This window comes from Streptomyces sp. 71268, from assembly GCF_029392895.1.
In the GTDB taxonomy this organism is placed as follows: domain Bacteria; phylum Actinomycetota; class Actinomycetes; order Streptomycetales; family Streptomycetaceae; genus Streptomyces.
This window is the reverse complement of the sequence record NZ_CP114200.1, coordinates 816,465-874,135: the sequence shown is the minus strand read 5'-3', so window position 1 is coordinate 874,135 and position 57,671 is coordinate 816,465. Positions and strand designations below refer to the sequence as shown.

The window sequence follows — 57,671 nt, the reverse complement described above, 5'->3', positions numbered from 1 at the left end:
GACCTGCTGGGGGAGCCGGGGGAGGTGGGCGAGGACTGTCTGAGCCTCAACGTGTGGACGCCGTCCCCGGGCCGGGCCGAGGGCGGGCTGCCGGTCATGGTCTGGGTCCACGGCGGCGCGTTCCGCAACGGCGCCGGCTCGCTGCCCAGCTACGACGGGGCGCGGCTCGCCGCGGACGGCGTCGTCTGCGTCACCCTCAACTACCGGCTCGGCGCCGAGGGGTTCCTGCTGCTGCCCGACGGCACGAGCAACCTGGGTCTGCTGGACCAGATCGCCGCGCTGGAATGGGTCCGGGACAACATCGCCGGCTTCGGCGGCGACCCCGACAACGTCACCGTCTTCGGCCAGTCCGCCGGCGCCATCAGCATCACCGCGCTCCTGGCCATGCCCCGGGCCCGCGGGCTGTTCCGCCGCGTGATCACGCAGAGCGGCGCCGGCCACCACAGCCACCCGGAACACATCGCCCGGCGCGTCACCGAGCGGCTCGCCGCCCTGGCCGGCGTGGCGCCGACGCGCGAGGCGCTGGCGGCCGTTCCGCCCGAGCGGCTCGTCGCCGCCGACGCCGCCCTGAGCCGGGAGATCGCGCAGGACACGGACCCGGCGCGGTGGGGCGAGTCGGCGGGCGGCGGCACCACCGTGCTGCCCGTGGTGGACGGGGCGACCCTCCCCGAGCGTGCGATCGACGCCATCGCCGCCGGCGCGGGCCGCGACATCGACGTGCTCACCGGAACGACCTCCGACGAGTTCCGGCTCTTCCTCGTCCCGCTGGGGATCACGCCGCGCATCACGGACGAGGTACTGCACGGCTTCCTCGCCGGTTTCGGCCTCGACCCCGACCACGCCCGCGCTGTCTACGCCGCCGCGCGCCCCGGGGCCTGCCCCGGTGACCTGTTCTCGGCCGTCATGACCGACCACGCCTACCGCGTCCCCGCCGTCCGCGTCGCCGAGGCGCGCGCCGCCTCGGGAGCGGAGACCTTCGTGTACGAGTTCACCCGGCCGTCCCCCGCCATGGACGGCGTCCTGGGGGCGTGCCACATGGCGGAGATCGGCTTCGTCTTCGGCAACCTCGACGACCCGCTCGTCGGGCCCGACGCCCCGCGCGACCTCTCCGACCGGATGCGCGCGGCCTGGACCTCCTTCGCCCGCACCGGCCGCCCCGACGCCGTGACCAGCGAGGAAGCGGCGCCATCCTGGCCCGTGTACGGCGCGCGGCGGTCGGTCATGCTCCTGGGTGGCTCCGCGCCCGCCGTGTGCGAGGACCCCGCCGCGGACGCGCGCGAACTCTGGACGGGCCGGCGCTGAGGCGGGGGAGCCGAGCCGGTGGGCGCCGCCGCGCCCACCGGCTCGGACCCGGCCGGCGCGGTGGCGGGTATCGGAAACACGCTTGTCCACGGGCCGTCCCGCACGGAGGATCGGATCATGGACGAGAGCGCTGAGCAGTGGCGAATACGGTTCGACGCGGAGGTGACCTTCAGTAACGAAGGCGGTCTCCAGACACGGGGCTTCCTGCTGGACGTCCCAGCGCCGGACATCGACGACCGGGAACTGGCTGACCTGTTCGTCCGCGAACTCGGCCTCCTCATGGTGGCCGAGGTGCGGATCAGCGGGCGCGAGGCGGTGCGTCAGGCGCACCGGGGGCTGCGGAGCGCGGCCGACGCGCGCGGGATCACGGGAGGGCGCGGGGCTGCGGACCGCCGGTTCGTGGAACTCAGCCACACCGTGCGGCACGGCATGACCACCTACCCCGGCCTGCCGGGCCCCGAGATCGGCGACCACCTCTCGCGGCGGGCCTCGCGCGACCACTACGCGCCGGGAACCGAGTTCGCCATCGGCCGCATCACGATGGTCTCCAACACCGGCACCTACCTCGACAGCCCGTTCCACCGCTTCCCCGACGGGACCGACCTCGCCGGCCTGCCGCTGGAGAAGCTGGCCGACCTGGACGGGGTGGTCGTGCGGGTGGTGGGCCACGAAGGACGTGCGCTGGACCGCGAGACGCTGCTGCCGTACGACGTCGCCGGCCGGGCCGTGCTGGTCCACACCGGCTGGGCGCGGCACTGGGGCACCGAGGCGTACGGGAGCGGCCACCCGTTCCTGACCGCCGCGGCCGCCGACTGGCTGGTCGAACAGGGGGCCGCCCTCGTCGGCATCGACTCCCTCAACATCGACGACACGGACGACGGCGCCCGCCCCGCGCACACCGCGCTGCTCGCGGCCGGCATCCCCGTCGTGGAGCACCTGCGCGGCCTGGAACACCTGCCCCCGCGCGGCTTCCGCTTCCACGCCGTGCCGCCGCCCGTCGAGGGCATGGGCACCTTCCCGGTACGCGCCTACGCCCTGCTCGACACGGACGGCTGACCTACCCCGAGCCACGGCGGGCCCTCGCACCGGGGCCCGCCCGGCGCCCCCCGAGTGCCCGGCGCCCTCCCGAGGTCCCGGTGGCTGATTACCCCCGGTTCCCCCGATCCTCCCGAATCCACCGAATCCGCACCGGGGCCGCGCGCCGTGCCGTACGGTCGGGAGACGTCGAGGACGGCATCGGCCCGGGGCCCGGAGGCGCGGAACCCCGTACGGTGCCGGAAGGAGGGACGGTCGTGGCGGACCAGGAGGACCCGCACGAGGTGGCGTTGGCGCGCTACCGGCTCTACGTGGACACGCTCCGCGCCCGCATGCCCAAGGAACAGTTCGACCTCCTCATGCAGGTGATCCGGATGTGGGCCGAGCACGGCGGCGGCACCATCCGGCTCAGTCTGGACGGCCCGGAGAAGGAACTGTTCACCCAGGCCATGCAGCAGGAGTTGCTCAACCTCATGGGGTTGATCGGAGCGCTCGAACCAGGCCACGAGGACCGCGCCGACCACGTGGTGGCCCAGCTCGGGGACGGCGAACACGCCAAGGGCGCCATGTCGTTGGTGCCCCCCGACGTCGCCGCGGACCCGGAACGCCTGCGCGCCATGCGCGACCGCCTCGACGCCCAGCAGCGCCAGCGCGTCCTCGACCGGCAGGAAGTGGAGAACATCGCCCGCGCCTCGGGCATGCCGACGACCACCGACGACACCTGACGGCCGGCGTGGGCGCCGGCCGCGTGGGCCGGCGCCGTCGCACCGTGCGACCTGGCCGGGGCGGTGCGCTCAACGGGCCCAGGGGGATCTTCTCGTCGCTGCCCGGCACCACGGCCTGGCCACCGGCCAGATCATCGACGACCTGGAGAGGCGGGGGTACGTCGAGCGCCAGCCGCACCCCGCCGGCGGGCGGCGCAAGCTCGTCGTGCTGACGGCGAAGGCGCGGGAGCACCTGACGGTGGCCGGAAGAATCCTGCACGAGCAGGAAGCGCAACTGGCCGACCGGCTCGACGAGGTGGGCCTGCGGGTACCGCGCGCCGAACTCGCGGCCATCATCCGCATCATGGCCGGCGACTCGATCCCGCCCCTGCGCCCCGTCTGGTGACGGCAGTGCGGCGATCGGCACGCCTGCACGCCAACCGTGCCGCCGCGCCGCTTAGCCCGCGCCGCGGCAGGACCGTACGATGCGGACGACGCACCACCCCGCAGCGGACACGGCCCGAAGGGCGCCCCCACCCGGGCGGTGACGCGGTGTCGGACGCGCTGGACCACATGGTTGAGGAGCTGTCGTGAGACGACCCATCGCCCGCGTGACCGGAAGCGCGCCCTTCCGTTGGCTCTTCGTTCTGATCGCCACCGCGCTGCTCACGGTCTCGGCCAGCGGTTGCGGCGCCCTGGCGGACGAGCCCGCCGCCTTCGGTGGCCTGGTCTCCCTGCACCGGGAGGGCGGTTACGCGGGCCGCTGGGACCAGGTCACCGTGTACGACGACGGCACCCTGCGTACCGAGCACCAGGGCGCCAGCGGCGGCCAGGACCGGCTCACCGGCCAGGAACTGAGCCGACTGCGGGCCCTGCTGCGCGAGGTGGAGTGCGCCGACCTGCCGCGGCGCAGCGTCAGCGACATCGGCGGCGACCGGTACGTGTACCGGCTCACGCATCGCGGACACACCATCACCACCGACCAGTCCCGGAAGCTCGGTGCCGTGGATGAGGTCATCGACCTGCTCGACCCCCGGCTGGCTCCAGGCCGGTGACGGGGCGCCCGGGCTGACCCGCCCTCGTCGAGCGGGCGTGGGGGAGGATGCCGGGATGACTGACGGGATGAGCAACCACCAGAACACTGCGGCGGCCTGGGGCCGTCTGACCGCCTGGCTGAAGGAGCACGCCCCGCTCTCGTACGCGTCGCTGCTCCCGCCCGCCCCGGAGCGGGCCATCGAGGCCGCCGACGCCCGACTGAGGCGGCACGCGAACTTCGGGCTTCCCACGGAGCTGGCCGCGTTGTGGCGGCTGTGTGGTGGTGTGGAGCACCAGTACATCGAGGCCAACGAGGAGGAAGGCGAGGTCGGCTCGGGGGCGTTCCTGCCGGGTGGGGTTCTGCTCGGTCCGGCGGAGGCGCTCGGGCCACGGCTGCCCGAGGTCGGCCGTCGCGACGTGTGGGGCGCCCCGGTGGTGCCGTGGCTGACCCGCGACGAGGCGGGCCCCGAGTCCGGGCACTACGTGGGCGGGGCCGGCGTCGGCTCCTGGTCGCTCCCCGACGACCTGGCCTTCGACCAGCCCGACTACCCGTCGATCGCCGGCTACCTCGACGCCGTGCACCGCACGCTCACCGAGGGGCCGGCCGACGCCATGGGCCCGGACGTGCCCGGCCTAGTGTGGGGATGCCTCGTCTGGGACGACCCGAAGGCGCCGCTGCTGGACGACGCGCTGGAGCACTGGCGGCCCGTCCACTGACGCGGGGGTGGGCCGGGCCCACCCGGCTCACGCGGGCCCGGTCGCGGGCGACCGCCATCGCGGCGTACCAGGTCAGCCCCGTATCGAAAGGTACGATCGCCCGCACCGGGCGGGACGGGGAGGCAACGGAAACGGGCAGGGAGAGGCGGCGCGCGGCGGCATGCGAGTGGGAGTCAGGTGGGGGCCCGACGGGTGTTCCGCCGTGCTGCTGAGCGGCTCCCGGGTGCTCGCCGCCGCGCGGGCTCCCGGGCGCGGGCGGACGGTCCTGACCCGGGTGTTGGCCGAGGTGTGCGGCGCGCACGCCGCGGCCGTACGGCATGTCACCTTCGACGTCGGGCCCGCCCTGCTGGCGGCGGTGCGGGAGCCGGCCGACGGGCCGGAGCAGGGGGCGGGTGAGGGCGCCGCGCGTACCGTTCCGGTGGTCGCGGTGCGGATCGCGCCCCGGCCGGCCCGGCACCCCGCCCTGGCCCGGCACCCGTCTGCGCCGATCGCCGGGCTGGTGGCGCGTTCGGTCACCCTGCCGGGCGGTCACGACCTGCTGGGGCGCGAGCTGGCCGCGCTGGACGACGCGCGGGTCGGGGAGCTCGCGGACGAGCTGGCCGCGAGCGGTGTGCGCGCCGTCGCCGTCGCCGCCTGCGGATCGCTGGCCGCGCCGGCCCACGAACGGGCGGTGGGTGAACGGCTGTTGGCGGCCGCCCCGGGCCTGCGGATCTCGCTCTCCCACGAGTTCGGCGGCCAGGACCTGGCGGGCCGGGAGGCGTCGGCCGTGCTGAACGCGGCGCTCGCCGACGTCGCCGAGGAGGTGCTCGGCGCCTGCGAGGCCGCCGCCGGCCGGGTCGTGCCACGGGCCCAGCACGGCGTCGCGCGCGGGGACGGCGGCCGTACCCCGCTGGCCAGGGCGCGGACGCTGCCGGTCGTGGCCGTGGGCGCGGCCGAGGCCGCGGCGCTGTTGGGCGCGGCGCGCCTGGCGGGGCTTGAGCGGTGCCGGGTGCTGCTGCCGGGGTCGGAGGGCGCGCTGCTCGGCGAGGTCCGCAACGGGGTACCGCTGGTGCGGCCGGGACGGGTTCCGGGCTGGGGCGTGCGCCTCTCGGTGCCGATGGCGATCCTCTCCGCGAAGGGCACGGCCCTGGACGGGATCGGCGGCGGCGCTGCCGACAGCGCGGATGCCGATGCCGGTAACGGTGATGGTGCTGAGGCCGGTGCCGGTGACGGCGGCGAGCCGCCGACGGTGGTGGTCGCCGCCGGGGACGGGCATCCCGCGCACCCCGCCCCGGCCGCCGGCCCCGTCGCCGCGCCCGGGCCGGTCTGCGACGCCGGTGGCGGAACGAGCGGCGGCCACCGGGTGGCGTGCCGCGACGACCGGGTGTCGTTGTCGCCACCGGCCGACCTGGCGCTGATCGGAACCGCGCTGTGTCCACCCATGGCCTGGGTCGACGAGGTCGTACAGGTCAAGGATGCCCGCGAGTTGGCGGCGGTGCGGCGGGACGCGGAGCAGCGCACCATCGCGATGGTCACCGCGCAGGGCGCGGCGCCGGGAAGCGCGCGGCTGGTGGAAACCACCGTGGTCGCGCTGCCGTTCAGCCCGGCCGGCACGATACGGGTCCACCTGCGGGCCGTCGGCGAGGCCGAGCCGTGGACCGCTGGCGAAGCCGCCGCCAGGGACGGTGAACCAGCGGGGGCCGGCGCCGACGGCGAGCGGGTTGCCGGCGGGCCGGCCGGGGGCGAGTCCAGCGACGGTGCCGACGCGGTGGTGGCCTCGCGTCCGGCCGGTGAGGCGCCAGCGGCCCGCGATGTGGGGGAGGGGCGCGAGGCGGGCGAGGGTCGCGGTGCGCGGGCCGCCGGGGGCGCGCCCGCCGGCCGGCGTCCTCGGAGGTCCGAGTGACGGCGCGCGGCGTGGAGCCGGTGCGGGCCATCGGCGCCGAAGACGTGTCCACGCTGTGGGCGGGCGCGCAGTTCTACGCCCCCGCCTTCGGCGACGACGGCGCCGAGGGCCTGCGGGAGTGGGTGACCGCGCTGCTGGCCGAACACGGCCCCGTCCCGCTGGTGCGTGCCGAGGCCCTGCCGCCCGACACCCGGTGCGCCGCGCTCGGCCTGGTCGGTTCGGGCACGGCGCTGGCCGAACTGCCGCCCGTCGGGGACGAGTTCACCACGGCTCTCAGCGGGCTTGAGCGGCGGCTCGGCCAGCGGGTGGAGGCCGTCTTCCCGCTCGCCGCCGCAGCCCTCAACGCCCTGACGCCGCTGGTGGCGGCCTGTCTGCGCGGGCTGCCGCTGATCGACAGCGACGGCATGGGGCGGGTCTTCCCGCTGGTGCAGTACACCTCGCTGCACCTGGCGGGCCTTCCGGTCGGCCCGGTGTGCGCGGCGGGGCCGGCCGGCGAGAGCCTGACCGTGGAGGCCGCGTCCGCCGACCGGGTGGAGACGATGCTGCGGGCCCAGGTCCACCTGATGGGCGGCTGGGCGGCGACCGCCAGCTACCCGTGCGACGCCGCCGAACTGCGCGGCGCCGGCCTGCACGGCACGGTGTCCCGGCTGCTGGCCGCGGGGCGTGTCCTGCGCGCGGGGGGCCCGGTGGACCGGACGGTCAGCCGGTTGTCGGCCGTCACCGGCTGCCGCAGCGTGGGGCGGGGCCGGGTGGTCGAGGTCGAGCAGCTCACCCGGCCGATGGAATGGGCCCAGCCCGCACACGCCTCGACGGTGCTGGTGGCCGAGTCCGGCGGCGCGGGGAGGTTGCTCCAACTGGAGTTGCAGAACGACATCCTGCTGGTCCTCGCCGACGGAGCGCTGACGGCGGCCGTACCGGACGTGATCTGCTTGCTGGATGCCGTACGGGGCGGCGTCGTCGGCCTGGACAGCCTGGGCGGTGGTGAGGTGGTGGAGGTGTTGGTGATGCCGGCCGCGCCGGTCTGGTACTCCCCGGCGGGGCTCGCGCTGGCGGGCCCGCGCGCCTTCGGCCTGCCGGTCGAGCACCCCCGGGTGGCCCGGTGAGGGCGCACCCGACCGGCCCGCCGGCCAGGCTCACGGTGGCCGAGATGCTGACCGTCGGGGCGCTGCGCGACGCCGAGGAGGTGTTCCTGGCCGACGGCGGCGGCCCGGTGGAACACCTGGTGCTGGCCGGGGAGCTGCCGAGGCTGCGCGAGCTGGCGCCGAACACCGTGGTGGTGCTGCACGGCGAGGCGGCGAGCGGCGGCTGGTCGCTGGCCAGCGCCCTGCACATGGCCTGGGAGCGCCACGCCGCGGCGGTGGTCACCCCGCGGGTCGCGCTGAGCCGCTCCGCCGCGCTGTTGGCGCGGCGGCTGGGCATCACCGTGCTCGCCGTCGACCGGGACCCGGTGGAGGTGGCGCTCGCCCTGGCCGCCGAGGTGGCGCGGCCCGAGGCGGAACGCGCCCGCCGGGTGGCCGCCTGCGCCGAACTGCTGGCGCGCGAGTCCACGGTGCGCGGCGTGCTGGGCGTGCTGAACGCGGAGTTGGCGGGCGTTCCGGTGGCCCTGCTCGTGGACGGCGGCCTCGTCGCCGGCCGCGCCGCCGCCCTGCGGCCCGGCCGTGGCCTGACCGACGTACGGGTGGACGTTCCCGGGCCGGCCGGGCGGCGCTGGGCCGAGTTGGTGGCCGCCGTGCCCGAGCCGTCGGACGGCTACGCCGAGTACGTGCCCACGCTGCTGCGGCTGGCACGGGCCCCGCTGCTGGCGGCCTCGGCCCGCCGGCGCATCGAGACGGCCCGGCGCACCGCCCGGGAGCAGGCGGCCTTCGGGCTGCTGCGGGAGAGCGTCGAGCACGGACGGGCGGCGGACGGGGCGCCACCGGCCGCCGGTACGCGGCCTCCGCCCGACCGGGAGCCGCCGGTGTGGACCAGCGAACTGGGGTGGCGCGTCGAAGGGGTCAACACGGCGTTGTGGATCGCCGACCCCTCCGGTGCCCAGGACCCGCCGGCACCGGAGCGGACCACGATGGTGCGGGCGGCGTGGGCCGATCGCCTGCCGGACCTGCCGCTCGTCGCCGACCAGGGCGGCTGGCTGAGCTGGTGGAACCAGCCGCGTGACACGCCGGGCGGCGGCCCGCCCAAGCGGCTGCGCGCCCTCGTCGGCGACGTCGCCCGCGAGCACGGCGCCGTGGTCGGCGTCGGCTCACCGCTGCCGGGGGCCGCCGGGCTGCTGCGCTCGCTGCGCGAGGCCCGGTTGGCCGCGGGCGCCGCGGCGGCCGACGGGCCGGGCGGGGTACGGGAGTTCGGCGCGTCGGGGGTGGCCGCCGCGCTGGCCGCGTTGCCGGTGGACCACCTGGTGTCCGTCGCCGACCTGGTGTTCCCGGCCCTGGCCGACGTCCGCGACCGGGAGCAGATCGTACGGACCGTGCTGGCCGTGCTTGACCACGGCGGCTCGCTCAACCGGGCCGCGACGCGGCTCGGGGTGCACCGCAACACGGTGCTGGCCCGGTTGAAGCGGGCCCAGGAGGTCGGCCTGGCGTACGACGACCCGGCCAGCCGGCTCGCCGTGCACGTGCTGTGCCACGCGCTGGCGGCCGGCAGGCCGGGCGAGGCCCGACAGCCGGACGCGCCACCGCCCGACACCGGGCCGGGCCGGAGCACGTAGCCGGCCGAACGGTTGGCGCGACGCCGAGGCGGGGCAGGGCGACGCGGGGCGGGCGCCCGACGGCGGTCCCGCCGCCCCGGGCGTCCGCCCCGCGCGGGCTCGACGCGGTGTCAGTCGCCGACGCCGTACTGGCGCAGCGCCGCCTCCGGGCTGACGTACCGGTCGGCGACGTCGGCGCGTACCGCCTCCGCGTCCCGCTCGGCCGGGTCGCCGAAGCCGCCTCCGCCGCCGGTGGCGCACCGTACGACGTCGCCCTGGGCCAGCTTCAGGCCGTTGGCCTTGAGCAGCCGGCGCTCGTCGGGGCGGCCCGGGTTGATGACGACGTCGGGGCCGACCGCGTCGGCGCCGCCGAACAGGCCCCAGGCGGGCTGCCGGGAGCGCTCGAACCACAGCGACACGGTGCAGTCGGCCAGCGCCTCGTACTCGCGGACGACGCCGTTGCCGCCGCGCCACCGGCCGGCGCCACCGCTGTCCGGGCGCATGCCGTAGGAGGTGACGCGGAACGGGTAGCGGGTCTCGAAGACCTCGATCGGCACGTCCTTGAGCGAGCCGTTGACGTTGTTGATGAGCGCGCTCTCGCCGTCCGAGCCCCGCCAGGCCCCCCAACCGCCGAGCGTGGCCTCCAGGCTGACGTACTCCCGGGCCACGCGCGGGTCGAAGCCCGCGAGCAGCACGATCATCGAGTCGCCGTGGCTGGCCGCCGCGACGCGCTCGGGCACGGCCGGCGCCAGCGCGCGGCCGACCATGTCGATGAGCAGCCCGAGGTGGGAGAAGTACCACTGGCAGGCGGCGGGGGCCTTGGCGCCGAGTACCGAGCCCTCCCGCACCTGGGTGGTCATGGTGCGGAACGAGCCGCCGTTGCCCGGCACGTCCGGGCTCACCAGCAGCTTGTAGCCGACCCGCAGGGCCGAGACCGCCTGCGAGACGCCGCAGTTGACGGGCCCGGTCGTCTGGTCGGCCGAGTCGGTGACGTCGAAGTCGATGGTGTCGCCGGCGACCGTGATCCGCAGCCTGATCGGCACCGGTGTCGCCAGGTCGACGCCGTCGTTGTCCAGCACGCCGTCGGCCGTGTACACGCCGTCCGGGATGGCGGCGACCACCTCGCGCTCCAGCACCTCGGTCTGCCGGAAGATCTCGGCGCTGGCGCCCTCCAGGGTGTCCAGGCCGAATCGGTCCACGATCTCCGTCAGCCTGGCCGAGCCCATCTGGATGCAGGCGATCATCGCGTGCATGTCGCCCGTGGTGGGGTACGGGAAGCGGACGTTGGTGCTGATCGTGTCGATGATCTCGCGGACGAACTCGCCTCCCGACACCAGCTTCTGCGGGCCCAGCCGCAGCCCCTCCTGGAAGATGTTGACCGAGTCCATCGAGCCGCCGGGGTCCTTGGACCCCACGTCGATCCAGTGCGCCCGGGAGGCCGTGAAGCCGATCAGGCGGTCGTCGTGGAAGACCGGCCCGAAGATGGTGACGTCGTTGAGGTGGGTGCCGCCCAGGTAGCTGTCGTTGAGGATCCACACGTCCCCCGGCTGCCACACCTCCCGCCCGAAGCGCTCCTCGGTGGCCAGCGTGCAGGTCTCCAGGTTGCCGAGGAAGATGGGCAGCCCCGCCGACTGTCCGAGCACCTGGTGCTGGGCGTCGAGGAGCGCGACCACGCAGTCGCCGCACTCGTAGATGATGGGCGTGTACGCGGAGCGGATGAGCGTCGCGTTCATGTCCTCCGCCGCCGAGTTGAGCGCGCTGCGGATGATCTCGACGGTTACCGGGTCGACTGCCGTGGTGGTGGTCATCACTTGCCCTTCACTCGGATGATCAGTGAGCCGATCTCGTCCACGCTCACGTCGTACCCGGGCGGCACGACGCTGGTGGCGGTGGCCTCGACGATGACCGCCGGCCCCTCGAAGCGGTGCCCCGCCCGCAGGTCGTCGCGGTGCACGACGATGGACTCGGTCTCCCGGCCGCCGAAGACGACCGGGCGGGTGCGGTGCGGGAAGTCAGGTCCGTCGGCCTTCTCCAGCGGCTCGGGCTCAGCGCGGCCCAGGTCGCCGAGGGCGGTGCTGCGCAGGGTGACGAACTCGATCGGCGCCCCGGGGTTGGCGTGCCCGTAGCGGCTGTGGTGCATCGCGGCGAAGCGCTCGGCCATCACCGCCCGGAAGTCCTCCCGCCGGGGCTCGGCCGCGTCGGTGAGCGGCACGGTGAGGGTGTACTCCTGGGCCGCGTAGCGGATGTCCACGGCGTGCTGGACGGTGCGCTGGTCCGCGACGACACCCTCACCGGCCAGCGAGGCCAGGCCCTCCTCCTCCATCGCGGCGAGCCTGGCGGCCATGTCGCCGCTGGCCAGGTCCTCGTCGAGGAAGAAGTACGGCTCCGAGAAGTCCTTGCGGATCTGCGTCTGGAGCATGCCCCAGGCCGAGAACGCGCCGGGGAACCGGGGCACGATCGTCTCGGCGATGCCCAGTTCGCGGGCGAGGAAGACCGCGTGCATGGGGCCGGCGCCGCCGAAGGCGACCAGGCTGAAGTCGCGCGGCTCGATGCCACGGGAGACGGTGATGGTGCGGATGGCCTGCGCCATCTTGGAGTTGGCGACGTCGCAGATGCCCTCGGCCATGGCGGTGGTGCCCAGGCCCAGTTCGCCGGCGAGCCGGTCGACGGCGCTGACCGCCGCCTCCTGGTCCAGCGTCATCCGGCCGGCGGCGAAGCCCTCCGGGTCGACCCGGCCGAGCACCAGGTTGGCGTCGGTGACGGTCGGTTCGGTGCCGCCCCGCCCGTAGCAGGCGGGCCCCGGGCTCGCGCCCGCCGAGCGCGGGCCCACCCGCAGCCCGCCCGCCTCGGCGTACGCGACGGACCCGCCGCCCGCCCCGACGGTGTGAATGTTGACCACGCTCATCAGCATCGGCAGGCCCTCGAGCCGGGCCTCGGCGGCGACGTCCGGCTCCCCGTCCACGATGAGCGACACGTCGAAGGAGGTGCCGCCCATGTCGACGCCGATGAGGTTGGGCCGGTCGGTCACCCGGGCCAGTTCGTGGGAGCTCATCGCCCCGCCGACCGGGCCCGACAGCAGCGTCTGGAGCGGGCGCCGCCGCGCGGACTGTGCGGTCAGCACACCGCCGGAGGACTGCATGACGTGCAGCGGGACGGCCAGCCCGCCTTGGCGCAGCTCCTCCTCCAGGCGGCTGAGGTACTGGCGGACCACGGGCCCGGTGTAGCTCTCGATCACGGCGGACGAGGTGCGCTCGTACTCGCGCCACTCCTTGGCCGCCTCGTGCGAGAGCGAGACCGTGAAGTCCTCGCCCAGTTCCTCGGCGACGATCTCCCGGGCCCGCAGCTCGTGCGCCGGGTTCTTGTAGCTGAACAGGAAGGCGACGGCGATCGCGCCGTGTCCCTCGCGCCGCGCCCGACGCGCGGCGTGCCGTACGGCCTCCTCGTCCAGCGGCCGCACCTGCGAGCCGTCCTGCGCGAGGCGCCCACCGATCGCCACCACGTCCCGACGCGGGACCAGCGGCTCCGGCTTGCGGTAGTGCACGTCGTACAACCGCGTCCGCGGGCCGCGGGCGATGTGGTACGTGTCCTCGGCCCCCTCGGTGGCGAGCAGCAGAACGCGCACGCCGCGCCGCTCCAGGAAGGCGTTGAGCCCCTGGGTGGTGCCGTGCACCATGAAGCTGATGTCGCCGGGGGAGTCGACGACCGACGCCAGCCCGGACAGGACGCCACGGCTCAGGTCGTCCGGCGTCGTGGACGCCTTGGTCGCGGCGAACCGGCCGGTCTCCTCGTCGTAGGTGACGACATCGGTGAACGTTCCTCCGATGTCCATGGACACGCGGTAGCGGGTCATGAACCCTCCTTGAGTGCGGAACCTGCTCCGCAAGCTAGAAGGTGCCCCGGGGCGCGACCATGTGCCCGCCGCACAACAGACCGGGCCTCACCCGTGCGCCGCGCACTCCCGCGCCGGACGCTCGTACGGACGTCCGGCGGCGGCCGCGCCGGCACGGGGGCGACCAGCCCGGGGCTTGGCCGCCCCGCGCGACGGGCGCACGGGACATACGGGACGCGCGGGGCCCGTGCCCCGCGCCGGTGGGCGGTGCGGTCAGCCGGCGGCCTGCTGGTCCTCGTGCAGGTGCGTGATGAGCCAGCGCCCGTCGGCGCGCCGCAGCACGGCGGTGTTGCGCAATAGCGCCGACGGCCGGTCGTGGTAGTCGACGCGCACCCAGTGCCGGCACACGGCCAACTCCCCGAAGACGTCAATGACCTGGTCGTACGCGGTCAGCCCGGCCTCGACCGGGCCGCCACCGTCACCCTCGGCGGTGGGCCGCCCCGCGCGTATGCGGTCGAGATCCGGCTTGCCGAGCAGGAGTTGCGGTGTGGCCGAGTCCCAGATGGTGGCCTCGGGGTCGAGATGGATGTCGATCCGGGCCCGGTCGCCCGACAGGTACGCCTCGTACATGTCGGTGAACACCGCCCACACGGCGGCGAGGTCGGCGGCCGCACCGCCAGGGCGCGCGGCGCTGTGGGCTTCCCCGGACGGCGTGGTCGGGGTGGTCGGCGTGGGTGGTACGGGCGGGGTGGTCGGTTCGGGCGGTACGGAGGGCATGGCTGGCACCTGTCGTCGGGGTTTCGGGATTTTCGGGGATTCGGCGGGCCCGTCGCGAAGCGGGGCGGCCGATGGCTGCGGCGCGGCGGCCCGGATGGACGGCCCGCGTCGTCGGCCGCGTCCCCGTTCCGGTCTGTGGGGGGCTGGCCACCGCACGCGCAGGCCGGGCCGGTGACGGGTGCGGTCGGGGGGGGCCGGCGATCTGTGAATCCGTCGGCTTAGCGTACCCAGCTTCGTGTCAGCGGTCCGCTAGTCGACTAGCGGACCCGCAGGGTAGGAGTACTGTCGATCGCCAGCAGGGGCCTGGCGGCCTTCGTTGATCTTCTCTCTGCGCCCGGCGGCCGCGGCGGCCAGTACATCCCGCGCTTCGGCCCGACGGCCCAGGCCAAGTGGCTGCGCGCCAGTGCCGCTCGGATCAGGCCACGTTGACCACCGAGCAACGTCACGGCGCTGACGGGTGCATCCGCTACCTGCGCACCAAGCGCGAGTTCCCGCACTTCGCGAAGGCCCTCGCCAGCGGCCGACCCATTCGAAGTCATGGCATTTCATGGGTCGCGAGCAGTGGTGGTCTAGCGGCTGCCGAGTTCTCCCCTGGTGAACCCGTATTGGTGTGCCGCGAGCACAGTGGCGAGTGCGGGGACGAGCAGTGCGAGCGCGACCCAACTCAGCCAGGACGCGTCCCATCCGCTGAGGACGAGGCCTCCGATGATGCCGCCACCGGCGATTCCGACGTTCCATCCGGTGGTGAGGAGTGCTTGGGCGACATCGCCTGCGTCGCCTGCTGCTTCGGCGACCGCGGTCTGCAACAGGGTGGAGGTGCCGCCGAACGCGAGCCCCCAGAGCTCCGCGCTGGCGTAGACGAGCGCGGGCACGCCGGAGAAGACGCCGAGCAGCAGCGCGCATGTCGCGAACAGCACACACGCGATGATCATGAGGAGGCGCAGGCGCCGGTGGACGAGCGCTCCGGCGATCCAGATGCTTACCAGCGACACCAGGCCGAAGGTGAGCAGCACGGCGTCGACTTGACCTGCCATGTCGAGCGGCTTGAGGAACGAGGCGATGTAGGTGTAGAGGAGGCTGTGGGCGAGCACGAACGTGAGGGTCACGAAGAGCACGGGCGCTACGCCGGGAATGCGAAGGGTACGGGTGAGCGGGAGCCGTGAGCCCTTGGGTTGTCCGGGGAAGTTCGGTACCGCCGCGATGACCCACACGATCAACGCGAGCGTGAGGACGGTCATGATCCCGAACGCGTATCGCCACTCGACGAGCTTGGCCAGAAACGCCGCGGCAGGAACTCCGACGGACAGGGCGACGATTGCGCCCCCCATCGCGATCGCCATTGCCTTGCCGCGCTGATGTGAGGGAACCATCCGTACCGCGTATCCGGCCAACAGCGCCCAGAGCAATCCGCCGACGATGCCGCCGAGGCACCGGGCGACTAGCGTGAATGCGAAGTTATCGGAAAGCGCGGTGACGGTGTTGGCGATCACGAGTCCCGCGATCGCCACCAGCAGCAGGTGTCGGCGCGGCCAGCCGATCGTCGCCTTGGTGAGCGGGATCGCGGCAAGGATCGCCCCGATCGCGAAAACGGTCACGCTCTGCCCGGCGGTGCTCTCGCTGACACCCAGGTCTCGACTCATCTCGGGGAGCACCCCGGCGGGCATCGTCTCGGTCAGGAGCGTGATGAACCCGGTGGTGGCCAAGGCCAGAAGACCCGCCAGCGGGAGCCGGGCGTTCGTTGTCGAGCGAGGTAGCAGAGTGTCTGGTCGTGTCATAACCTCACCATCGATGGGTGACATCAATGTGAAGGTCAACTCGGTGTGCGCCGAGTCACAGAACGTCAGCCACAGAGGGCGAGGAGAGGGATATGCGGATCGGTGAGCTGTCGACGCGCACCCGGACTCCGATGAGGTTGCTGCGCTACTACGAGGAGCAGGAACTGATCGAGGCGAATCGACTGCCCAACGGATACCGGGACTACGAGGAGTACGTCGTCGACCGGGTTCTCCAGGTACGGGGCCTGCTCGATGCCGGGCTACCCACACGGATCATCAAGCAGATCCTGCCCTGCCTGAACACCCCCCGCACGATCCACATGCCCTACGTCACGCCAGACATGGTCGCAACGCTCGAACGTGAACGCGATCGCATGGCCGAGAAAATCGAATGTCTCACCAAGAACCACCAAGCCATCACCGACTACCTCGACGCCGCGCGCCGCAATATCCGAGCTTCCTAACCGGTGCCGGGTCTGCTGAGCTGTTTGCCAGCCACTCGGTCAGCTTCTCCGCATCCGCGACCGGACACTCCCGAAACCCGAAATGCTTCCGGGCCCGTCGTACCCGCCATCACCGTTCCCATGGGACGAGTGGCTGTAGGCGAAGCACAGTCCAGACAGTGGGCTGACGATGAGGGCGACGGGCTTACCAACCCATGCCTCGCCAAGTCCGCAGGTCAAGCCCCACACACGCCACGTACACCAAACGGACGGGAACGGGGCTCCGGGCGGTGCCCGTCGCCCCCCGGTCGCCCCCACGGGCCGGCGGGGCTCGGGAAGCCGGCTGCTGGCGCCGGTCCCGTACCGACTACCGGCTCGCGGAGGCCAGCCGTTCACGTCCTGGCCAGCTTGAACTCCCTTCACCGGACGCGAGGCTTCACGGTGCGACCAGAAGGTGGATTCGTCATGTTCGCGACATGAAAGGACTCCGCTCCATGGCTCAGACCCGCGCAGCCCACTCACGCCTTGGCCGACTCGCCCTCACCGCCGCCCTCGTGGCGCTCGCCGCGACCGTGTCCGCCCCGGGCGCCCACGCTGCCGGGCTCCCCTCGGTCGTCCCGGTCGCGGAGACCCCCGCGCTCCACGACGACGAGGCGGGCGGCAACGCCGACGCCGACGACCCGGCCATCTGGCGCAACGCCGCCGGCCCGGACCGCAGCCTGGTCATCGCCACCGCGAAGGAGGGCGGGCTGCGCGTGTACGACCTGGACGCGCGCGAGGTGCAGTCCGTGCCGGCGCCCACGCCGCCCGGCCCGGACGACGCCCCCGGCCGGTTCAACAACGTCGACCTCGTGCACGGCCTGCGGCTGTCGACCGGCCGCGCGGACCTGGCCGTCACCAGCGACCGGGGCAACGACCGGCTGCGGGTCTACCGCGTCGACCCGCGCCACGCCGGTGGCCCGCTGGTCGACGTGACCGACCCGAAGGCGCCGCCCGTCTTCTCCGCCTCCCAGCAGGAGATCAACGAGCAGCGCACCACCTACGGCCTCGCGACATGTCCCGACCCCGCCACCGGCCGCGGCTACGCACTGGTCAGCCAGCGCGAGCGGACCCGCATCGGACTCCTCGAACTGACCGCTAACCCCGACGGCACGGTCGGCTATCGCCCGGTGCGCACGCTCGACCTGCCGGCCAGCTTCCGGCTGCCGAACGGCACCGACTGGTCCCCGTGCGCCGAGCCGGGCGAACTGCCGCAGGTCGAGGGCATGGTCGTGGACCCGGCCAACGGCACGCTGTATGCCGGGCAGGAGGACGTCGGCATCTGGCGGCTGCGCGCCGACCTGACCGGCACGCCGCACCTGGTGGACAAGGTGCGCGAGTACGGCGTACTCGGCACGTACGACGAGGAGAGCGAGGAGTGCGTGGCGGGCGCCGACCCCGGTTACGGCGGTGAGCGCCTGGCGGCCGACGTCGAGGGCCTGACGTTGCTGCGTGAGGCGGACGGCGACGGCTACCTGCTGGCCTCCAGCCAGGGCGACGACACCTTCGCCGCCTACGACCGCGAACTGTCCGACCGCAACGAGTACGAGGGCGGCTTCCGCGTCGGCGCGGCCTCCGCCACGCTGGACGGTTCGCAGGAGTGCGACGGTGCGGCGGTGCTCAACGAACCGCTGGGCCGCCGGTTCCCGCACGGCCTGCTCGTCGTCCAGGACGGCCACGACACGCCGGGTGCTACTGAACGCCCCTCCACCAACTTCAAGTTCGTGGACCTGGGCCGGGTGCTCGACGCGCTCGACGACTGACCAACGGGTTACGGGCTACGAGCTACGGGCCGGACGTCGCCTCGCCGACCAGCGTGCCGACCAGCACACCGACCCGTGCGCCGGGCCGGTCGGCGGGGCGTACCGGCCGGCCGCCGACAACCGCCGGCCGGCGCCTCGCGAGGTGAACCGGGCCGGCGCCACTGGTGGGCCCGCGCGAGGCCGGCGGCCAACGTCCCGGGTGCCGGCCCGGTCACGGGCGCCGGAAGAACTCCACCTCCGCCAGGGCCAGATGGCGGCCACCGGCCAGTCCGGTCGGGGAGGCGAGCGTGAGGCGGATGCTCGTCGCGTTGCTGACTCCGACGTGGAACGTCTGCGGTCCCGCCTTGTCGGTCAGGTCGAGCTTCCTGCGGGTGGTCTGACCGTCCTTCGCCACCACCTCCATGTCCACGCGCAGGGCCCGCCCCTGACGGGCGTACTCCTTCTGGGCGACCGATGCGCCGTTGGTGACGATCAGTTGCACCAGGCGGAACGGCTTGGCGAAGTCGTACGTCACGGTGGCGCCGGGCGCGGGCGCGCCCCAGTAGCGGTTACGGAACCCGTCCGTCGTGTTGCCCCCTGGGTGGCCCGCCACCTGCGCGGACGCCGACGTGCGCGTCGGCGTCACCGCCTTGGGCTTCTTCAGCTTGTCGCGGGTGTCCTCGAAGAGGTGCCGTGCGGTGGGGAGCAGCAGATAGCCGCCGACGCACAGCGCCGCGACCACGGTGAGGATCACGAACAGCCGCACCAGCCGGCCCGAACTCGCCCTGGTGCGACGGCGCAGCGGCCACAGGGTCCGCCACCACGGCAGCGGGTCCCGCGCGGCGACCGAGGTGAGCGGTGCCGCGCAGCGGCGGCAGAACCGGCGGTGCGGCGGGTTGGCCGCTCGGCAGGTGGGGCAGGGGATGCCGGTCGTGGTGTCGTCCGTCGTGACCGGCCGCACGGTGGGGCGCGGTGCGACCGCCTTCGCGGGCTTGACCGGCCGGGGAGCGTCGTCCTGCGGTGGGGCGCTCGCCGGGCCGGGCCGGGCCGGTTCGGGCGCCGGGGCCGAGCGCGCCGCGGGTGTGGTGGGTGGGGCCTCCGAGCGCGACGGGGCTGGCCACGACGGCGCTGGGCCGCCTGGGGTGTCGCCGTCCGTGGCCGCCGGCGCCCGCGCGGTTCCGGTCTCCGGCGGCCTGGTCTCCGGCGGCCTGGTGGCCCGTGCCTCGGGGACCGCTGCCGAGGCGGCGGGCGCCGCGGGCTCCGGTGTCGCCGCGGGCCGGGCGGCGGCGGTGGGGGCGGCGACGTTCGGGCCCGCGTCCGTGGCCGGGGCACGGTGCTGGGGGCCGGGGGAGGCCGCGCCGCCCGCCTCTCCGGGGGCGTCGGCCGTTTGCCGGGGCGCGTCGTCCGGCGCGCTCCCCGCGCCCGACGAAGCGCCCCGGGGCGTGGACCAGCCCAGGTAGCCGCCGCAGTTCCCGCAGAAGTCGTCGGTCTCCTCGTTGGCGGCCCCGCAGGCCGGACACGCGCGTGTCACGTTGCCCCTCCTTCGTCCGACGGCGGCCCGGCCAGGACCTCCACGCGGTACGCCGTGTGCACGGGGACCAGGGCCCGCACGATCTCGTGGACCTGCTCCGCCTGGACCGCCGCCGCTCCCCGGGGCCAGACCCGGACCACGATCTCGGGGTCCGGCGGCGGAGGCAGCGCGGAGCCCGCCGTGCGCGACCAGACCGCCCCGCCGTCCCCCACGACGTCCGACCCGACCCCGAGCACCAGGCGTAGGGCCTCGGTCAGCCCGCGCCGCGTGCCGCGGCCGCGGTGCAGTTCCACGGCGCGCGTCGCGGCCTCGCGGCGCAACGCGAGCGGCCAGTTCGCGTCGTCGATCCCGCCGACCCAGGACGCGAGCCAGCCCAGGAAGTCGGCCGGGGTCAGCCTCGGGTCGAAGTAGGCGTGCAGGTTGTCGAGGGTGGCGAAGACGGGGGCCAGGACGGTGTCGAGACCGGCGGTGAACCGCTGGGCCAGGTCGTCGTCGGCGTACAGGGCGGGCAGTTGGGCTCCGATGGGGTGCCGGCTGGGCAGGCCGGGCACGGCGGCGCGGGTCATGCCGGGCCCTCCGGCGCGGCGGGACCCACGATCACCTGGTGCCGGTAGGAGAAGACGAGGGCGCCCGGTCCGATGTCGATGCGGTCGACGGGCGCGCCGCGCCGCCCGGTGATCGGGTCCGCGGCGAACATGCGGATCTCCTCTACCAGCGCGTCCCCCACCGCGCCCTGCAGCACGCCGAACACCTCGCCGTACTGCACCGGCCGGCCGAACGGCCAGCCGCCGCCCTCGGGCCCGCCGCGCAGCGGGTTGAGGTAGCGGAACAGCGCGGCGAGCGCGGCGTCGCGCACCTGGTCGGGCTCCTCACCGGCGCGCGCGGACAACCGGGCCACCACGGTGACGCCCTGGTAGACGGGGGGTTCGACGACGAGGCGGGTACCGATCAGGCGCCGCTCGTCCAGTGCCCTGGTGACGGACGCGAGCACCTGGTCGCTCGGGATCAACTGCTCGAACCGGAGCCGGTCCCCCTCGTCGGCGACCGCGTCGGGCACCAACAACACCCGGACCGCCCCCGGCGAGTCCGCCGCCGGCAGGCACCGGACGCGGCGCAGGGAGGGGGCCGCCTGGCGGGCGATGATCTCGTGGTCCTCCGCCGTCACCGCCCGCCCCTGCGTCCGCAGCGCCTGCGGGGCGCGCAGCCGGGCGTTGGCCACGCTCTCCCCGGCGACCCCGCCGCGCGCCGCCTCGCGGTTGTCGACCTGCGTCACGTACGGAACGGAGCTGCGCAGCACGTTGATGGCCCCCCGGGGCGCGTTGCCCTCCGGGCCGCCGCCGGTGCGGTAGCGGGCCACGCGCACGTGCGCTCCCTTGGGCGGCACGGCGCCGTACGCGCGCAGCGTGCCGTCCCGCTCGCGCAGCACCGGGCCGAAGGCGAACTCCCCGCGCGTGGCGTCCACGCGTACGTGTCGGTCCGCGGGCCCCGAGCGGCCGAAGTCGTCGACCACCTCCCAGCGCTGCCAGCCGTCGGCCGTGGAGACCTCCACCACCGGGGGTGGCCCGTCGAGCAGGACGGGCGGGCGGTCGAGGCGGAAGCTCTGTCCCGCGACCCCCTCCGAGATGCCGAGGGCCGCGTCGGTCACCGTCTCGGCGTGCTCGACCGTCATGGTGCCGCCGACGGTGAACACGGCCGCCTCGCGCACGGTGGGCGAGACCGAGTAGAAGGGCTGCCCGGGCTCGGGTTCCACGACCCGGCAGCGCAGCCACCCGCCCCGGGTACCGCCGATCACCGAGGCGGTGTGCGCGGCCGGCACGTACACGATGACCTCGCCCGGCCGGTTCAGGCCACCGGTGGTGTCGGTGCCGGTCTCGCAGCGCTGCCAGCGTCCGCCGTCCCACGCCTCCCACACCAGCGGAGGTTGGCGCGGGTCGACCCCGACGCCCTCGACACGGCTGTCCAGCCGCACGGCCACCACACAGCGCGGAACGGCCGTCGGCAGGCCGAACAACAGGGCGTCACCCGGCTCGGGCGTGGCCTGGAAGCAGGGCACGTCCCGCTCCTCGGCGAGCGCGCCGGTCAGGTCCGCCTGTTCCCCCGTGCGCGGCGCGCCCACCAGGCGCGTCAACTCGCTCGGGACGATGCGCAGTTCCTCCGTGGTGGCGAACACCACGGCCTCCTCCGTCTCGCCGGCCGCGGTCGTCACCTCGGTGCCGGCGGCGAGCACCACCGCCTCGGGCTGCGGCGCCGACAGCCAGAAGTCAACCTCGGCGCTCGCGGCTCCGGGCGGGAACAGTCGGATGTCCAACAGGTCGAGGAAGGCCAGGTAGTTCTTCTCCGGCACCCGGTTCAGCCGGTAGAGCGTCAGGTCCACGAGGTAGGCGAAGGTCTCGATCAACGTGACGCCGGGATCGGAGACGTTGTGGTCGGTCCACTCCGGCGCGCGCTGCTGGACGTACCGCTTGGCCTCGTCGACGAGCTGCTGGAAGCGCCGGTCGTCGAGGTTGGGGGAAGGCAGGGCCATCAGCTCGGGACCGTTTCCTCAGCGCCCTCGTCGGAGGGGATGGTGTAGAAGGGGAAGACCAGGTTGCGCCGGTCGTTGGTGGTGCGCACCGTGTAGCGCACGTCGATGTAGAGGGTGCCCACCCGCACCGAGTCGAAGGCGACGAGCACGTCGGTCACCGTGATCCGTGGCTCCCACCGCTCCAGCGCCTCCCGTACCTGTTGGGCGATCCGTCCGGCGGTGGCGCCGTCGCCGGGCGCGAACACGTAGTCGTGGATGCCGCAGCCGAACTCGGGCCGCATGGGGCGCTCGCCCGGCGCCGTGCCGAGCACGAGCCGGATGGCCTCCTCGATCTCCCGTTCCCGCTCCACCATGGCGATGCCCCCGGCGGGCCCGACTCGCAGCGGGAAGGCCCAGCCACGGCCGATGAACCTCTCGCTCACAGCGCCCCTCCGATCTGCACGTTCAGCGCGCCGGTGATGATCTGCGCGCCGCACGTGGTCCGGTCGCCCACCCGCGCGGCGGGCAGCCCGCCGATGAGCACCAGGCCGCCGGTGACGCTCCCGGGGCTGGGTGTGACCACGTTGCCCGGGCCGAGCACCGCGTGCGGCAGCAGCGGGCAGGAGTGCACGCTGCCCACGACCGCGGCCGGTTGGCCGCCGATCAGGACGCGGGCCACCGTGGCGGCGACCGGGGGCGGCGGGGTGGTGATCCGGCCGCCGTGGACGGTGGCGTCGCCGGTGCGGGCTGCGGCGGGCATGGTGTGCTCCTTGGGTCGAAGAGGCTAAGGGCGAGGGACGGGGCCGAGGCGGGGAGCGAGGTCGGGAAGTGGCAGGGGGCGGGCCGGGGGCCTCAGTTGATGCGGATGAGCTTCGCCTTGAGTACGCCGAGCAGGCCGCCGTCGACCGTGACCTGGGCCCTGCCGGACACGCCGACCCTGGCCCCGTCGATGTTGACGCCCGCGCTGCCGTTGATGTCCACCTGGCGGCCCTTGAGGGTCACGGTTCCCTGCCCGGCGTCCAACGTGATGCTCCGCCGGTCCAGGACGACGGAGGTCGCGGCCCTCCTGGGCCCCGCGTACACGGTCACCTCGATCCGGTCCCGGCGGTCGTCCATGCGCACCTCCAGGCGCTCGTCCCCGGTGACCAGGCGCAGCCCCGAGGGGCCGGGCGCCGAGGCGTCCAGCAACTCCACGCGGTGCCCCGAACGCGAGGCGACGGAGCGGCGGTTGACCTTGCCGCTGACCTTGTCGATGAGGGGCACGTCGTGCGGTGACGGCTTGTCCACGCCGTTGTAGAGGCCGCCAATGACGTACGGGCTGTCCAGCAGCCCCTGCTCGAACCCCACCAGCACCTCGTCGTTGACCTCGGGGCTGACGACACCGCCGCCGCCCTTGCCGCCCCACTGGACGGTGCGTACCCAGTCCGAGACGTACGTGTTGTCCAGCCAGGGGAACTTCAGCCGCACCGCGCCGCGCTCGGACCGGTTCGGCTCGCGGACGTCCGTGACCACGCCGATGGCGAGACCCGGCATGCGCGGCCCGCGATCGGGCGCGTTGGCGCCGGTCACCAGGCCGTTCAGCGAGCGGTCCGGGCTGGCGCTGACCCACAGGGTGGTCCGGTACCCGCCGTGCGGCTCCAGGACGTGCTGCACCGCCGTGGCCGTGTATCGGCCGGTGAACGCCTGCCCCACGTTGCCAAGCGCGATCGGCTTGCCCGCGCGCAGCTCCGGGTTCCCCTCGACCACCGCCTCCAACTCCGCGAACCCCGCCGCGACCTGCTCCGCCGTCACCCGCGCCACCGCCGTCGTCTCCGCCTGGGTGCGGTACGGCGTGTCCGTGACGGCCACCCGGGCGGCCTTGCCGAACTTCGCGGCGACGGTCGCCGGCTTCAGGCCGGGTGCCACCGCCCCGCTGACCACGGACGGCTGCTCGGCGACCAACGGCTTCTTGGTGGTCGTGTTCCAGCCGCGCACCTGCACCCGGGCGGCGGAGTCGGCGGCCGAGAGCCCGGCCCGCAGCGCCAGCAGGTTGCTCCCGAACTGCAACACCAACGGGTTGTGCCCGGACGAGGTCGAGGGGGCGGGCGCGCGGGCGGCCTTCTCGGGCTGGGTGAACTGGAGGAGCCCCTTGTCGTCGACGCGCACGTGGGCGCCGCTCTCGCGCGCCAGGTACTGCAGGAACTCCCAGTCGGAGACGTTGGCCTGGGACAACTGCTGGTGGGTGATGGCCGACGCCTGCACTTTGCCGCAGGCGAGCCCGGCCCCGGCCGCCACCTTGCGGACGATCGCCGCGGTCGTCATGTTCCGGTACGCCACCACCTTGCGGCCCCGCTGGAGGCGGTGGGCCTTGGAGTAGGCGCGCAGGACGGTGAAGGCGCCGGTGCCGTCCTGGTCGAGTTCCAGGGCCGTGACCTCACCGCTGAACAGCAGTTGGCGCGCCTGGTTCTTCGCGGTCATCACCGACACCCGAAGGGGCGTGCCGATGGTGATGCCGTTGGCCGACAGGAACTCGTGCCGGTCGTCGCGGTAGGTGAGGATCGCCGTGTCGGGCAGGCCGACGTTCTCGTCGACGACGCAGCTCACCAACTGCGCGGCCCACGCCTGCGGCAGCTCGGCGGGCGCCTCGATGATGGGGTCGGCGGCGAACGCCCGGCCGCCGCTGGCCTTCGACGGGCTCACGACGCCTCCTCGTCGTCGGCGCCCCGCATGGCCGGCACCACGACCTCGCTGCCGGGGACCAGGGCGATCGGGTCGTCGATGTCGTTGGCCTCGGCGATGACGCGCCAGACGGTCGCGTCGCCGTACTCGCGCCAGGCCAGCATCGCCAGGCTGTCGCCGGCCACCACGGTGTGCGTGCGGCGCGCGGTGCGCGCGCCCGAGGTGGGGTTCTGCCCGGCGGGTCCGACGCTCGCCTCCTCGATGGTGAGCGAACACGTGGCCCGCAGTGGCGTCCCGTCCACGTCGAAGAGCGTGTACGACACCGACAGGTTCGACAGCACCCCGTCGAAGGAGGTGGAGCGCGCGGTACCCCACTCGAACCGCACCCACGGGCTCGCCGGCTTCTTGCGCCCCAGGCTGGTCGGGGTCGGCACGCACGCCTTCATGAGCGTCTCGACGGCCCGTTCCACCGAGTCGTCGTGGCGGGCGGTGGCGTCCAGGAACACGTCGAGGCTCAGCGTGCGCGGCCCGCTGCCGACGAACTCGGGCAGGGCGGACTCGTCCGCCATCCGCGAGGGCGTACGCCGCCACTCGGTGGTCTTGCCCAGTTGCAGCGTGGACGGGTTGAACTGGAGGTTGAGCCGCGCGATCACCCCGCCGGGCTTGGCCCCGACGGCGGTCGGCGGCTCCTTGAGCGTGAGCTGGGCCCTGGCCCGGCTGGCACGGACCGCTGGAGACATGCTGTGCCTTCCTGTTTCGGGCGGTGCGTCGGAGGGATGGGCCGGCTCGCCGACCCGTTGGCGCGGCGCGGTGCCGTCGTCCCGGTGCCGGCGCCGTCAGCTCGGGGACAGGCCCTGGTGGGCGATCTCCAGCGTCTCGACGGCCGGCTGCGAACTGCTCGGGTCGAAGGACGGGCCCTGCCAGCGCACGGGAACGATGCCGAACACCTGCCAACTGATGATCTGGCTCAGGTCCGGCCGCAACGCCACGATCTCGCCGTCCTTGGCCTCGACCCGCCGCAGGGTCTCGTCCAGCCAGCGGCCGATCTTCGCCGTGTCGGCGGTGACGGGCCGGGTGAGGGTGATGTTGGACCAGGACACCCGGCCGGGCAGTTGCCAGGTGAAGCCGTTGTTGCCGCCCTCCGCGTAGCTCTCCATCTCGACCTCGGCGCCCATGCCCGAGCAGGTGTGGAAGGCGCCCAGGTCGCTGCCGCCGATGGCCAGGCGAAAGAACACGCTCGTCGCGAAGATGTTGTCCGTCATGCGTCCACCGGTCCCGTCGTTCGTTCCTCGTCCGTCGCGTGTCCCCCGTGGCCCCGCCCTCGGGGGCGGGGCCGACCGGGCCGTGCCCTCACCGGCGCCCGTCGAAGGGCCTGCCCGTCCGCTCGCGCCCGCGCCGCAGCTCGGTGCGCAGCAGCCGGGCCACCGGGTCGAGCAGGCGCCGGGCCAACTCGTCCATGTCGGGCGGGGCCTGGGCCGTCTGCGGGGGCGCCTGCTGGGGCGCGGCGCCTTCGCCCCGCTCCGTGGGCCGCGCCTGGTGGGGCGCCGCCACCCCGGGCGGGTGGCCGTCGGGCCCGCCGCCCTCGGGCGTGCGGCCCGGGGCCCGCTGGACCACCGGCGCGCCGGGCGGCCTCGCCGTCGCCGCCGAGGGCGGAGCCGGGCGACGGGCCAGCACGGGCGGACCGGCCGCGGCGTGCGGCACGGCACGTACCGGCACGACGGGGGCGCCGCCCACCGGGGGCCGCGCCGCGCCAGGCTCGGCGCGCGGCGCCGTCACGGGCAGCGGCCCGACCGGCGCGAGCCCGCCGCTGGCCGCCGTCGGTCCCGGCCTGACCACGGGCGTGCTTGGTCGTACGAGCGGAGGAGTGCCGGGCGGGGACGGGGCGCCGGGTCCGTCGGCCAACGCGGCCGGGCCGGCGGCGCCCTGCCCCGACCCGGTGGGCCTGGCCGGCGCCCGCTGGACGGGGGCGGTCGCCCCGGTGACCGGCGGGGCGTGCGGTACGGGTCGCGGAGCCGGGCCCGGGGCCTGGGCGGCGGACGGCGCTGTGGCACGCGGCCAACGGGGCGCCACCACGGGGCGGGTGGCGCGCGGGGGAGCCGCCTCGGCGGCGGGGCCGATGCCCGGCACCAGCGGACGCGAGGCGAGCAGACGGGCGGTGGCCACCACCCGGGGCGCGGGCTCGCCCGCGCTGCCGCTCACCCCTCCGGCGCCGCCGCTCGTCCCTCCCGCGCCGCCGCTCAATTCTTCCGCGCGGGGCACGGGTCGGGCCACGACCAACGGGACCTGGCCGCCCGCACGGCGACTGGCGGACGGGGCGGCCCCGGGGGCTGCCGGCCGCGCCGCGTCCCGGCCCGCGCGCTCCGTACCGGCCGCCTTGCCTCGCGGTCCGTGCGGGGCGTCGGGTGCCACGGCCGTGCTGACCGCGGGCCGTGTGAGGTCGCTCGCGGGCGCCGTGGACGCGGGCGCGACGACGCGCTGGACGAGCGTGGGCGACACGGTCACGCCGTAGGTCTTCCGCTCGTCGCGGCGGGTCGCGCCGCCCGGATGCGGGCTCACGTCTCCCAACAACGGCGCGTGGCCCGACGCCGGGGCCTGGGCGCCCGGGCGCGGCGAGCGGGCCGGCGGCGCGGTGGGAGACGGCGCGACGGGTGACTGCGCGGCCGGCGCCGGAGCGCTGGTCGGCGGCGCGGTGCTCGGCGACCGCTCCGGCGCGCGCTGGTGCTCCGTACGGGAACCCAGTGTGGCGGCGCGCTGCACCGGCGCCGACAGGTCGGCGCTGGGCGGTAGCGCGGGCAGCGGGGCGCCGAGCCCCGTGCGGGGGCCGGGGCGCCGTGAAGGGGGAGCCGTGGGGTTGTTGGGTCGAGGGCGCGCCGCCCCGTCCGTGGCGGAAGGGACGCCGGGGGCCCGGCCACGCTCCGGCGGCGCGCTCGGCGCGGACGCGGCGTGCCCCGAAGCCGGCCCGGCGGCGCGGGCGGGAGGACCCGCCGGGCGTTCGACGGGCTCCGCCGCGTGGGGCCGCACTATCGGCAGCGCGCCGGTCACGGGCTCGTGGGCCGTCGGGGCGCTCGGCGTCAACGGCACGGCGGTGGCCGGCAGGCTGGCCATCGGGGCGCCGAGCGGCGGACGGGTGGCCGACGCCCCGGCCTCCCGGCCCGGGCCATCGGCCTTGGGGGCGGACCGCGCGGCGGGAGCGGACTGTTCGGCGGAGGCGGACCGCGCGGCGGTGGCCGGCCGCGCGGTGGCGGGCTCGCCGTGCCGGACGGACGGGGCGCTGGGGCGTACGGGAAGCACGCGCCGTGGCGTACGGACCGGCGCCCGGGCGACGATCAGCGGACGGCCCAGGGGACGGGCGCGAACCGTCGGGCCCGTCGCGCGGCGCGCCCCGTCGGCGCGCGGTGTGCGGCTCGCACCGCCGCGACCAGGGCCCCCGACACCCGCCACCGGGCCGGGGGAGTCGATAACTGGCGGACTGGCAAACGCGGTTCGGGTCTGGCCGGCGCGTCCGCCGCGTTCGGGACGCGCGGTGTCAGCGCGCCCGGTGACCGGTGTCGCCGTCGCCCCGGCCCGGTCGGGCCCGGGGGCGTACCGGGGCGAGGTGTCGGGCACCACCGCGACGCGGCGTACGAGGGGAAAGCGCGGGAGCTCGGGCTGGGGGGCCGGTTCGGTCGACGCGGGCACCGCGCCGCCCCCGCCCGGCGCCACGGCCCGTTGAACGGTGTCCGGCGCGGTGGCGCCGCGCGCCGGTATCGGCCGCTCGGACACGAGGCCGCGCGCCGGAGACGACGGAGACGACGGAGGAGCCGGGGCCGCCCCGCCCCGGGGACTCCCACCACCGACCGGTTCGACTGACGTAGGGGTCGGCAAGGACGCACCAGCGGGGCCCGAGGCCCCGGCACTCCGGGCGGCGCCAGCCTCCGGGACACCCCGTTCCGGGACACCGGCGCCCGCGCCGGAGCGCGCCGAAGTGCCCCCGCCCCCGACGGAGTTGGAGGCCGGACGGGCCGGCGCCGCGTCGCTCGGGCCCGCCGGCCCACCGCCCCGACCGACCTTGGTGGTGAACAACCCGTCGCCCGCCGTCGACCGCGCGACGACGGGGCCGACCCCTCCCCGGCCGCCCGCCCCCCGCTCACGCGCGCCGGCCGGCGCGCCGCCACCCGACGCACCCCGCACCGGGCCCGTGCTGGGCGCGGTCGAGCCCGAGCCCGCGACGGTCGGGCCCGCACCTGGGGCGGCCGGGCCCGCCGCGCCGCCGGCGGTGACACGGCGTTGGACGGTGTCCCCGGGCGACGGCGCACCGGGGCTGGCGCGGTGGCCGCTGCCACCGGCGTCGCGCGGGCCCCGCGCCGTGGCCTGTCGCCGCGCCCCGTCGCCCCGCTGCCGGGTCGCGCCCGACGCGAGCGGGGCTCGGCCGCCCCCGGCCTCGGCCGGTCCGTCCTCGGCTGGGTCGGCGGGCGGGAGCGCGGAGCGCAGCAGGAGCGGGCCGCCACCGCTGTGCGAGGCGGGCGCCACGGGGGCGCCGACGATCCCGCGTACGAGGCCGGACGGGGCGGCGGGGTCGATGGCGTGCGAGAGTCCGGTGTCGAACAGGGGGTTGCGCCAGGCCGCCAGGCCCGACCGGAAGACCAGGCCGTCACCGACGGCCAACGGCGAGCGCGAGATGGTGAGTCGCGCGGGCCGCGCGTACCGCCAGCCACCGTCCCAGCCGGTCGGCACGGCGGGCGTGTGCTCCGTGGCGGTGCCCGGCGCCGTGACGGCGCCCCGCTCCGCCGCGGCCGTCTCGGGGAGCCGCCCGTCCTGGGCGCCTCCCGTGGCCGGGCGCCTGCGCCACCTGTCCCGCCATGCCATGCCTCAACCGCCTTCGTTCACCCGGGTGTTGATCTGCGCGATCTCGGCCACCCACTGCTGGCGTTCGCCGTGGGGCAGGTCGAGGATCTCCTCGCGCGGCCAGTGGAAGTGGTAGGCGATGTACGCGATCTCCTCCCGCAGCCGGGGGAGGGCGTACGTCACGATTCCCCCAGGCGCCCACCCGAGAGGTCGACCTCGAAGCCGCCCTCGCAGTGCGGGCAGGTGACCGCCGCGCGCGTGTGTCCCTCGCTGTTGACGCGCCGGTAGAAGTCCTGGAGGAACGCGATGTCGGTCGCGTACATCCGTTCCACGACGCCGGCGTGCACGTCGGTGATCGCGCCGATCCGGGTGATCACCTGGCTGAGCAGCACCACGCTCAGGTACGCCGGGTTCTCCTTGACCCGCAGGTCGATCTGGGGTCGTAACTCGTCGCGGGCCGTGGCCAGTCGCATGGCGCCGTGCCGGTGCACCGTCCCCGCCTCGTCCAGGTACCCACGCGGCAGCTCGAACTCGAACTCCGTGCGCCACGCCTGCTCCTGGCCTGCTCCGGGCGCGGCGACCGGTGGCCCGGGCGCCTGTTCGTCCGCCTTCGCCGCGGGCGCCGTGGCCTGGAGGATCTCCTCCAGGTTGCCCGCTGTGACCGTACGGCGCCTCATTCGACGACGATCTCCTCGAACACGATGGTCACGGTCTCGGTGGCGGCCGACGACTCGCCCGCCTTCAGCGAGGGGCCCTCCCACTTGGACGCCCAGCCCTGCATGAGCTGGATGCGCCGGACGGTCTCGCCGGTGGAGTCCTTGATCTCGATGGTGAGGTTCTGCCGCGCGGTGTCGACGGCGCCGTTGTTCAGCGTCTCCTTGATCCAGGTGGTGAACTCGCTGCTCTTGTCGAGCCCCCGGGTGATGGTGATCTCGCCGGCCTGGCGGGCGCCGGGCTGCTTGCGGATGATCTGCTTGCCCTCCGCGCTGACCTGCCGGACCTCGACGACCTCCTCCTCGACGTTCAGCCCGCTGATCTCCTGGATCGATTCGACCAGGTAGCCGCCGAGCTGCACGCCGAAGATATGGGTGGAAAGAGCATCGCCCTCTGCCATGACTGTGTGTCCCCTTCCCTACTGTTCCTGCTCACTCGTCGATCAGGCTCGTGCTGTCGGAGAACTGGGCCAGCCGGAAGACCACGAACTCGGCGGGCTTGACGGGGGCCACGCCGATCTCGCAGACCACGCGCCCCTGGTCGATGGACTCCTGCGGGTTGTTGTCGCGGTCGCACTTGACGTAGAAGGCCTCGGCGGCCGTGCGTCCGAACAGCGCGCCCCTTCGCCACTCCTCGGAGAGGAACGCGCTGATGTTGCGGCGGATGCTCGACCACAGCCGGTCGTCGTTGGGCTCGAAGACCACCCACTGGGTGCCCAGCAGGATCGACTCCTCCAGGTAGTTGAAGAGGCGGCGCACGTTCAGGTAGCGCCAGGCCGGGTCGGAGGAGAGGGTGCGCGCGCCCCACACGCGGATGCCGCGGCCCGGGAAGGCGCGCACGCAGTTCACGCCGATCGGGTTCAGCAGGTCCTGCTCGCCCTTGCTCAGCCGCAGCTCCAGGTCGGTCGCGCCGCGGATCACCTCGTTGGCCGGGGCCTTGTGCACGCCGCGCTCGGCGTCGCTACGGGCCCACAGGCCGGCGATGTGGCCGCTGGGCGGCACGGTGGCGTTGCGACCGGCGGCCGGGTCGAAGACCCGCACCCACGGGTAGTAGAGCGTCGCGAAGCGGGAGTCGTAACCTGCCTCGTCCCTGCGCCAGGCGCGCATCTGCTGGGCGGTCAGGCCGGGCGGTGAGTCGAGGAGGGCCACCCGGTCGCCCATCTGCTCACAGTGCGAGATGACGGCGAGCTGGACCGTGCGCAGGCCCTCGGCGTCGAGGTCGCCGCGTTGGTAGGCGCTCATCAGGTCCGGCACGGCGACCATGGTGATCTCGTCGATGGACTCAAGACCGGCGAAACCGGTCCGGGCCTCGGAGTCCCCCAGGTACTCGGCCGCGTCCAGCCGCGCGACCCCGCCCGGCGCGGCTGGCGCGGCCGCCGGCGCGTCGGGCACCGCCACCGTCTGCGCCGGGGGCCGGCTCTGCGCCGCCCCGCGCTGCTCGGTGACCTCGATCAGCTTCGAGGCCCGGGTCTGGTTGAGGAGGTAGCCCTTCACGTTCTTGCGGGTGGACGCCTCGTACGTCTCGACCACCTGGTCACCCTGGCGGACCAGCAGCTTGAAGCGGTCGTCGGGCGGGTTCTCCCCGTCGGGGTCGGCGATCTCCACGGACACGCCGCTCACCCCGGGCCGGGCCGCGACCAGGAACCCGCCGAACCCGACCGTCGCCGTCTGGGCCGGCCGCGGCGCGCTCTGCTCGCCGGCCGGCGCCGACGCGTCGGTGGCGGAACCGCCGATGCGCACGATATACGCGGCTCCGCCGCCGTTGGCGAAGTAGCCGTGCACCGCGTGCGGCAGGTAGGCGCCCCGGGTGAAGCCGCCGAACTGCTGGCTGTACTGCTCCCAGTTGGTGACGAGGGTCGGCGTGTGGAAGGGCCCGTTCTCGGCGAAGCCGACGAACGCGGCGACGGCGGTGCCGACCCCCTCGATCGGCCGAGCGCCGGATTGCACCTCCTCGACGTACACGCCTGGGGTGAGGTACGTCGGCATGCTCGCTCCTTCACGCTGGGGGACTGGGCCGCGCACTGGGGCCCCTGGTGGTCGCAGGCACAGCTTTTCCGCCCGCCGCCACCGGTGACAGCGGACCGCGGGCCCTGCCCGGGGGCAGCGGCCCTGCCCGCGCGGTCGCCGCCGCCGCGCGCCGCGTGCAGCCACCGTGGCGCACGGGGCGTGCCAGGGGCGGCGAGCGGCCCGCGCGGGGCCGGCGAGCGGGTCGCTCAGCGCCCGTTCGCCTCGGCCAAGTAGGGCCCGAACTCGCTCTCCAGCACCAGCCGGCCGAGCTTGCGGTACTCGCGGGCGACCGCCGTCACCACCTGGCCCATGGTCAGCCGGGTGCCCGACGCGGCGGACAGGTACGCGGCCGTCACCGCGCAGGCCCGGATCGAGCCCCCGGACAGCTCGAAGCGGTCAGCGCAGAAGCCGAGGTCCAGGTCGCCGTCGCGCGGCACCCGGCCGTTCAGACACCGCTCCCACAGGGCCAGCCGCTGTGCCCGGTCCGGCACCGGGAACTCCGCCACGATGTCCAGGCGCCGGGTGAACGCCTCGTCCACGTTGGCCCGCAGGTTGGTCGTCAGGATGGCGATGCCGTCGAACGACTCCATGCGCTGGAGCAGGTACGCCGACTCGATGTTCGCGTGCCGGTCGTGGGCGTCCTTGACCTCCGAGCGCTTGCCGAAGATCGCGTCGGCCTCGTCGAACAACAGCACCGCGTTGACCGCCGACGCCTCGGTGAAGATCCGCTCCAGGTTCTTCTCGGTCTCCCCGACGTACTTGTCGACCACCGTGGACAGGTCCACCACGTACAGGTCCATGCCCAGATCGGCGGCCACGACCTCGGCGGACATCGTCTTGCCGGTGCCCGACGGGCCGGCGAACAGCGCGATCACGCCGTGCCCGCGACCACCGCCGGGCCGCATGCCCCACTGCCCGAGGACCTGGTCGCGGTGGCGGGCCCGTACGGCCAGCTCGCGCAGCTCGTCCCGGGTGCGCGCGGGCAGCACCAGGTCGTCCCAGCCCACGGCGGGCGCCACGCGCCGGGCGAGGCGGGCGAGCCCCGCGCCGTTCTGCGCCCGCACGGCGTCCCGCAGGTCGTCCGGGCCGACGGGCCGCCCGGCGAGCGCGGCCGTCCGCACGGCCGCACCGGCGGCCCGCCGCAACTGGCCGGAGTCCAGCCGGTGCGCGGCCACCGCCCGCGCCAGCGCGTCGGCCTCCGGCACCGCCGCGCCACCGGCACCCTCCAGCGCGTGCCGCCACCGGGCGACCTGCTGCTCGGGGGAGGCGGCCGGAACCGCCAGGGTGACCGGCGTGGCCGTCGCCCAGACCGGGTCCCAGGCGTTCGACCCGTACGTGAACAGCGGGACGCCGGCGGCCGCCGCGCACAGCGCGCGCAACGCGCGGGCCCGTTCGGATGGCTGGTCCGGCAGCGCCTCCAAGGGCCCCAGGACGATCCCGGCGCCGGTCAGCCGCGCCTCGCGGGCCGCGACCGCGGCGGTGCTGGCGAGTTCGGCGGGCCGTTGGGCCAGCGCCGCCGCGTCCAGCACCAGCGAGCGGCGCCCGGCCTCGCGCAGGGCCGCACCCGCCAGGCCCTCGGGGGCACCGCCCTGGGCCCACAGGTGCACGTGCCCCGTCCCGGTGCCCGCGGCGGCGATGGCCGCGCGGACCAGGGCGGGGTCGGCCGCCGGGTCGGCGCCGTCATCGCCCAGTACGGGAAGCAGGCTCGCGTCCGGCGTGCCCTCACCGAGCAGGTGGGCCGTGATCCGGTCGGGCACGGTCACGACCCGCGACAGCGGCGGGCGCTCCGGCCCCACGACCTCCAGCAGCCCACCGGCGAGCAGCGGAGCGCCCGCGGCCAGCCGGAACCGGCCCGGGGACATCCCGCTGTGCCCGCACAGTTCCAGCGCGAGGCCAACGGTGGGCCGACGGCGCGTCAGGTCGTCGTTGAGGTAGCCGTAGAGCTGCTCGAACCGGGCGTCCAGATCCGGCGCCACGGCGACCAGCAGCAGGTCCACGTCCAGCGGGGACAGGCCGAAGTCCCGCGCGAGGAGGTCGAGCACCGAACCGGGCGGCGGGGCCGAGGCCGGCAGCGCGGGCAGGCCGAAACGGTCAGCGGGCGCGTCGAGCACGCGGGCGACCGCCTCGTGGGAGAGGTACTGGCCCCGGTAGGGGTCCTGCGGGTCGGGGTCGCTCGCGTGCCTGGCCGCCACCGCCGTACGCACCCGCTCCTCGACCAGCCGCAGCCGTCGCCACAGGAACGGCGCGCTGTCCTCCTCGGGCGGGGACGTCGGCTCCACGGTGTACGTCACGGCTGGCGGCCCCCTCGTCGTCGGCGGCGCGCGGGAGCCGCCGGCCGCTCCCGTGGCGCGCCGAAGCCCTCCGCGCCCGCGTCACCGACCCCCTCGTAACGCAGCCGGCGAGCGGGCTCCCGGTCTCGCGGGTCGGCCTCCGGCGCGGCCCGTACGACCAGCCCCTCGGTGACGGGCGGCGCGGCGGCCAGGTGGGGGCCGCGCAGCGGCGCCCGCACCCGCACCTCCAACGACGGCCGCAGCTCCCCGCCGAGCGCCGACCACACGTCGGAGGCGGCCGGCGCGTCGGGATCGCCGCCCACCAGGTCGAGGCCGACCGCCAGGCCCAGCTCGGCGAGCGAACCGGTCAGCAGCCGCGCCGGCAACGTGTCCGCGGCCGTGACCGTGGTCAGCACCTGCGCCAGCAGCCGGTGTTCGTCCTGCGAGCGGCTGGCCCAGGCGGTGACCAGATACGTCAGGTCGAACCAGCGGGCGGGAGCCCGGCGCGCGACGACCAGCCCGTCCGCGTCGTACACCTCGCCGCTGCCACTGCCGCGCCGCGAGCCGTCCTCCCGGATGTCGTGCAGGAACACGCAGACGGTCGGGGCGCTGCGGCGCGCCGCCCAGTCGCGGGTGGGCGCGTCGAAGACGACCTCCACGCCTGACGCCGCGAACCCGGACTCGTCGAGCAGGCGGTTCAGCGCCTCGTCGACTTCGTGGATCATCGGCGGATCACCTCGTCGGGCGGCTGGATGCTGCCGTAGATCACGAGGAAGTCCGTCCGCACCGGCGAGAAGCCGGGACCGCTCGCGGTGATGGTCCGCGGGCCCGTCTGGTCCTTGGCGAGGATGAGGAGTTGGCCGATGAAGGTGCCGTTGGCCTTGGGGATCGTCGGGGCCGCCGCCGCGGTGATGCCCGGGTTCCACCGGAAGCGCACCGGCGCGCCGGGCGGGAAGTCCCTGCCGCGTACCGAGGTCACGAAGCCGGGCTTGCCGACGGCGGGTACCGCGACGATGCGCGGTTGCAGGATGCGCAGCCGCTCGCGGTCGCTGTTGTCGCCGAGGTCGGCGTCCGTGCCGGTCGTCGTCAGCTCCGCGGTGACCTGGGTGGTGAGGGCCTTCCTGGGGCTCAGGACGACCTGGAGCACGGTGCGGGCGCCGGGTGTCAGGTCGGGCAGCGCGCACTGCCAGTCGGCGTCGCAACCGGGGGGTGGGCCGTTGTTCGGTACGCCCGCTGGCAGGCCGATGCGCAGGCGCAACCCGGTGGCCAGAGCCTGGCGACCGTTGCGGACGGTGTAGGTGACCACGACCCGACCGCCGACGTAGCCCGGGTTGGGCTGCGCCCTGACGCTGACGGCCGGACCGGCCCTGGGCGCGGGCGGCTCCGCCGGCGGTGGCGGCGGGGGAGGCGGCTGCGGCGACGGCGGGGGTGGCGGCTGCGGTGTGGGCGGGGGCGGCGCCGGTGTGGAGGGCGGCGGCGTGCTGGGCGGCGTCGTGGTCGGGGTGGGGGCCGGTGGCGTCGGGGTCGGTGTGGGGGTGGGTGTTGGGGTCGGCGTGGGAGTGGGGGTGGGTGTGGGTGTGGGCTCGGGCGGTACGGGAGCCTCGCGTACCGGTATCAGGGTGCGGTCGGCGTTGTCGCTCGGGTTCGCGTCGAGGACGGCGCCGGTCACCGACCAGTCGACCGGCTGGTGGCCGGGCGCGGCCCCGACCAGGGACACGGTCACCGGCACGGTGTCACCGGGCTCCACCACGCCCAGGTCGCAGGTGAGGCCCGTCGCGTCACAGGAGCGGCCGGGCGCACTGAGGCCGGTCAGCCGCACCCCGCCGGCCGGCGCGGCGGTCAGCCGGGTGCCGGGGGACGCGGCGGGGCCGTGGTTGACGACGTCGACCCGGATCGTACGGGTGCGGCCGACGGTGACCTCGGGGGTGGCGTCGGGCGCCCGCACCGCGAGGTCCACCGACCGCTGCACGGTCGGCTCCTTCTGACGCCCGGGCAGCCCGTCGGTGAGCGAGGTCACCTCGCCCGAGTCGACGTTGAGCAGCCGCAGCTTCTCCGGGCTGTGGGCGAGCGAGTCGGCGCGCGAGCTGAAGACCAGGTTCTCGCCGTCGCCCGTCCACGCGGCGTCCCGGGGCTGGAAGGGGCCGGTCACGCTCGTGTCGGGCAGCGGCTGCTCGCAGCCGCCCGGCAGGTCGCGCGCGCTGGCGGGCAGCAGCACCCGGCAGTCGTCGCCCGTCATGGAGGTGAGCAGGAGGCCGTCATGCTCGTTGCCGCTGCCGCTGACGTCCTTGCGGTTGAAGACGACGGTCGTCCCGTCCGGCGAGAACGCCGGGCTGTCGTCGATCACCGAGCAGGGGTCGGGGCACACGGTGGCGCTCAGGTCACGCTGCTGGTCCAGGGCGCTCACCGGCACCGTCCAGATGTGCTTGCTGCCCCTGCTGCCGGCCGCGTGCGTACGGGTGAAGGCCAGCGTGGTGCCGTCGGGTGACCAGGTGGGTTGGGCGTCCTGCTGTGTCGCCTCGGGCGGGGTGATCGTGTGGCGGATCGCGCCGGTCGCCGCGTCCGCGATCAGGACACGACTCGCGGTCCTGCCGTCGGTACCAGCCGGGGACGAGCGGGAGAAGGCGAGGGACTTGCCGTCGGGGGAGAAGGTGGGATCGGTGTCCCAGTCGTGCTCGCCCCGGCCCGCGAGCCCAAGGCTTCGGGCGTTGGAACCGTCGGCACCGGCGATCAGTATGTGCTCGGCCCGCTTGTCCGTCTCGCCCGTGAACTGGGTGAATGCGATCTGCCGGCCGTCGGGCGTGTAGTTCTGCCGTTCGAGCCACGGGTGGTACTTGGGTTCGGGCCGGAAGAGTGGGTCCTCCCCCGACCCGTAGGGACCGTCCGCCCGTGGGTCCTCCGTGAGGATGTCCTGGTTGAGGTCGCGCGGGTCGGAGCCGTCCATGCGGATGTCCTGGAGCCGGGCCGTGTGCTTGGTGACCGCGGTGGTGCGGTCGACCACGACCTTCCCGCCAGGGAGCGGTCCGAGCCAGGTGGCCGATCCAACCTCGCGGTCCTCGTCCAGGACCAGCTCCGGTTCGGCGGGCTGGTTGTCGATATCGGGAATCTTGTAGACGTGTTCCCAGTCGGTATCGCAGTTGCAGTTCTTCTCCGGACTGATGAACAGCAGGCCCTTCCCGTCGGGCAGCCACGCTGCCCCGCGCGCCCGCCACTTTCTCTGGATGCCGTCGCGCAGCAGATCGCCACCGTCCCCGCTCTCGGTGGTCCAGCGCAGCTTGGGGCCCTTCGAGTCGGTGGCGGTGTAGGCGATCTCGCTCCGGTGCGCGCCGTCGACCACCGGGTGCCAGGCGAGTTCGCTGGCCGTCCCGTTCGCCGGGTCCGTGACGCGCTTGGCGGCGCCGCCCGTCAGGGGGCGTACGTAGGCTTGCCGGCCCACGAGCGGGTCCGCGTCGCTGGTGTACGCCAGTCGCTGCCCGTCCGGTGAGACGGTCGGCCACTCCTCGTTCGCCGGGGTGCCGGTCAGCCGGGTCAGGCCGCTCCCGTCGACGCGCACCAGCCACAGGTCACGCTGCGTTCGGTCGCCGGGCCCAGCGGACTCCGCCGAGTCGAAGACGACCGCCTGCCCGTCCGGTGTCAGCCGTGGATGCGCGGCGTCGTGGCCGCTGGTGAGCCGGCGCACCGAACCGTCGGCCGCCCGCAGGTAGACCTGGGGCCGCCGCTCGTCCCGACGACTCACGAAGACCAACTGGTCGCCCAAGGCGTTGGGTTGGACGTCGTAGTGAGTCGGACTCCCCGTGAACAGCGAACTGCTTTTCTTGACGCCAACAACCTTGCCCAGGCTCCGGTGCCGGGTCCCGGCGTACGCGATGCGCGTGTCGGGCGCGTCGGCCGGCCGCACCGTGACCTCGTCCGCGACCGGACGGTTGGCCGCCGTCACTCCCAGCAGGGGAGCCATCAGCAACAACGCCAGGCCGATGCTCCTCCAGCGGTGCCGCCAACCGCCCGTGCTACCCGTGCCCCTCACGGCCCACCTCACAGTCCCCACGCCGGCTCTGCGCATACGGCCACCAGCCTGCGGCCCGCCCCGGGAGGCGGGGCAGGGCCGCGGGGCCGAAGTCAGGGGAAGAGGCGGGTGTGTCCGAGGGCAGCGCGCACGGCGGTGGCCGACCGGGGCACGGGCCGGTGGGTCAGATCAGGCCCTTGCGCAGCGCGTAGCCGACGGCATGGGCCCGGTTGCGTACCTGGAGCCGCGTGATGACCTCGTGCAGCACGTTCTTCACGGTCCGCTCCGAGTAGGCCGTCTTGCGGGCGATCTCCTTGGTGTCGAGGCCCTCCGAGACCAGGCGCAGCATCTCCGCCTCGCGGGCCGTCAGGGTCGACAGGGACACGGCCTGCGGGTCGAGCGACGAGCTTTGCAGGCCACCCACGTGGGTGAGGAGCTTGGCCAGCAGGTCACCGGGGAGCACGCCCTCGCCGTTGGCTATCGCCGACACCAGGCGTATCAGCTTGTCCTGGTCGGCCTCGGCGCGCCGCAGCACCGCCGCGACCCCGAGGTTGAGCGTGCGTTGCAGCGCGTCCCCCGACTCGAAGGTGCCCACCACGACCCCGGTACGGGTGGTGGAGTTGTGCCGCAGTCTCTTGAGAAGGGCGGACGTCTCGTCGTCCACCACGTCCACGACCACCAGGGACACGCGCGCGGCGTCGAGGTGGGCGTCGGCGACCAGCTCGATCTCGGGCCGGTGCCGTAACTGCTGGACCGTTCCCACGTAGAGGATCGGGTCAGGGGCGTAGACGGCGACGCTGACGCGCTCGGAGCTGACCGTGTGGGCGGGCCAGCGCGCGGGCTGGGCGGTCGACCGGTCGGGTTCCTGGCGCACCGTGGTGAACGCGGCGGTAGGGCTGATCATCTGGGTCGATGGCATGGGCAGGCACCTGTTCCATGAGACATGCGGGCACGGGCAGGGATTGCGGGTGGTACGGCTGAGCGACGCGACCACCGGCCGGGGGTGATCGTGGCGGCGATCGGTCGGCGGTGGTACGGGAAAGGGAGCCGGAGGGAGCTTCCGAAGGCACCGCGAGTGTCCGCGGCCTTGCCCCCGGGCCCCTCGTGGCGATCGGCGCGGCGTCCTAGCGTCGAGGCGTGACGTCTCCAACAGCCTCTCCCAGTCCAGGTGCAGCCGGTCTCGACATCCCCGAAGTGTCGGTGATGCCCGGTGGCACCGCGTCCACCACACTGACCGTTCGCAACGACAGCGACATCGTCGAGGCGTACACCTTGGAGATCGTGGGTGACTGCGCCTCCTGGTCCACCGCGGAGCCGGCGCGCGTCTCGCTCTACCCGGGCACCTCCGAGACGGTGACCATCCACCTGGCACCGCCGCGCTCGTCCGAGGTGCGCGCGGGCGCGTACCCGTTGGCGGTACGGGTGCTGCCCACCGAACACCCCGAGGCGGTACGGGTCCCCGAGACCACCGTCCGCGTCGAGGAGTTCCGGCACCTGCGCGCCGAGGTGGCCCCGCGCCGCCGCCGTGGCTGGTTGCGCGGCCGGTACCAGCTGGCCGTGCGCAACGAGGGCAACACCCCGGTACGGGTGGGCTTCACGCCCGACCAACCGGGCGAGGAACTCGGCTTCGACTTCCGGCCCACGACCCAGGAACTGGACCCGGGCGAGGCCGCGCACGTGGGCTTGCGGGTCCGTACGGGCAAGCCGGTGTGGTTCGGCGCCCCCGTGGTCTGGCCGTTCACGGTGGTCGTCGCCGAGTCCGCGACGACCGGCGACCGACAGGAGGGAGCGGAGGAGCTGGGGCCGGCGGCCGTCCAACCGTCGCTGGATGTGGAGTTCGTCCAGATCCCGATCTTCCCGAAGTGGCTGCTCGCCGTGTTGGCGGCCCTCCTCGCCCTGCTTCTGGCCTGGTTCATGCTCGTGCGCCCGACGGTGCGCAGCGCGGCCCAGGACGCGGCCAACGACGTCGTGCGTCCGCGGCCGACGCCCGGGCCGGGCGCGCCCGGCCAGGACGAACAGGGGGCCGGCGAAGGCGCGGAACAGCGCCCCGGGGGCGGTACGGACGCCCAGCCCGGCGGTGGCACGGACGCCCAGCCGGGCGGCGAGAAGGGCCCCGGGGCCGGCGGCGAGAACGGTGGCGACGGCACGGCCAGGGGTGGCGGCACGACCGGCGGCAAGGAACAGAGTTCGGTCACGCTCGACGTGGAGGCGGCCGCGGGCGCGGTGGGTGCCACTCCGTACAAGGTGGAGAAGGGGAAGATGTTCGAGGTCACCGACATCGTCGTCTCCAACTACCAGGGCGACGAGGGCGTGTTGACCATCCACTTCGGCAACCGCAAGATCACGACGATCGCACTGGAGACCTTCCGCAACCTGGACTACCACTGGGTCACTCCCATCCGGATCACCGAGAACGCCACCGTGCGGGCCCAGGTGACCTGCGCGAAGCCGGGCACGCCGGCGACGGGACAACGGGCACAGCAGTGCCACGAGGTCGTGAACGTCAGCGGTCTGCTCAGTGACTACAGGTGAACTGGGCGCCCCGACCACGGTCGGGGCGCACGGTCGGCTTGCGCGTGTGGGGCCGCCCTACCGCGTACGGAACTGGATTCTCACGCCATTCGCCCGAATAGTTCTCTCCAGTAGCAAATACTCCGGGATTGCCGCTCGGAATGCCCTGGCTGGATAGCGAGCGGGCATTCGGTAACCGAGAAGATTTGGCCTGACATTGGTACCACCCGCGAAGGCGGGGCGGGCGCCGGGTCGATGTGCGCGGCAGGTACTTGCCAGGAAAGGCGCGACATACCGCCTTGCCGTTCTGCCGGGGCCTTCGCGGAGCGCACCCTGTTCGGTTGGCGAGACGGCTGCCGTTCTGGCTGACCCACCATAGGAGGGCGGCCCGCGCGGGACTCAGCAGGATGGCCAGGGAGTCGGCGGCGGGCTGGACCGGGTCGCCGCCCGAGTTCAGCGCCAGTCCGGGCGCGTGACAAGCCAACGTGTTCGGCCCAACAAGCCCTGACCTGCCTACGGTTGTGGGGCGGGGAGCACGGACTGTCCTCTCCGTATCCGGTGCTTGCCGTTCGCTGGGCACGGCCGGCCGCGCGCCGGGCGGCCGTGGAACGTGCCGCCGGGCCCAGGGAGGCGTCGGGAGATGGCTGCTGGAGGAGGTCGCCCACTGTCTGCCGCGATTGCGTTCCCGTTTGCACACGCGGAAGTGCGGATACACGGTCGAGGCAACCCAGTCACCACACGAGAGGAACGCCCGTGGGCCACGGCGGAGACGTCATCGCGGAATTGACCACCGACCACCAGGAGGTCGAGGAGTTCTTCGGGAAGATCCAGGCCCTGCCGTCGGGAGACGAGCGGCGCAAGAAGTACGCGGAGCAGGCGGTGATCGAGCTGGTGCGCCACTCGGTGGCCGAGGAGGCGTATCTGTACCCGGCCGTGCGTGAATTCCTGCCGGACGGGGACGCGGTCGCCGACAAGGAGATCGAGGACCACGCCAAGGCCGAGCGGATCATGAAGGAACTCGAAGGCGTCGACGCCGACGATTCCCGGTTCGACCGGCTCGTGGACGATCTCATGAAGGAGATACGCGCGCACGTGCGGGACGAGGAGGGCCACCTCTTTCCCCGGCTGCGGACGGCGGCTTCCGCGGAGGAACTGGCCAAGCTGGGTGACAAGGTGCGCCAGGCCAAGAAGACGGCGCCGACCCGCCCCCACCCCTCGGCCCCCGACACGCCGCCTGCCAACAAACTGCTGGCCCCCGGCGCGGGCATGGTGGACCGCCTCAGGGACGCCTTGACGGGCCGTGGTAAGGACTGACACCACACGCACGCCCCAGCCGCCCGCCCCGCCGCTCCACCCCTCAGTCCCACGGCTGACACGAGGCCGCCCGCGACCTGGCCGCCTCGCGCACATGCCAGGACCACCCGCCCCTGACCGGCGGAGAGACACTCCCCACGACGTGGCCCGCGCGGACAACTCGGCCAGCGCAGCGGTGAGAGCGGCTTCGGCCGTATCACCACAGTGACGCATGCTGCGGCGCCGAACGCCCCGGCGTTCTCGCCGCAGCGGGCCGAGGGGACGCGCCCGCAGGCCCGGGCGACCGCGCACCGCCTTGTCACCCGCGCTCGCCGCACTGCCGCCCGGGCCGGACGCCGACCTGCGGCAGGACCTCGCGAAGCTGCACGCGCGCCGAAACAGTGGGCCGGTCAGGGCCGGGGCCGCAGCCCGCCGTCCTGAGGTGGTCGGCCGCCGACGCTGGTGACCAGGTCGCGACACAGGTCGCGGAGCTTGATGTTGCGGTTCTGCGAAGCGCCGCGCAGGATGCCGAACGCCTTTTCCGCGTCGCAGCGCTGCTGGCCCATGATGATTCCGATGGCCTGGTCGATGATGCTGCGCGAGCGCATCGCTGTCTCCAGATCGTTCGCGAACCGCTGGGCGTCGGCGATCCGCTGCGCCAGAGCGATCGCACCGGTGGCCTGCGCGGCGATCAGTCGTAGCCCGGTGAGGTCCGTTTCGGCGAAGCCGTCCGGCTTGGGCGAGTAGAGGTTGAGCGCGCCGGCCGTGTGGGTGTGCGCGGCGATCGGCAGCGAGAGTGAGGAACGGGTCCCGCGCGCGACGGCGTGAGCGGGGTAGGGGTCCCACCGCTGCTCACCCAGCATGTCGGCGATCATGAACTCCTCACCGTTGCGCAGGGCTTGCAAGCAGGGGCCGTCGTCCAGGCCGTACTGCTTCTCGTCCAAGTCGCGCGCGCTGCGTCCCGCGCTGGCCACCGTCAGGAACCGGCCCTCGCGGCTGAGGGTGATGCCACAGCCGTCCGCCGCGGGTGTACGGGCCAGCGCGTGGTCGGCCAAGGTGTCCAGAAACCCTTCCAGGGAGTCGGTCTCCAGAAGGAGATCGGTCACGTGCGGGTCGTCATCGCTCGCCATGAAGAAGCCCCTCGTGCAGGTCATGCGGGCCTGCCGTCGGCATCGGTCAGAATGAGCGGCGCCAGGGGCCACGGCCCAGACCGGTGGGGGAATCTCCCAGCGTCAGCAGTCGCCCTGGCCCGCGAAGGAGCCGGAGGGGGCGGCCACACCTCCAGCATCGCGCCCGCGTTCGCCACACCGCGCGGCGTGAACCCCGACCGCCGCCTCGCCCACGAGGACACCGACGCCGGCATCACTGCAGCCACTGCCGCCGCATGGGCGCGATCTAGATCAGATGCCGGGCCTGACGGTGATCCCGGGCACAGCCGGAGAGCCATGGCTACGCGAGGCACGGCCCGTGTGCTCGGTTGACGGGCAAGCCCGTCAACGGGCCTCCGGGATTGCTGAAGCAGGCGTCACCGGCACGTCGGGAAGCACGCGGCGCGCCAGGCCGGCCAGGGTGCGACCGGGCCCGAGGTCCATCAGTCGGTCGCAGCCAAGCTCCGCTACGAGGACGTGCAGTGTGGCCTCCCAGCGGACCGGGGAAACCAGTTGGCGCTTGCAGAGGTCCGTCCACACCCACCCCGCACGGTGCGGGCGCGCGTCTGTGTTGGCCACCACCGTTCCGTGCGCGGGTGCGAACCGGACGTCTCGTAGCGCGTGCGACAGTTCGCGGCTGGCCGGTGCCATGCGTGGTGTGTGGCAGGCGGCGGAGACCGGGAGAACGTTGTAGCGCCACCCCGCCTCGCGAGCCAGCTCCCCGGCCGTCTCGATCGCCTCGCGATCGCCTGCCACGACGGTCTGTGCGGCGCTGTTGAGGTTGGCGATCCACAGGTGTCCGCCGGTGGCCCGTACTCGCTCGACGAGGGTCGTCACTTCCGTGGCTGGTGGTCCCATGACCGCGGCCATGCCACCAGGGGCGCGGCGGGACGCCTCGACCATGGCACGGCCGCGCGCACCGACCAGCCGGGCGCCGTCGGCGGTGCTGAGCGCGCCCGAGGCGGCCAGTGCCGTGTACTCGCCGAGGCTGTGTCCGGCGAAGGCGACCACCTCGGTTTCCGGGCGGGTGCGCCGGAACTCCGCCCAAGCCAGCGACGAGGCCGTGTAGACCACGATCTGGGCGAGGTCGGTCCGAGCCAGCGTCTCCGCGTCGGTCTCCAGCAGCAACTCCACCACGTCGTGCCCCGACGCCTCGGAAATGGTGGCGGTGAGGTCGGCCCACGCGGGAGTGTCACGCCACCGTTTTCCCAAGCCCGACCGTTGCACGCCCTGTCCGGGGAAGAGCGCGGCGACGCGCGTCCCCTCTTTGTTGTCCGCGGTGACCACCCTGCATTCCTCCCGTTGTCCCGCTTCCCGTTAATCGAGCGGCGTTTAGATTTTTGGAGGTCACGGCTCAAGCGGGCAACAAGCGCCGACCACTTGGGCACGGCCTTCGCCCGGCTTGAGTTCAAAATTGGTGGGCCTGCCGAATGCTGGTCACGTAACGGCCCGAGGCGTGGTCCGACGGTTGCTGCAACGATGGCTGGCGAATGCGTCGCCGGAGGTCCACGACGGTGTGCACGGACATCAGGAGATCCGCAATTACACGTATCAGAGATGTATACGCGGGAAACGCCATAGCCCAGGCCCTGGAGGTGTTCATGGAAGCAGAGATTCCCGGTCGCGGTCGTCCGGAAGCGAAGACGCTGGAATTCACGCAAACCGTCGACCGGTCCCTGCTCCACCGCTGGGCACTCTCCGAGGTCTTTCTGACCGATGCCCGACGCGTTAGCGAATCGGAGTACCTCGCCGCCGCTCAGCTGCCGTCGGCGCACGGTTACTACACGGAGGGCACCTCGCGCCTCGGGGTCCCGGACCCGCTCCTGTTGTTGGAGTGCTGCCGCCAGGCGGAGACCTACGGCGGCCACGTCTTCTTCGATGTCGCCCGGGACACCACGTTCCTCCTGCGGTCGTGGTCGATGTCGCTGCCGGGACTGCTGACCGCGCCCACGTACCCACGCCCCGGTGAACTGGCCATGCGGGTACGCACCGGCAACCGTCGGGGTGCGGCTGGCGACGTGCGGCGGCTCACCTACGACATCGACATGGCGCTCTTCGGTCACCGGCTGGGCCACGCGAGCATCGACGTCGGCTACATCCCCGGCCCGGTGTACGCCGCGGTGCGCGAGCGGGGCCGGGGCGGGCCGCTCACACCGTTCGCCGAGATCCCCCGCACCGCATCACGCGTCCCACCCTTCCTGGTGGGGCGCACCGATCCGGCGAACGTCGTGCTCGGCGACGTCACCGTCGGCCCGGATGGGGCGTCCGCCCCCATCCGGCCACCGGTGGACCACCGCAGCATGTTCGACCACGAGCAGGACCACCTGCCGGGCATGGTGCTGATGGAGGCGGCTCGGCAACTGTGTCTGCTCGCCGCCTCCGAGCTGTTCGGAGCCTCGGTGCCCCGGACGACCGTCGTCGGCCTCGACTTCTCGTTCACGCGCTACGCCGAACTGGACTCCCTGACCACCGTGCACATCCGCAAGGCAGAGGCGTACGGGTACACCGCCGAGAGCGGCGACCGCTTACCCCAAGCGCGGCTCTTCCACGTGGAGTTCACGCAGGACAACACGGTCGTCGCCGCCGGCCGCGTGCACACGGCGACGTCCGTGCTGGCCGAGCGCCCGCCCGTCAGAACGGGAGTGGAGGCATGAGCGTGCCGGCTGACATCTTCCTCACCCCGGCGGACTGGTTGCCACCCACCGTCGTCAAGGCCACCGACGCGCTCGCCGACGGGCTGATCACCCACGACGAGGCGCGAGCCATGGGATACGAGCGGCTGCCGGTCTCCGCCGCCGAGTCGGCCCCCGAACTGGCGGTGCGCGCGGGACGCGCGGCACTGGCCAGGGCCGGTACCCGGCCCGAGGCGGTGCGCACGGTCCTACATGCCTGGACCTACTACCAGGGGCACGACTTCTGGTCGCCCGCGCACTACGTCGCGCGGCACACCGGCGCGACGAGCGCCGTCCCGGTCGGCATCCAACAGATGTGCAACGGCGGGGCGGCGGGCCTGGAGGTCGCGCTGGCCAGGCTCGTGGCCGAACCCGATCACGGTCCGGTCCTGGTGACGACGGGGGACCGGTTCGGTGCCCCCGGTTTCGACCGGTGGGGCAGTGACTACGGCGTGTGGTACGGCGACAGTGGCACGGCTGCGGTACTCGCCCGTGGTGGCGAGCGGACCGACCACGCGCTCGCACTGCGGGCCCTGGTCACCGAGGCCGCGCCGGAGCTGGAGGTCGTCCACCGCGATCTGGACCGCTTCCAGGAAGCGGCGCACGCTGCCGGGCCCACCGTCGACGTGCGGCGTACCAAGAAGGCCTTTCTGACCGGCACCGGCCGGGAGCCGTTCGTGGCCCAGCTGCGCGAGACCACGTCGCGGGTGGTGGCGGGTGCGCTGGCCCAGGCGCGTCTCGCGCCCGAGGACCGGTCCGTGCGCGCGGTACTGCTGCCCCGGCTGGGCACCGCCACGGCTCGCGAGATCTACGGCCCGGCCGTGGCGGCCGTCACCGAGGCCCCGGCCGTCGACCTCGGCTGCGACACCGGTCACCTGGGAGCGGGTGATCTGCTGTCGAACCTCGCGGCGCTCCGCGGCTCCGGACGGTGGTCCCTGCGCGCTGGCGAGCACGCCGTCGTGCTCAGCGCGGGCGCCGGCTTCACCTGGAGCGGCGTGGTCGTCCAACGCCCCTGAACCAACCTCCTCACGTGGTGCCGGACCTGCCTCGCAGTCCCGGCACCCGAACGAAAGGCACGATGATGACGATTCCCCTACGCGAAACGCCGGGCGACAAGCGGCCGGTCCTCATTGTCGGAGGCGGCCCCGTCGGGCTGGTCCTCGGCTGCGAACTCCTCAGTCAGGGTGTCCCGGTGCGGATCATCGACGGCACCCCGCCCGGATCGGCACTGCACTCCCGCGCCATCGTGGTGTGGCCGCGCAGCCTGGAGTTGCTGAGCCGTGTCGGCGCGGCGGAACCGCTGGCCGAGGCCGGCAACCGGTTGGACGCGGTGTCCTACTACTCGCAGAAGCGACCCCTTGGCTCGATCGAGATGAGCCGCCTGAAGGACACGCCCTACCCCTTCGGCCTCGTCATCCCGCAAGACCGCACCGAGGACGTGGTGCGCGACCGGCTGGTGGCGCTCGGCGGCAAGGTCGAGCACGGTGAGGTCACTGGGCTCGACAACTCCGGCGGGCGACCCGTGGTCGAGGTGACGTGGGCCGGGGGCCGCACCGAACAGATCGAGTCGGACTGGGTGATCGGCGCGGACGGGGCTCACAGCTCGGTACGCCGCCTTGCGGGCATCGCCTTCCTCGGCAGCGGGGAGGACGTGCTCTTCGCCATCGGCGACGGGCCCATCGACGGTGACCTGCACCACCACGAACTGCTCTACTGCTACACCAGGGGTGGTGCGCTGGGCTTCGCACCGTTCGGCGGCGGGCTGTTCCGGCTGGCCGTCAGCGTCCCCGGCTGGACCGAGGGCCACGCACCGCCCCGCGCGTTGTTCCAACGAGTGATGGACGAGCGGGCGCCGCGGCGAGGTCTGATCGGGCCGCTGAACTGGACGACCATCTTCCGCGCCCGGCGCCGAGTCGCCGAGACCCTGCGCGACGGCCGGGTCTTCCTCGCCGGGGACGCCGGCCACATCTTCAGCGCGGCCGGTGCCCAGGGCATGAACACCGGTATCCAGGACGCGGTGAACCTCGGCTGGAAATTGGCCGGCGTGATCCGAGGCACCTTGGAGCCGGGCATCCTGGACAGCTACGACTCCGAGCGGCGCACGGCCGCCGAGCGTGTGGTCCTCACCACCGCCAAGCAGACAAGCTGGGGCCTGTTCCACCGTCGAAAGGACGTCGCCGTCCGTGACACCCTGGTGCGGGTGGCCCGGCGTACCGGCGCGCTCCAACGGTTCGGTGCCCCGTTGATGGCCCAGCACGACGTGACCTACCGGCCGGCCGAGACGCTGTGGGACACCCTTCCATCACTCACCCGCCAGGCGCGGGTGGGGGACCGGCTGCCGGTCTTCAGCCGGCACGGCCCCGCCGAAGGGGCGGCGGCCGGCGCGACGCCGGGCGGCGGTCGATGGCCCACCATCGATCCGGAGCTGCCCACCCTGCTGATGTGGGCGGGCGAGCGCCAGCACGACGCGTGGGCCAGACAGCGCGCGGCGCTGCTGGAGACGCTGCCGGCGGAGTTCGCCGCTGTCGACATCTCGGGCTGGCCCGGCTTCCGACCGCTGCTGGGCAAACAGCCCAGAGCCGTGCTCGTCCGCCCGGACGGCCACATCGCCTCCCTCATCGCACCTGAGCCGACCGAACTGAGGATTGCCCTCAGGCGGGCCCGCGTCGTGCTGCCAGGACCGCTGCCGGGCGCGAGCGTGGGCGGCGAGACCGTCACCGAGATGGGGGCGAGCGCCGCGGCGGGAGCCCTGGCCCCCCAGCAGGCCACGGCGCCGTCGGCACCGAAGAAGGCGCGGCCGACCGCGCCGGAGAAGGCGGCGTCATGAGCCGGGCCGCCGTGGTCTGTGGGCTGGGCGCCTGGGTTCCACCGACCGTCGTCACCAACCACGACCTGGCCGAGCGACTCGACACCACCGACGAGTGGATACGCACCCGCACCGGCATCGCGCGGCGGCACGTCATCGAGCGGGGCCAGGCCACCTCCGACCTGGCGGTCGAGGCTGGGCGACGGGCGTTGGCGTCGGCGAGTGACGGCGGCACGGCCGCCGACCACGAGGTCGACCTCGTCGTGCTGGCCACCAGCACCCCCGACCGCCCCTGCCCGGGCACCGCGCCGACGGTGGCCGCACGACTGGGGCTGGGTGCCGTCGCGGCATTCGACGTACAGGCCGTGTGCACAGGCTTCGTCTACGCGCTGGCGACCGCGGCCGGCATGCTGTCGGCGGGCACGGCCCGACGTGCCCTGGTCATCGGCGCCGACGCCTTCTCCACCATCCTCGACCCGGAGGACCGCACCACTCGCGCCATCTTCGGCGACGGCGCGGGCGCCGTGGTCCTCAGGTCGGGCCAAGCCCACGAGCCAGGAGCCCTACTCGGCTTCGACCTGGGCAGCGACGGCACCGGGGAAGACCTCATCACGGTACGGGCCGGCGGCTCGCGGCAGCGGTCCACCGCCGAACAGGTCCACGCGGGGGACCACTTCTTCACCATGGCGGGCCGGGCCGTCTTCACCCAGGCAGTGCTCAGCATGAGCAAGTCCGCGCAGACGCTCATCGACCGGGTGGGCTGGTCGGAACCGGGCGTCGACCGGGTGGTGGCCCACCAGGCCAACGTACGCATCCTGCGAGCCGTCGGCGAACAGCTGGGGCTCGCCGACGAACAGGTGGTCATCCACCTCGACCGGGTCGGCAACACGGTCGCTGGCTCCATCCCGCTGGCACTCGCCGACGCGGTCACCGCCGGCGACCTGCGCGCCGGGCAGCGAGTACTCCTCACCGGCTTCGGCGGCGGCCTCACCTGGGGCTCCACGGCGCTGATCTGGCCGGACCTGCCCCTTCCCGCACCGCACGCACCCACTCTCCGAAAGGAACAGGCATGACCGCGGCTGTCGACACCCAGAAGATCAGGGACCGAGTGGTGTCCCTCATGGACGAGAAGTTCGGTCTACCGGCGGAGGAACTTCTCTCCGGCGCGTCCTTCGAGGACCTGGACATCGACTCTCTCATCCTCATCGAACTCGGGCTGCTCCTTCGTAAGGAGATGGGCGTGGTGTTACAGGAGGGCGAATTGAAGTCCTCGCACACGCTGGACGAGGCCGTGGCCGTCATCGAGGCGAAGGGACCGCGGGTGTGACCGGCACCGTCGGGGACCGCGTCGTATCGATCACGGGCATGGGGCTGCTCACACCCGCTGGGTCGGGCCCCGAGGAGAACTGGCGGCGCCTTCTGCGCGGGGTCTCCGCCGCGGCCAAGGACCCCGAACTCAAAGGCGCGGAGGTCGATTTCTCGTGCCGGGTGCCCGACTTCGACGCCGACGCCCTGCTCGGCCGGCGCACGGCGTGGCGCCTCGACCGCTTCGTCCAACTCGCGGTCGTGGCCGCACGGCAGGCGGTCGCTGACGCGGGCCTCGGGCCCGACACCTGGAACGCCACCCGGGTCGGAGTCGTCCTCGGCAACTCGCTGGGCGGCACAACAACCTTCGAGGCCCAACACCGCATGTTCTACGGCGGCGCCGCCGAGGACCTGTCACCGTTGATGATCCCCATGGGCATGGTCAACATGGTGGCCGGGTACGTCGCGATGGACCAGAAGGCCCTCGGCCCGAGCCTGGTGACCGCTACCGCCTGCGCCTCAGGGGCCTCCGCTATCGGCACGGCCCGGGACTGGCTCGTGGGCGGCGTGTGTGATGTCGTACTGGCCGGCGGTACGGAGGCGGCCCTGTCCCCGGCGACCATGACGGGACTCGCCCGGATGGGAGCGCTCTCGGCGCGTGGGGACGACCCGGGCGCGGCCTCCCGACCGTTCGCCGCCGACCGCGACGGCTTCGTCGCCGGCGAGGGCGCGGCCGTCCTGGTCCTGGAACGGCAGCGGGACGCCAGAGCCCGAGGGGCGCGCCGCTACGCCGACGTGGCCGGCTTCGGCGCCTCCTCGGACGCCCACCACGCCACGGCGCCCCACCCGCAGGGCGCCGGGTTGGAACGGGCGCTGCGCGCCGCGCTCGCCGACGCCGGCGTGGCCCCCGCCGAGGTGGGTCACGTCAACGCGCACGGCACCTCGACGCCGATGAACGACCTGACAGAGGCCCGTGCCCTGCGCCGGGTGCTGGGCGACGGCGCCGCCGTCACCTCGACCAAAGGAGTCACCGGACACACCCTGGCCGCCGCGGGGGCGATCGAGGCCGCCTACACCGCACTGACACTTCGTCACGGGACCGTGCCACCCACCGCCAACGTGCGTGTGCTCGACGCGGCCATCGCGGTGGACGTGGTCACGGACGCACCGCGCACGGTGGCCCTGGATGTCGCGGTCAGCACCTCGCTCGGCTTCGGCGGGCACAACGCGGCGCTGGTGCTCACCGCTGCCTGATCCGGGTTCGGGTGGGTGCTGACCCTGCTCGCACCGCGGCCCCCCACACCGTCGGGCTCACGAGCGCCGCCCGGGTACGGGCCGCGACGGCCAGCGCGGCCAACACAGACCAGCACAGCCAACGGACCACAGGAACAGGAGAGCGCATGCGGACGCGTCAACTGGGTGACAGCGGGCCCGAGGTCGGGGCGGTCGGCCTCGGTTGCATGGGAATGAGTTGGGGCTACGCCGAGTCCCAGCGGGACGACGCCCTGTCGGTCAGGGTGCTGGAACAGGCGCTTGACCTCGGTGTCACACACCTGGACACGGCGGACGTCTACGGTGACGGCCACAACGAGGCGCTGGTGGGTCGGGTGCTCGCACGGCGCCGGCGGGAGGCCGTCGTCGCGACCAAGGTGGGCCTGGTCGTGGACGACCTGGGCGCGCGTGCGATGCACCGCGACGGCTCACCGGCGCACGTCCGGCGTGCCGCCGAAGCGAGCCTGCGCCGTCTCGGTACGGACGTCATCGATCTGTACTACCTGCACCGGGTGGACCCGGCGGTACCCCTGGAGGAGACCTGGGGCGCGCTGTCCGAACTGGTGGCGCGGGGCACGGTGCGCCGGCTCGGGCTGTCGGAGGTGACCATCGAGGAGATCGAGCGCGCCCACCGGGTCCACCCTGTCTCGGCCGTCCAGTCCGAGCTGTCGCTGTGGACCCGGAACCCGCTCGCCGAGGGCTCGGACGTGGTGCGGTGGTGCGCGGACCACGGCGCCGCGTTCGTACCCTTCGCCCCGCTCGGCCGCGGCTTCCTCACCGGGGCCTTCGACCGACCGGACTTCGAGGAGGGGGACTTTCGCTCGACCAACCCACGATTCGCCGACGCCGCGTTCGCCGCCAACCTGCGCATCGTGGCAGCCGTCCGCAGGGTCGCCGCCCGGCACGCGGTCACCCCCGCCCAGGTGGCCATCGCGTGGACGCTAGCCCAGGGGGAGCACGTGATCCCCGTCCCGGGCACCAAGAATCCGCGTTACCTGACCGAGAACGCCACGGCCGAGGCACTCCGGCTGACCGCCGGTGACCTGGCGGAGCTGGACGCGCTGCCCGCCGCGGTCGGTGGCCGCTACTGACCCTGGGTGGGGGCGGCCCCGGTTGCCCCGCCCATCTGGTTCCAAGACGGGAGTCGCATGACTGTGAGTACGGTCCACACCGCCGCCGTGGTCGGACTCGGCACCGCCGGCACCGAGTTGGCCCGCCGGCTGTCCGGCGCCGGCATCCGTGTCATCGGCGTCGAGCCGGACGGCGAGGCCGTCGCCCGCGCCCTACGTGCGGTGGGCTCCGGTCCGGTCGAGGTGACTTCGCGCGTGGCCGCGGTGGCCGCGGCGGACCTGGTCCTGGAGGCCGTACCAGAACCGGAGGCGGCCAAGCGCGCGGTCCTGACAGCCATCGCGGGCCACCGGCGCGCCGACGTGCCCATCGTCACCACGGCTCTCAGCACGCCCGTCGCCGCGCTGGCGGACGCCGCCCCCGGCCCGTTGCTGGCCCTGCGATTCGCCCGCGCCGACCGGCTCGACGCGGCGGAACTGGCCCGGGCCCCGGGCGCCCCCGATGAGGCCTTGCGACGGGTCGTGAGCACACTGGCGGCGGGCGGCGTCACCACCCACGAGGTGCCCGACCGGCCCGGCTCGCTCGCTCCCGGTCTGCTCCTCGGGTTCCTCAACCAAGCGGCGTGGATGTGTTACGACGGCTACGTGGAACCGGAGGTGCTGGAGACCGCCGTCCGACTGGGCTGCGGCTGGCGGGAGGGGCCGCTGGGCGTGTTGGCGGCCATCGGGCACCGCACCGCCACGGACATCCTGCGCGGGCTCCAGCAGCGCCTGGGAGAGCGGTACGCTCCGGCCCCACTGCTCGCCGGGCCACCCGTAGCCGTATCCCCGCGGCCGGAGCCCGTCACGGATGCCGTGCCCGAGGTGCGGACCGTTGCCGTGCTGGGCTCCGGGACCATGGCCACCGGCATCGCCGAGGTGTTCCTGCGCGCCGGCCACCGCACGCTGCTCGTGGCGCGCACCGAGGAGAAGGTGGCCGAGGCGCGCGCGGCGGTCGAGTTCGGGTTGCTGCGCACCGGCCGAGCCACGGAAGAGGTGACCGAGGCGCTCGGCCGGTGGTCCGGGCACACGGAGGTCGCCGTCGTAGCGCAGGCCGACCTGGTGGTCGAGGCGGTCGTGGAGGACCTGGCGGTCAAGCGCCGGATATTCGGCGAACTCGGTGCGCTGTGCCGGCCCGGCACGGTGCTGGCCACCACCACGTCGGCGCTCTCCGTGACCGCGTGCGCCACCGCCTCCGGCCGGCCCCGGGACGTGCTCGGGCTGCACTTCTTCAACCCGGCAGCCACCATGGACCTGGTCGAACTGGTACGGACGGAGCACACAGGCGAGTCCGCCCTCGCCGCAGCCCGCGCCGTGCTGGCCGCCGCGGGCAAGGTGGCCGTGGAGTGCGAGGACCGTACCGGCTTCGTGGTCAATGCCCTCCTGTTCCCCTACCTCAACGACGCCCTCACGGCACTGGAGGACCCTCGCGTCCAGCCCGCGCTGCTGGACACCGTCATGAAGTCCGTCGCCGGCCAACCCCTGGGACCCACCCGCCTCCTCGACATGGTCGGGGCCGACGTGGCACTGGAGGTACAGCGCAGGCTGCACCAGGACCAGGACCAGGGCCGGGGTCGGCCGGTTCCGGCCCCCACCGACCTACTACGCCGGCTCGTGGACCGTGGCTTTCTCGGACGCAAGAGCGCCGGCCGTGGTGTGCGAGTCCTGCTGACCGAGGAAGCGCGCGCCGGCGCGACCTGAGCCCGCGTCGGAGGCCGGTTCCTGCGTCCGTACGGCACATCCGTCTGACACCCACAACCAAGGAGTACGCGATGACCCCCTTCCTTCTTCCTGTCTCCCGGCTGCGCCGGTTCGGTTACGCCGCGGCGGCGACGGCCCTGTGCCTGACCGCCGTCGGCGCCGCGAGCGCCACTGGCACCGACCAGGGCGCGGCGCCCCGGCCCCAGGCTGGCGGCCCGATCACCAGTGAGACCCTCTCCGAGGGCGACACCACCCTTCCGTTCAGGATCAAGGCCGAGGGCCCCCGGCACCTGCTGTACCGCAAGGCCACCATCCCCCCGGGTACCGCCACTGGCTGGCACTACCACCCGGGGTCCGAGATCGCCGTCATCGCCTCCGGGACGCTGACGCGCGTCAACGGCGACGACTGCCGCGTCCGTGTCCTTGGGCCCGGCGACGCCCTCGTCGAACCCACCGGCCCCAAGGAGGTGCACTACGGAGTCAACCGGGGCACCGAGCCCGTGGTGCTCTACATCACCGACGTACTTCCCAAGGGGGCGCCCGTCTCCGTACCTGCCGACAACCCTGGCTGCCCCACCGCGCGATGAGTGCGCGACAGGAGCGAGGTAGCGCTGTGCGCGAGACCGACGAGCCCATCGGCATGGCCTTCTTCGACGTGGACGAGACCCTCCTCACCTTCAAGAGCATGTTCCGCTTCCTCGCCTACCACTTCCGAGCCCGCGGCCTGCCTCCCGAGGTGTACGAACGGGCCGCGGCGGAGCTGCGGAACCGGGCCGCCGCCGGCGTGCCCCGGGATGAGACCAACCGCGACTACTACCGCCACTACTCCGGGCGTTCCGTGGCTGAGGTGGCGGCGCACGCCCGCGCGTGGTTCGCGGCCGAACTGACCGACGGTGGCGCGCTGCACGAACCTGCGGTGGAGGCACTGCGCCGCCACCGCGAAGCTGGCGCGATCACCGTGCTGGTCTCCGGATCCTTCCCGCCGTGCCTGGCACCGGTGCGCGACGTGCTCGGCGCCGACCTGGTGGTGTGCAGTGAACCGGAGCACCGAACCGGCCACTACACCGGTCGGTTGATCCGCCCCATGATCGGTGCCCAGAAGGGGCGCGCGGCCCAGGAGCTGCTGGCTCGGTACGGCATCGCACCCGAGCGGGCCGCTGCCTACGGTGACCACGCCTCGGATCTGTCACTACTGCGGGCTGTGGGCCACCCCGTTGCCGTGGGGGACGACCCCCAACTGGGCTCCTACGTCCTTGAGGTGGGCGGGAGCCGGTTACCGGGGATTCCGGGCTGATCGGACGGTGGGGCATTCTGGGGGAGGGCACCATGGAGGTGCCCTCCCCCCTGTCCGTGCCTACCGAGCGGCCCCGGACAGGGCCAGGAACTGTTCGTCGGGCTCGTCCTGGAGCATCACGTGATGCAGCGTGTTCACGCTCGGCGACGGTGAGATGCCCAAATCCTCGCCCATCCGTGTACGCAGTCGCTGGTAGACCTCCAGCGCGGCGGCCCTACGTCCGGAGCTGTACAGCCCGCGCATGAGTTGGGCGTGCAGGTTTTCGTGGTAGGGGTGCTCGATGGTCAACTCCGTGGCCTCCTCCACCGCCTCCTGGGCGCGCCCGGTCCGCAACAGGGACTCGACCAGCAACTCACGTGCGCCGAGGTGGAGTTCGCAGAGGCGCTCGGCATGCGGGGAGAGGACTCGGCCGATCTTGACGTTGCCGAGCGGTGGCCCTTGCCAGCGTGCCAGCCCCTGCCTCATCAGCCGCTCGGCCTCTGCGGCGTCGTCGCGCGCGATGGCCGCCCGGCTGCGCCGCAGCAGTTGGTGAAAGGAGGGCTTGTCCCACTCGTCGTCCGCGACCCGCAACACATAACTGTTCCCGTCCGTCACCAGCCTGCTGGCCGCCACGTGCTTCACCGTGGTGCGGGTGCCCTCGGCCATGATGCGGCGAATGACTCCGATGTAGGTCTGGAGCGCGGTCATGGCCGTACGGGGTGGCACCCCGTCCCATAACTCGTCGATGAGCGTGGGCATGGTGACGCGTTGCCCCGCGCGGAGCAGCAACAACGCGAGCGCCTGGCGCTGCTTGGGGGCCGATGGTGTGATGTCCCGCCCCTCGACGATGAGGGCCAGACTTCCGAGGGTCCGAAATTCCATGGCTACTTCGGCTTCTTCCTAGGAGTGAGTCGCAGAACTGACCCCGAGGTAACTATCGCTCAAGAGCGAGCCGACGCCGTGTGGGGGAACGGGTCAGGAAAGCGGGGCCGCTCCGTGTGACGACCAGTTAAGGGCAGGGCCCGGTGTGGGTGGTGGGCCGCTCCGGCGACAGGAAGGAAGGGAGCCCGACAACGTTGGCCTTCTCTTCCGTAGCTCGCCCGTTCGAGATGCGCCCGGAGGGTGAGCGACTCTTACGGCGCCACGCCGACTGACCCGGTGCACAACGAATCCCTGGCACAGGTTCGGTGTCCGGGGCATGAGTAGGGGACGGCGGTCGACCCCAAAGAGTCGGCAAAGATTTGGTCCTCACTCTCATCCCCCCGTTAGCAGTGCCGATTGGGAATCTCGGCGCTATGTGTCAACTTTGGCAGTGTAGATGCCCTCAGACAATGGTCTTCTCCTGTGCGTTACCTCTCCTGCAATGAACTGGCCATGATGAAAGATTCCGACACATTTCATAAAAGCGGTCCCCGGCGACCACGGCGGAAGACCGCCCCTGCCAGTTCCCTACGCGGGCGGGTGTCGCTGACATCGGCCTGCCTGGGGCGGGTACACGACGCGCGATCACGCTTCGCTCCGGCCAGACAGCCGCCCAGAGGCCGTCGACCACCACGGTGCGCGTCACGTGCGACGCGGTCCGGGCAATGTCCTACGGCCGTGGCCGGGGGTGGGGAGCGGCGTGTGGGCGCGTCCGGTGCTGGCATCGGCCAGCAGGGAGGAAGACGCAGCTCGGCCCGGCAGAAGCGTGGCGCCGTCGTCGGGGGAGAGACTCCGTGCCGCCAGAGCCGGATCCCGTACGGCCCACTGGCTGAGGGGCCTCGATGCCCCCGCACGGCAGGGCCTACGACACGCACCCCACGCCGTCCGCATCCTTCGGCGCAGCCGCCCGCGAGGACCGGTACCGGGCGTGGAGGGAGCGGCACTCTCCACGCGTCTCAGGGGCGCGACCACCAAGCTTCGACGTGCTGCCCCCGTCGACAGACGAGAGCGGACGCCCAGCTCAGGAAGGCCTCTCGGTGGAGAACGCACGCGTCAGTCGCGCCACGAACTGCAGAATGGCGAATTACCGTTAGCGACAGTCAGACAGCCTCACGGCACTTCCGGAACGGCGAATACCGTATTTTCCCACCCGCGCGAATCGGTGCTGTGCGGTGGTTTGATGAGGCGCGAATATGT

46 protein-coding genes and 1 pseudogene (1 of these 47 only partly in view) are annotated in these 57,671 nt (G+C 73.6%); 23 read left to right on the top strand and 24 right to left on the bottom strand.

All coding sequences use genetic code 11. The features are described 5' to 3' along the window. From OYE22_RS03100 to OYE22_RS03060, 9 genes and pseudogenes are all read left to right on the top strand, one after another. Positions 1-1,302 carry the 3' portion of a carboxylesterase family protein gene (locus OYE22_RS03100; RefSeq protein WP_277318960.1) on the top strand. It extends 207 nt beyond the left edge of the window, so only the last 1,302 of its 1,509 coding nucleotides appear in the window; the start codon falls outside the window, past its left edge; its stop codon occupies positions 1,300-1,302. Between the two features lie 117 nt (positions 1,303-1,419). Then, the gene (locus tag OYE22_RS03095) at positions 1,420-2,358 is read left to right on the top strand and encodes a cyclase family protein (RefSeq protein ID WP_277318959.1); all 939 of its coding nucleotides are present in this window, start codon (positions 1,420-1,422) and stop codon (positions 2,356-2,358) included. Positions 2,359-2,594: 236 nt separating this feature from the next. Further along, positions 2,595-3,062 carry a hypothetical protein gene (locus OYE22_RS03090; RefSeq protein ID WP_277318958.1) on the top strand — a complete coding sequence of 156 codons (468 nt, stop codon included), beginning with the start codon at positions 2,595-2,597 and terminating at the stop codon, positions 3,060-3,062. A 118-nt stretch (positions 3,063-3,180) separates the two neighbouring features. Beyond that, a pseudogene (locus OYE22_RS03085) lies at positions 3,181-3,447 on the top strand (winged helix DNA-binding protein); the annotation flags it as partial. Positions 3,448-3,631: 184 nt separating this feature from the next. After that, the gene (locus OYE22_RS03080; RefSeq protein WP_277318957.1) at positions 3,632-4,096 is read left to right on the top strand and encodes a hypothetical protein; all 465 of its coding nucleotides are present in this window, start codon (positions 3,632-3,634) and stop codon (positions 4,094-4,096) included. Positions 4,097-4,151: 55 nt separating this feature from the next. Beyond that, positions 4,152-4,793 (top strand): hypothetical protein, encoded by a 642-nt coding sequence (locus OYE22_RS03075; RefSeq protein ID WP_277318956.1) that lies wholly within the window; start codon positions 4,152-4,154, stop codon positions 4,791-4,793. Positions 4,794-4,995: 202 nt separating this feature from the next. Beyond that, positions 4,996-6,675, top strand: coding sequence for a hydantoinase/oxoprolinase N-terminal domain-containing protein (locus tag OYE22_RS03070; RefSeq protein WP_277318955.1), 1,680 nt, complete (start codon positions 4,996-4,998; stop codon positions 6,673-6,675). Next, positions 6,672-7,778 (top strand): DUF917 domain-containing protein, encoded by a 1,107-nt coding sequence (locus tag OYE22_RS03065; RefSeq protein ID WP_277318954.1) that lies wholly within the window; start codon positions 6,672-6,674, stop codon positions 7,776-7,778. Before OYE22_RS03070 ends, OYE22_RS03065 begins: the two co-directional genes overlap by 4 nt. Beyond that, entirely contained in the window at positions 7,775-9,376 is a 1,602-nt protein-coding gene (locus OYE22_RS03060) for a helix-turn-helix domain-containing protein (RefSeq protein WP_277318953.1), read from the top strand. Before OYE22_RS03065 ends, OYE22_RS03060 begins: the two co-directional genes overlap by 4 nt. 110 nt (positions 9,377-9,486) lie before the next feature. Here OYE22_RS03060 and OYE22_RS03055 read toward each other — a convergent pair whose 3' ends face one another. From OYE22_RS03055 to OYE22_RS03040, 4 genes are all read right to left on the bottom strand, one after another. Further along, complete coding sequence (locus OYE22_RS03055) at positions 9,487-11,163, bottom strand: hydantoinase B/oxoprolinase family protein (RefSeq protein ID WP_277318952.1); 1,677 nt, start codon at positions 11,161-11,163, stop codon at positions 9,487-9,489. After that, positions 11,163-13,205, bottom strand: a complete 2,043-nt coding sequence (locus tag OYE22_RS03050; RefSeq protein ID WP_277318951.1) for a hydantoinase/oxoprolinase family protein — start codon at positions 13,203-13,205, stop codon at positions 11,163-11,165. The genes OYE22_RS03055 and OYE22_RS03050 overlap by 1 nt, the downstream gene beginning before the upstream one ends. 252 nt (positions 13,206-13,457) lie before the next feature. After that, complete coding sequence (locus OYE22_RS03045) at positions 13,458-13,961, bottom strand: nuclear transport factor 2 family protein (protein WP_277318950.1); 504 nt, start codon at positions 13,959-13,961, stop codon at positions 13,458-13,460. Between the two features lie 569 nt (positions 13,962-14,530). After that, on the bottom strand, positions 14,531-15,664 hold the full coding sequence (locus tag OYE22_RS03040; protein WP_277318949.1) for an MFS transporter: 1,134 nt from the start codon (positions 15,662-15,664) through the stop codon (positions 14,531-14,533). A 164-nt stretch (positions 15,665-15,828) separates the two neighbouring features. Between OYE22_RS03040 and OYE22_RS03035 the strand changes: the two genes are divergently transcribed. Both OYE22_RS03035 and OYE22_RS03030 read left to right on the top strand, forming a co-directional pair. Then, a complete protein-coding gene (locus OYE22_RS03035; RefSeq protein ID WP_277318948.1) occupies positions 15,829-16,200 on the top strand; it encodes a MerR family transcriptional regulator in 372 nt (123 codons plus the stop codon). 473 nt (positions 16,201-16,673) lie between these two features. Continuing rightward, complete coding sequence (locus OYE22_RS03030; protein ID WP_277318947.1) at positions 16,674-17,981, top strand: phytase; 1,308 nt, start codon at positions 16,674-16,676, stop codon at positions 17,979-17,981. A gap of 211 nt (positions 17,982-18,192) precedes the next feature. On the opposite strand, the gene OYE22_RS03025 is transcribed toward OYE22_RS03030, so the two are convergent. The 17 genes from OYE22_RS03025 to OYE22_RS02945 form a co-directional block, all read right to left on the bottom strand. Next, entirely contained in the window at positions 18,193-19,491 is a 1,299-nt protein-coding gene (locus tag OYE22_RS03025; RefSeq protein ID WP_277318946.1) for a zinc ribbon domain-containing protein, read from the bottom strand. Further along, positions 19,488-20,057 (bottom strand): phage tail protein, encoded by a 570-nt coding sequence (locus OYE22_RS03020; protein WP_277318945.1) that lies wholly within the window; start codon positions 20,055-20,057, stop codon positions 19,488-19,490. Before OYE22_RS03020 ends, OYE22_RS03025 begins: the two co-directional genes overlap by 4 nt. Next, positions 20,054-22,015, bottom strand: a complete 1,962-nt coding sequence (locus tag OYE22_RS03015) for a putative baseplate assembly protein (protein ID WP_277318944.1) — start codon at positions 22,013-22,015, stop codon at positions 20,054-20,056. Before OYE22_RS03015 ends, OYE22_RS03020 begins: the two co-directional genes overlap by 4 nt. Beyond that, positions 22,015-22,437: a GPW/gp25 family protein gene (locus OYE22_RS03010; RefSeq protein WP_176165167.1), complete on the bottom strand. Its 423-nt coding sequence runs from the start codon at positions 22,435-22,437 to the stop codon at positions 22,015-22,017. Before OYE22_RS03010 ends, OYE22_RS03015 begins: the two co-directional genes overlap by 1 nt. Further along, the gene (locus OYE22_RS03005) at positions 22,434-22,754 is read right to left on the bottom strand and encodes a PAAR domain-containing protein (protein WP_277318943.1); all 321 of its coding nucleotides are present in this window, start codon (positions 22,752-22,754) and stop codon (positions 22,434-22,436) included. The genes OYE22_RS03010 and OYE22_RS03005 overlap by 4 nt, the downstream gene beginning before the upstream one ends. A 92-nt stretch (positions 22,755-22,846) precedes the next feature. Continuing rightward, on the bottom strand, positions 22,847-24,673 hold the full coding sequence (locus OYE22_RS03000; protein WP_277318942.1) for a VgrG-related protein: 1,827 nt from the start codon (positions 24,671-24,673) through the stop codon (positions 22,847-22,849). Next, on the bottom strand, positions 24,670-25,392 hold the full coding sequence (locus OYE22_RS02995; protein ID WP_277318941.1) for a LysM peptidoglycan-binding domain-containing protein: 723 nt from the start codon (positions 25,390-25,392) through the stop codon (positions 24,670-24,672). Before OYE22_RS02995 ends, OYE22_RS03000 begins: the two co-directional genes overlap by 4 nt. 96 nt (positions 25,393-25,488) lie before the next feature. After that, the gene (locus OYE22_RS02990; RefSeq protein WP_176165171.1) at positions 25,489-25,914 is read right to left on the bottom strand and encodes a phage tail protein; all 426 of its coding nucleotides are present in this window, start codon (positions 25,912-25,914) and stop codon (positions 25,489-25,491) included. A gap of 88 nt (positions 25,915-26,002) precedes the next feature. After that, positions 26,003-27,943, bottom strand: coding sequence for a hypothetical protein (locus OYE22_RS02985; RefSeq protein ID WP_277318940.1), 1,941 nt, complete (start codon positions 27,941-27,943; stop codon positions 26,003-26,005). Positions 27,944-29,500: 1,557 nt separating this feature from the next. Next, the gene (locus OYE22_RS02980; protein WP_176165173.1) at positions 29,501-29,659 is read right to left on the bottom strand and encodes a DUF6760 family protein; all 159 of its coding nucleotides are present in this window, start codon (positions 29,657-29,659) and stop codon (positions 29,501-29,503) included. Then, the gene (locus OYE22_RS02975; protein WP_277318939.1) at positions 29,656-30,153 is read right to left on the bottom strand and encodes a hypothetical protein; all 498 of its coding nucleotides are present in this window, start codon (positions 30,151-30,153) and stop codon (positions 29,656-29,658) included. Before OYE22_RS02975 ends, OYE22_RS02980 begins: the two co-directional genes overlap by 4 nt. Then, complete coding sequence (locus OYE22_RS02970; protein WP_176165175.1) at positions 30,150-30,590, bottom strand: phage tail protein; 441 nt, start codon at positions 30,588-30,590, stop codon at positions 30,150-30,152. Before OYE22_RS02970 ends, OYE22_RS02975 begins: the two co-directional genes overlap by 4 nt. A gap of 31 nt (positions 30,591-30,621) precedes the next feature. Continuing rightward, on the bottom strand, positions 30,622-32,175 hold the full coding sequence (locus tag OYE22_RS02965; RefSeq protein WP_277318938.1) for a phage tail sheath family protein: 1,554 nt from the start codon (positions 32,173-32,175) through the stop codon (positions 30,622-30,624). Between the two features lie 227 nt (positions 32,176-32,402). Then, positions 32,403-34,487, bottom strand: coding sequence for an ATP-binding protein (locus tag OYE22_RS02960; RefSeq protein ID WP_277318937.1), 2,085 nt, complete (start codon positions 34,485-34,487; stop codon positions 32,403-32,405). Further along, positions 34,484-35,191 (bottom strand): DUF4255 domain-containing protein, encoded by a 708-nt coding sequence (locus OYE22_RS02955; RefSeq protein WP_277318936.1) that lies wholly within the window; start codon positions 35,189-35,191, stop codon positions 34,484-34,486. Before OYE22_RS02955 ends, OYE22_RS02960 begins: the two co-directional genes overlap by 4 nt. Further along, the gene (locus tag OYE22_RS02950; RefSeq protein WP_348652178.1) at positions 35,188-38,487 is read right to left on the bottom strand and encodes a hypothetical protein; all 3,300 of its coding nucleotides are present in this window, start codon (positions 38,485-38,487) and stop codon (positions 35,188-35,190) included. Before OYE22_RS02950 ends, OYE22_RS02955 begins: the two co-directional genes overlap by 4 nt. Before the next feature lie 163 nt (positions 38,488-38,650). Beyond that, complete coding sequence (locus OYE22_RS02945) at positions 38,651-39,385, bottom strand: response regulator transcription factor (protein ID WP_277318935.1); 735 nt, start codon at positions 39,383-39,385, stop codon at positions 38,651-38,653. A 284-nt stretch (positions 39,386-39,669) separates the two neighbouring features. Here OYE22_RS02945 and OYE22_RS02940 point away from each other — a divergent pair, with 284 nt between their 5' ends. Further along, positions 39,670-40,998, top strand: a complete 1,329-nt coding sequence (locus tag OYE22_RS02940; protein ID WP_277318934.1) for a hydrolytic protein — start codon at positions 39,670-39,672, stop codon at positions 40,996-40,998. A gap of 732 nt (positions 40,999-41,730) precedes the next feature. Further along, positions 41,731-42,291, top strand: a complete 561-nt coding sequence (locus tag OYE22_RS02935) for a hemerythrin domain-containing protein (RefSeq protein ID WP_277318933.1) — start codon at positions 41,731-41,733, stop codon at positions 42,289-42,291. Between the two features lie 389 nt (positions 42,292-42,680). On the opposite strand, the gene OYE22_RS02930 is transcribed toward OYE22_RS02935, so the two are convergent. Together OYE22_RS02930 and OYE22_RS02925 are read right to left on the bottom strand one after the other, a co-directional pair. Next, a complete protein-coding gene (locus OYE22_RS02930) occupies positions 42,681-43,400 on the bottom strand; it encodes a GAF and ANTAR domain-containing protein (protein WP_277318932.1) in 720 nt (239 codons plus the stop codon). A 363-nt stretch (positions 43,401-43,763) separates the two neighbouring features. Beyond that, positions 43,764-44,705 carry an ACP S-malonyltransferase gene (locus OYE22_RS02925; RefSeq protein WP_277318931.1) on the bottom strand — a complete coding sequence of 314 codons (942 nt, stop codon included), beginning with the start codon at positions 44,703-44,705 and terminating at the stop codon, positions 43,764-43,766. A 314-nt stretch (positions 44,706-45,019) separates the two neighbouring features. Here OYE22_RS02925 and OYE22_RS02920 point away from each other — a divergent pair, with 314 nt between their 5' ends. The 10 genes from OYE22_RS02920 to OYE22_RS02875 all read left to right on the top strand — a co-directional run bounded on the left by OYE22_RS02920 (position 45,020) and on the right by OYE22_RS02875 (position 55,574). Next, a complete protein-coding gene (locus tag OYE22_RS02920; protein WP_277318930.1) occupies positions 45,020-46,072 on the top strand; it encodes an AfsA-related hotdog domain-containing protein in 1,053 nt (350 codons plus the stop codon). Further along, the gene (locus tag OYE22_RS02915) at positions 46,069-47,106 is read left to right on the top strand and encodes a 3-oxoacyl-ACP synthase (RefSeq protein WP_277318929.1); all 1,038 of its coding nucleotides are present in this window, start codon (positions 46,069-46,071) and stop codon (positions 47,104-47,106) included. Before OYE22_RS02920 ends, OYE22_RS02915 begins: the two co-directional genes overlap by 4 nt. Positions 47,107-47,171: 65 nt before the next feature. After that, positions 47,172-48,917 (top strand): FAD-dependent monooxygenase, encoded by a 1,746-nt coding sequence (locus tag OYE22_RS02910; RefSeq protein WP_277318928.1) that lies wholly within the window; start codon positions 47,172-47,174, stop codon positions 48,915-48,917. After that, positions 48,914-49,969, top strand: coding sequence for a beta-ketoacyl-ACP synthase III (locus tag OYE22_RS02905; protein ID WP_277318927.1), 1,056 nt, complete (start codon positions 48,914-48,916; stop codon positions 49,967-49,969). Before OYE22_RS02910 ends, OYE22_RS02905 begins: the two co-directional genes overlap by 4 nt. Beyond that, positions 49,966-50,223: a phosphopantetheine-binding protein gene (locus tag OYE22_RS02900; protein WP_277318926.1), complete on the top strand. Its 258-nt coding sequence runs from the start codon at positions 49,966-49,968 to the stop codon at positions 50,221-50,223. Before OYE22_RS02905 ends, OYE22_RS02900 begins: the two co-directional genes overlap by 4 nt. Then, on the top strand, positions 50,220-51,455 hold the full coding sequence (locus OYE22_RS02895) for a beta-ketoacyl-[acyl-carrier-protein] synthase family protein (protein WP_277318925.1): 1,236 nt from the start codon (positions 50,220-50,222) through the stop codon (positions 51,453-51,455). The genes OYE22_RS02900 and OYE22_RS02895 overlap by 4 nt, the downstream gene beginning before the upstream one ends. Before the next feature lie 146 nt (positions 51,456-51,601). Next, positions 51,602-52,564, top strand: a complete 963-nt coding sequence (locus tag OYE22_RS02890; RefSeq protein ID WP_277318924.1) for an aldo/keto reductase — start codon at positions 51,602-51,604, stop codon at positions 52,562-52,564. Between the two features lie 57 nt (positions 52,565-52,621). Beyond that, positions 52,622-54,280 (top strand): 3-hydroxyacyl-CoA dehydrogenase NAD-binding domain-containing protein, encoded by a 1,659-nt coding sequence (locus OYE22_RS02885; protein ID WP_277318923.1) that lies wholly within the window; start codon positions 52,622-52,624, stop codon positions 54,278-54,280. 71 nt (positions 54,281-54,351) lie between these two features. Further along, positions 54,352-54,867, top strand: coding sequence for a cupin domain-containing protein (locus tag OYE22_RS02880; protein ID WP_277318922.1), 516 nt, complete (start codon positions 54,352-54,354; stop codon positions 54,865-54,867). A 26-nt stretch (positions 54,868-54,893) separates the two neighbouring features. Continuing rightward, positions 54,894-55,574 carry an HAD-IB family hydrolase gene (locus OYE22_RS02875; RefSeq protein ID WP_277318921.1) on the top strand — a complete coding sequence of 227 codons (681 nt, stop codon included), beginning with the start codon at positions 54,894-54,896 and terminating at the stop codon, positions 55,572-55,574. 60 nt (positions 55,575-55,634) lie between these two features. On the opposite strand, the gene OYE22_RS02870 is transcribed toward OYE22_RS02875, so the two are convergent. Next, the gene (locus OYE22_RS02870) at positions 55,635-56,435 is read right to left on the bottom strand and encodes an AfsR/SARP family transcriptional regulator (protein WP_277318920.1); all 801 of its coding nucleotides are present in this window, start codon (positions 56,433-56,435) and stop codon (positions 55,635-55,637) included. Between the last annotated feature and the right edge of the window lie 1,236 nt (positions 56,436-57,671).

Bases quoted from the DNA above. Each gene is read 5' to 3' on its own strand.
- OYE22_RS02995 (WP_277318941.1), bottom strand. From the start codon at position 25,392: ATGTCTCCAGCGGTCCGTGCCAGCCGGGCCAGGGCCCAGCTCACGCTC.
- OYE22_RS03030 (WP_277318947.1), top strand. From the start codon at position 16,674: ATGGCTCAGACCCGCGCAGCCCACTCACGCCTTGGCCGACTCGCCCTC.
- OYE22_RS02885 (WP_277318923.1), top strand. From the start codon at position 52,622: ATGACTGTGAGTACGGTCCACACCGCCGCCGTGGTCGGACTCGGCACC.
- OYE22_RS02955 (WP_277318936.1), bottom strand. From the start codon at position 35,191: ATGATCCACGAAGTCGACGAGGCGCTGAACCGCCTGCTCGACGAGTCC.
- OYE22_RS02915 (WP_277318929.1), top strand. From the start codon at position 46,069: ATGAGCGTGCCGGCTGACATCTTCCTCACCCCGGCGGACTGGTTGCCA.
- OYE22_RS02965 (WP_277318938.1), bottom strand. From the start codon at position 32,175: ATGCCGACGTACCTCACCCCAGGCGTGTACGTCGAGGAGGTGCAATCC.
- OYE22_RS02910 (WP_277318928.1), top strand. From the start codon at position 47,172: ATGACGATTCCCCTACGCGAAACGCCGGGCGACAAGCGGCCGGTCCTC.
- OYE22_RS03005 (WP_277318943.1), bottom strand. From the start codon at position 22,754: ATGCCCGCCGCAGCCCGCACCGGCGACGCCACCGTCCACGGCGGCCGG.
- OYE22_RS02945 (WP_277318935.1), bottom strand. From the start codon at position 39,385: ATGCCATCGACCCAGATGATCAGCCCTACCGCCGCGTTCACCACGGTG.
- OYE22_RS02990 (WP_176165171.1), bottom strand. From the start codon at position 25,914: ATGACGGACAACATCTTCGCGACGAGCGTGTTCTTTCGCCTGGCCATC.
- OYE22_RS02930 (WP_277318932.1), bottom strand. From the start codon at position 43,400: ATGGCGAGCGATGACGACCCGCACGTGACCGATCTCCTTCTGGAGACC.
- OYE22_RS03015 (WP_277318944.1), bottom strand. From the start codon at position 22,015: ATGGCCCTGCCTTCCCCCAACCTCGACGACCGGCGCTTCCAGCAGCTC.
- OYE22_RS02970 (WP_176165175.1), bottom strand. From the start codon at position 30,590: ATGGCAGAGGGCGATGCTCTTTCCACCCATATCTTCGGCGTGCAGCTC.
- OYE22_RS03055 (WP_277318952.1), bottom strand. From the start codon at position 11,163: ATGACCACCACCACGGCAGTCGACCCGGTAACCGTCGAGATCATCCGC.
- OYE22_RS02975 (WP_277318939.1), bottom strand. From the start codon at position 30,153: ATGAGGCGCCGTACGGTCACAGCGGGCAACCTGGAGGAGATCCTCCAG.
- OYE22_RS02920 (WP_277318930.1), top strand. From the start codon at position 45,020: ATGGAAGCAGAGATTCCCGGTCGCGGTCGTCCGGAAGCGAAGACGCTG.
- OYE22_RS02890 (WP_277318924.1), top strand. From the start codon at position 51,602: ATGCGGACGCGTCAACTGGGTGACAGCGGGCCCGAGGTCGGGGCGGTC.
- OYE22_RS02905 (WP_277318927.1), top strand. From the start codon at position 48,914: ATGAGCCGGGCCGCCGTGGTCTGTGGGCTGGGCGCCTGGGTTCCACCG.
- OYE22_RS02880 (WP_277318922.1), top strand. From the start codon at position 54,352: ATGACCCCCTTCCTTCTTCCTGTCTCCCGGCTGCGCCGGTTCGGTTAC.
- OYE22_RS03050 (WP_277318951.1), bottom strand. From the start codon at position 13,205: ATGACCCGCTACCGCGTGTCCATGGACATCGGAGGAACGTTCACCGAT.
- OYE22_RS03045 (WP_277318950.1), bottom strand. From the start codon at position 13,961: ATGCCCTCCGTACCGCCCGAACCGACCACCCCGCCCGTACCACCCACG.
- OYE22_RS02940 (WP_277318934.1), top strand. From the start codon at position 39,670: ATGCCCGGTGGCACCGCGTCCACCACACTGACCGTTCGCAACGACAGC.
- OYE22_RS02900 (WP_277318926.1), top strand. From the start codon at position 49,966: ATGACCGCGGCTGTCGACACCCAGAAGATCAGGGACCGAGTGGTGTCC.
- OYE22_RS03035 (WP_277318948.1), top strand. From the start codon at position 15,829: ATGCGGATCGGTGAGCTGTCGACGCGCACCCGGACTCCGATGAGGTTG.
- OYE22_RS02870 (WP_277318920.1), bottom strand. From the start codon at position 56,435: ATGGAATTTCGGACCCTCGGAAGTCTGGCCCTCATCGTCGAGGGGCGG.
- OYE22_RS03075 (WP_277318956.1), top strand. From the start codon at position 4,152: ATGACTGACGGGATGAGCAACCACCAGAACACTGCGGCGGCCTGGGGC.
- OYE22_RS03095 (WP_277318959.1), top strand. From the start codon at position 1,420: ATGGACGAGAGCGCTGAGCAGTGGCGAATACGGTTCGACGCGGAGGTG.
- OYE22_RS03020 (WP_277318945.1), bottom strand. From the start codon at position 20,057: ATGACCCGCGCCGCCGTGCCCGGCCTGCCCAGCCGGCACCCCATCGGA.